53 protein-coding genes and 1 pseudogene (1 of these 54 running past the window's edge) are annotated in these 55,662 nt (G+C 70.2%); 32 read left to right on the forward strand and 22 right to left on the reverse strand.

Features of this window, described 5'->3' with window-relative positions:
* The 3 genes from ACWDX9_RS04205 to ACWDX9_RS04215 form a co-directional block, all read left to right on the forward strand.
* On the forward strand, positions 1–463 hold the 3' end of the coding sequence (locus ACWDX9_RS04205; RefSeq protein WP_449948841.1) for an Ig-like domain-containing protein. Its footprint begins 710 nt before the window's first position; the window shows 463 of its 1,173 coding nt (coding positions 711–1,173); its start codon lies beyond the left edge, outside the window; its stop codon occupies positions 461–463.
* A gap of 72 nt (positions 464–535) precedes the next feature.
* On the forward strand, positions 536–967 hold the full coding sequence (locus ACWDX9_RS04210) for an NfeD family protein (protein ID WP_449948843.1): 432 nt from the start codon (positions 536–538) through the stop codon (positions 965–967).
* A gap of 3 nt (positions 968–970) precedes the next feature.
* Positions 971–2,047, forward strand: a complete 1,077-nt coding sequence (locus tag ACWDX9_RS04215; protein WP_449948846.1) for an SPFH domain-containing protein — start codon at positions 971–973, stop codon at positions 2,045–2,047.
* Positions 2,048–2,229: 182 nt separating this feature from the next.
* Here ACWDX9_RS04215 and ACWDX9_RS04220 read toward each other — a convergent pair whose 3' ends face one another.
* Positions 2,230–2,763: a hypothetical protein gene (locus ACWDX9_RS04220; protein ID WP_449948849.1), complete on the reverse strand. Its 534-nt coding sequence runs from the start codon at positions 2,761–2,763 to the stop codon at positions 2,230–2,232.
* A gap of 320 nt (positions 2,764–3,083) precedes the next feature.
* Positions 3,084–3,680 (reverse strand): TetR/AcrR family transcriptional regulator, encoded by a 597-nt coding sequence (locus ACWDX9_RS04225; protein WP_449948851.1) that lies wholly within the window; start codon positions 3,678–3,680, stop codon positions 3,084–3,086.
* 70 nt (positions 3,681–3,750) lie between these two features.
* On the opposite strand from ACWDX9_RS04225, the gene ACWDX9_RS04230 reads away from it, so the two are divergent.
* From ACWDX9_RS04230 to ACWDX9_RS04240, 3 genes are read left to right on the forward strand one after another with little or no spacing between them, the layout of a single operon-like run.
* Entirely contained in the window at positions 3,751–4,479 is a 729-nt protein-coding gene (locus ACWDX9_RS04230) for an SDR family NAD(P)-dependent oxidoreductase (RefSeq protein ID WP_449948854.1), read from the forward strand.
* Between the two features lie 9 nt (positions 4,480–4,488).
* Positions 4,489–5,256, forward strand: coding sequence for an alpha/beta fold hydrolase (locus tag ACWDX9_RS04235; RefSeq protein ID WP_449948857.1), 768 nt, complete (start codon positions 4,489–4,491; stop codon positions 5,254–5,256).
* Between the two features lie 24 nt (positions 5,257–5,280).
* Positions 5,281–7,029, forward strand: a complete 1,749-nt coding sequence (locus ACWDX9_RS04240; RefSeq protein WP_449948860.1) for a bifunctional metallophosphatase/5'-nucleotidase — start codon at positions 5,281–5,283, stop codon at positions 7,027–7,029.
* A 7-nt stretch (positions 7,030–7,036) separates the two neighbouring features.
* On the opposite strand, the gene ACWDX9_RS04245 is transcribed toward ACWDX9_RS04240, so the two are convergent.
* From ACWDX9_RS04245 to ACWDX9_RS04260, 4 genes are all read right to left on the reverse strand, one after another.
* The gene (locus tag ACWDX9_RS04245) at positions 7,037–7,774 is read right to left on the reverse strand and encodes a cytochrome d ubiquinol oxidase subunit II (RefSeq protein WP_449948863.1); all 738 of its coding nucleotides are present in this window, start codon (positions 7,772–7,774) and stop codon (positions 7,037–7,039) included.
* A gap of 9 nt (positions 7,775–7,783) precedes the next feature.
* Entirely contained in the window at positions 7,784–9,022 is a 1,239-nt protein-coding gene (locus ACWDX9_RS04250; RefSeq protein ID WP_449948866.1) for a cytochrome ubiquinol oxidase subunit I, read from the reverse strand.
* A gap of 97 nt (positions 9,023–9,119) precedes the next feature.
* The gene (locus ACWDX9_RS04255) at positions 9,120–9,788 is read right to left on the reverse strand and encodes a response regulator (RefSeq protein WP_449948869.1); all 669 of its coding nucleotides are present in this window, start codon (positions 9,786–9,788) and stop codon (positions 9,120–9,122) included.
* A complete protein-coding gene (locus tag ACWDX9_RS04260; RefSeq protein WP_449948871.1) occupies positions 9,785–10,912 on the reverse strand; it encodes a sensor histidine kinase in 1,128 nt (375 codons plus the stop codon). Before ACWDX9_RS04260 ends, ACWDX9_RS04255 begins: the two co-directional genes overlap by 4 nt.
* A gap of 51 nt (positions 10,913–10,963) precedes the next feature.
* Between ACWDX9_RS04260 and ACWDX9_RS04265 the strand changes: the two genes are divergently transcribed.
* Positions 10,964–11,185, forward strand: coding sequence for a hypothetical protein (locus ACWDX9_RS04265; protein WP_449948874.1), 222 nt, complete (start codon positions 10,964–10,966; stop codon positions 11,183–11,185).
* On the opposite strand, the gene ACWDX9_RS04270 is transcribed toward ACWDX9_RS04265, so the two are convergent.
* On the reverse strand, positions 11,154–12,080 hold the full coding sequence (locus tag ACWDX9_RS04270) for a fatty acid desaturase family protein (protein ID WP_449948876.1): 927 nt from the start codon (positions 12,078–12,080) through the stop codon (positions 11,154–11,156). The genes ACWDX9_RS04265 and ACWDX9_RS04270 overlap by 32 nt on opposite strands.
* A 234-nt stretch (positions 12,081–12,314) precedes the next feature.
* Between ACWDX9_RS04270 and ACWDX9_RS04275 the strand changes: the two genes are divergently transcribed.
* Both ACWDX9_RS04275 and ACWDX9_RS04280 read left to right on the forward strand, forming a co-directional pair.
* Positions 12,315–13,154, forward strand: a complete 840-nt coding sequence (locus tag ACWDX9_RS04275) for a phosphotransferase enzyme family protein (protein WP_449949046.1) — start codon at positions 12,315–12,317, stop codon at positions 13,152–13,154.
* Positions 13,155–13,223: 69 nt separating this feature from the next.
* Positions 13,224–14,540 (forward strand): FAD-dependent monooxygenase, encoded by a 1,317-nt coding sequence (locus tag ACWDX9_RS04280; protein WP_449948879.1) that lies wholly within the window; start codon positions 13,224–13,226, stop codon positions 14,538–14,540.
* Here ACWDX9_RS04280 and ACWDX9_RS04285 read toward each other — a convergent pair.
* From ACWDX9_RS04285 to ACWDX9_RS04295, 3 genes are all read right to left on the reverse strand, one after another.
* On the reverse strand, positions 14,462–17,398 hold the full coding sequence (locus tag ACWDX9_RS04285) for a BTAD domain-containing putative transcriptional regulator (protein WP_449948882.1): 2,937 nt from the start codon (positions 17,396–17,398) through the stop codon (positions 14,462–14,464). The genes ACWDX9_RS04280 and ACWDX9_RS04285 overlap by 79 nt on opposite strands.
* Positions 17,399–17,563: 165 nt before the next feature.
* Complete coding sequence (locus ACWDX9_RS04290) at positions 17,564–18,301, reverse strand: hypothetical protein (protein WP_449948885.1); 738 nt, start codon at positions 18,299–18,301, stop codon at positions 17,564–17,566.
* 44 nt (positions 18,302–18,345) lie between these two features.
* Positions 18,346–19,599 (reverse strand): FAD-dependent oxidoreductase, encoded by a 1,254-nt coding sequence (locus ACWDX9_RS04295; protein WP_449948888.1) that lies wholly within the window; start codon positions 19,597–19,599, stop codon positions 18,346–18,348.
* Positions 19,600–19,663: 64 nt separating this feature from the next.
* Here ACWDX9_RS04295 and ACWDX9_RS04300 point away from each other — a divergent pair, with 64 nt between their 5' ends.
* The 5 genes from ACWDX9_RS04300 (at position 19,664) to ACWDX9_RS04320 (ending at position 22,522) form a co-directional block, all read left to right on the forward strand.
* A complete protein-coding gene (locus ACWDX9_RS04300) occupies positions 19,664–20,257 on the forward strand; it encodes a TetR family transcriptional regulator (protein ID WP_449948891.1) in 594 nt (197 codons plus the stop codon).
* Between the two features lie 35 nt (positions 20,258–20,292).
* On the forward strand, positions 20,293–20,562 hold the full coding sequence (locus tag ACWDX9_RS04305; RefSeq protein WP_449948894.1) for a sulfurtransferase TusA family protein: 270 nt from the start codon (positions 20,293–20,295) through the stop codon (positions 20,560–20,562).
* Positions 20,563–20,630: 68 nt separating this feature from the next.
* Entirely contained in the window at positions 20,631–21,644 is a 1,014-nt protein-coding gene (locus ACWDX9_RS04310) for a LacI family DNA-binding transcriptional regulator (RefSeq protein ID WP_449948896.1), read from the forward strand.
* Between the two features lie 274 nt (positions 21,645–21,918).
* A complete protein-coding gene (locus ACWDX9_RS04315; RefSeq protein WP_449948899.1) occupies positions 21,919–22,269 on the forward strand; it encodes a nuclear transport factor 2 family protein in 351 nt (116 codons plus the stop codon).
* Between the two features lie 37 nt (positions 22,270–22,306).
* Complete coding sequence (locus ACWDX9_RS04320) at positions 22,307–22,522, forward strand: hypothetical protein (RefSeq protein WP_449948902.1); 216 nt, start codon at positions 22,307–22,309, stop codon at positions 22,520–22,522.
* Between the two features lie 139 nt (positions 22,523–22,661).
* Here ACWDX9_RS04320 and ACWDX9_RS04325 read toward each other — a convergent pair whose 3' ends face one another.
* Positions 22,662–23,330, reverse strand: coding sequence for a TMEM175 family protein (locus ACWDX9_RS04325; protein ID WP_449948905.1), 669 nt, complete (start codon positions 23,328–23,330; stop codon positions 22,662–22,664).
* A 69-nt stretch (positions 23,331–23,399) separates the two neighbouring features.
* A complete protein-coding gene (locus ACWDX9_RS04330) occupies positions 23,400–24,044 on the reverse strand; it encodes a TetR/AcrR family transcriptional regulator (protein WP_449948907.1) in 645 nt (214 codons plus the stop codon).
* Positions 24,045–24,090: 46 nt separating this feature from the next.
* Here ACWDX9_RS04330 and ACWDX9_RS04335 point away from each other — a divergent pair, with 46 nt between their 5' ends.
* Positions 24,091–25,029: a beta-ketoacyl-ACP synthase III gene (locus ACWDX9_RS04335; protein ID WP_449948909.1), complete on the forward strand. Its 939-nt coding sequence runs from the start codon at positions 24,091–24,093 to the stop codon at positions 25,027–25,029.
* Between the two features lie 10 nt (positions 25,030–25,039).
* Here ACWDX9_RS04335 and ACWDX9_RS04340 read toward each other — a convergent pair whose 3' ends face one another.
* Entirely contained in the window at positions 25,040–26,053 is a 1,014-nt protein-coding gene (locus ACWDX9_RS04340; protein WP_350738322.1) for a LacI family DNA-binding transcriptional regulator, read from the reverse strand.
* 110 nt (positions 26,054–26,163) lie between these two features.
* On the opposite strand from ACWDX9_RS04340, the gene ACWDX9_RS04345 reads away from it, so the two are divergent.
* The 12 genes and pseudogenes from ACWDX9_RS04345 to ACWDX9_RS04400 all read left to right on the forward strand — a co-directional run bounded on the left by ACWDX9_RS04345 (position 26,164) and on the right by ACWDX9_RS04400 (position 42,186).
* The gene (locus ACWDX9_RS04345; RefSeq protein WP_449948912.1) at positions 26,164–27,438 is read left to right on the forward strand and encodes an ABC transporter substrate-binding protein; all 1,275 of its coding nucleotides are present in this window, start codon (positions 26,164–26,166) and stop codon (positions 27,436–27,438) included.
* Positions 27,435–28,349 (forward strand): carbohydrate ABC transporter permease, encoded by a 915-nt coding sequence (locus ACWDX9_RS04350; RefSeq protein WP_449948915.1) that lies wholly within the window; start codon positions 27,435–27,437, stop codon positions 28,347–28,349. Before ACWDX9_RS04345 ends, ACWDX9_RS04350 begins: the two co-directional genes overlap by 4 nt.
* Entirely contained in the window at positions 28,346–29,110 is a 765-nt protein-coding gene (locus tag ACWDX9_RS04355) for a carbohydrate ABC transporter permease (RefSeq protein WP_350738313.1), read from the forward strand. The genes ACWDX9_RS04350 and ACWDX9_RS04355 overlap by 4 nt, the downstream gene beginning before the upstream one ends.
* A complete protein-coding gene (locus tag ACWDX9_RS04360; protein WP_449948917.1) occupies positions 29,103–30,938 on the forward strand; it encodes a glycoside hydrolase family 127 protein in 1,836 nt (611 codons plus the stop codon). Before ACWDX9_RS04355 ends, ACWDX9_RS04360 begins: the two co-directional genes overlap by 8 nt.
* Positions 30,939–31,037: 99 nt before the next feature.
* Positions 31,038–34,985: an Ig-like domain-containing protein gene (locus ACWDX9_RS04365; RefSeq protein ID WP_449948920.1), complete on the forward strand. Its 3,948-nt coding sequence runs from the start codon at positions 31,038–31,040 to the stop codon at positions 34,983–34,985.
* A 156-nt stretch (positions 34,986–35,141) separates the two neighbouring features.
* Entirely contained in the window at positions 35,142–37,172 is a 2,031-nt protein-coding gene (locus tag ACWDX9_RS04370; protein ID WP_449948923.1) for a sensor histidine kinase, read from the forward strand.
* Between the two features lie 54 nt (positions 37,173–37,226).
* Positions 37,227–37,922 (forward strand): CTP synthase C-terminal region-related (seleno)protein, encoded by a 696-nt coding sequence (locus ACWDX9_RS04375; protein ID WP_449948926.1) that lies wholly within the window; start codon positions 37,227–37,229, stop codon positions 37,920–37,922.
* Positions 37,919–38,092, forward strand: a pseudogene (locus ACWDX9_RS04380) (LysR family transcriptional regulator); the annotation flags it as partial. The gene ACWDX9_RS04375 and the pseudogene ACWDX9_RS04380, both read left to right, overlap by 4 nt.
* A gap of 274 nt (positions 38,093–38,366) precedes the next feature.
* On the forward strand, positions 38,367–38,804 hold the full coding sequence (locus ACWDX9_RS04385; RefSeq protein ID WP_449948928.1) for a LysR family transcriptional regulator substrate-binding protein: 438 nt from the start codon (positions 38,367–38,369) through the stop codon (positions 38,802–38,804).
* A gap of 71 nt (positions 38,805–38,875) precedes the next feature.
* Complete coding sequence (locus ACWDX9_RS04390) at positions 38,876–40,072, forward strand: site-2 protease family protein (RefSeq protein WP_449948931.1); 1,197 nt, start codon at positions 38,876–38,878, stop codon at positions 40,070–40,072.
* Between the two features lie 92 nt (positions 40,073–40,164).
* A complete protein-coding gene (locus ACWDX9_RS04395) occupies positions 40,165–40,773 on the forward strand; it encodes a dihydrofolate reductase family protein (protein ID WP_350738294.1) in 609 nt (202 codons plus the stop codon).
* A 120-nt stretch (positions 40,774–40,893) separates the two neighbouring features.
* Positions 40,894–42,186 carry an ArsB/NhaD family transporter gene (locus ACWDX9_RS04400; RefSeq protein ID WP_449948934.1) on the forward strand — a complete coding sequence of 431 codons (1,293 nt, stop codon included), beginning with the start codon at positions 40,894–40,896 and terminating at the stop codon, positions 42,184–42,186.
* Here ACWDX9_RS04400 and ACWDX9_RS04405 read toward each other — a convergent pair.
* From ACWDX9_RS04405 to ACWDX9_RS04420, 4 genes are all read right to left on the reverse strand, one after another.
* Complete coding sequence (locus ACWDX9_RS04405; protein WP_363970295.1) at positions 42,179–42,637, reverse strand: nuclear transport factor 2 family protein; 459 nt, start codon at positions 42,635–42,637, stop codon at positions 42,179–42,181. The genes ACWDX9_RS04400 and ACWDX9_RS04405 overlap by 8 nt on opposite strands.
* Positions 42,638–42,717: 80 nt before the next feature.
* Positions 42,718–44,952, reverse strand: coding sequence for a xanthine dehydrogenase family protein molybdopterin-binding subunit (locus tag ACWDX9_RS04410; protein WP_449948937.1), 2,235 nt, complete (start codon positions 44,950–44,952; stop codon positions 42,718–42,720).
* 54 nt (positions 44,953–45,006) lie between these two features.
* Positions 45,007–45,978, reverse strand: a complete 972-nt coding sequence (locus ACWDX9_RS04415; protein WP_449948940.1) for an FAD binding domain-containing protein — start codon at positions 45,976–45,978, stop codon at positions 45,007–45,009.
* Complete coding sequence (locus ACWDX9_RS04420) at positions 45,975–46,472, reverse strand: (2Fe-2S)-binding protein (RefSeq protein WP_355209710.1); 498 nt, start codon at positions 46,470–46,472, stop codon at positions 45,975–45,977. Before ACWDX9_RS04420 ends, ACWDX9_RS04415 begins: the two co-directional genes overlap by 4 nt.
* A gap of 116 nt (positions 46,473–46,588) precedes the next feature.
* On the opposite strand from ACWDX9_RS04420, the gene ACWDX9_RS04425 reads away from it, so the two are divergent.
* A complete protein-coding gene (locus tag ACWDX9_RS04425; protein ID WP_449948943.1) occupies positions 46,589–47,251 on the forward strand; it encodes a TetR family transcriptional regulator in 663 nt (220 codons plus the stop codon).
* Positions 47,252–47,259: 8 nt separating this feature from the next.
* Positions 47,260–48,009 carry a DUF429 domain-containing protein gene (locus ACWDX9_RS04430; RefSeq protein ID WP_449948946.1) on the forward strand — a complete coding sequence of 250 codons (750 nt, stop codon included), beginning with the start codon at positions 47,260–47,262 and terminating at the stop codon, positions 48,007–48,009.
* A gap of 77 nt (positions 48,010–48,086) precedes the next feature.
* On the opposite strand, the gene ACWDX9_RS04435 is transcribed toward ACWDX9_RS04430, so the two are convergent.
* Positions 48,087–48,617: an NUDIX domain-containing protein gene (locus ACWDX9_RS04435; RefSeq protein ID WP_449948949.1), complete on the reverse strand. Its 531-nt coding sequence runs from the start codon at positions 48,615–48,617 to the stop codon at positions 48,087–48,089.
* Positions 48,592–49,815 carry a hypothetical protein gene (locus ACWDX9_RS04440; protein ID WP_449948952.1) on the reverse strand — a complete coding sequence of 408 codons (1,224 nt, stop codon included), beginning with the start codon at positions 49,813–49,815 and terminating at the stop codon, positions 48,592–48,594. Before ACWDX9_RS04440 ends, ACWDX9_RS04435 begins: the two co-directional genes overlap by 26 nt.
* A gap of 119 nt (positions 49,816–49,934) precedes the next feature.
* Between ACWDX9_RS04440 and ACWDX9_RS04445 the strand changes: the two genes are divergently transcribed.
* A complete protein-coding gene (locus tag ACWDX9_RS04445; protein WP_449948955.1) occupies positions 49,935–50,468 on the forward strand; it encodes an ATP-binding protein in 534 nt (177 codons plus the stop codon).
* 409 nt (positions 50,469–50,877) lie between these two features.
* Here ACWDX9_RS04445 and ACWDX9_RS04450 read toward each other — a convergent pair whose 3' ends face one another.
* A complete protein-coding gene (locus ACWDX9_RS04450) occupies positions 50,878–52,440 on the reverse strand; it encodes an ATP-binding protein (protein WP_449948958.1) in 1,563 nt (520 codons plus the stop codon).
* Positions 52,441–52,742: 302 nt separating this feature from the next.
* On the opposite strand from ACWDX9_RS04450, the gene ACWDX9_RS04455 reads away from it, so the two are divergent.
* Together ACWDX9_RS04455 and ACWDX9_RS04460 are read left to right on the forward strand one after the other, a co-directional pair.
* Complete coding sequence (locus ACWDX9_RS04455; RefSeq protein ID WP_449948961.1) at positions 52,743–53,981, forward strand: MFS transporter; 1,239 nt, start codon at positions 52,743–52,745, stop codon at positions 53,979–53,981.
* Positions 53,982–54,017: 36 nt separating this feature from the next.
* A complete protein-coding gene (locus ACWDX9_RS04460; protein ID WP_449948963.1) occupies positions 54,018–54,461 on the forward strand; it encodes a YbaB/EbfC family nucleoid-associated protein in 444 nt (147 codons plus the stop codon).
* Here the strand turns inward: ACWDX9_RS04460 and ACWDX9_RS04465 are convergent.
* Together ACWDX9_RS04465 and ACWDX9_RS04470 are read right to left on the reverse strand one after the other, a co-directional pair.
* On the reverse strand, positions 54,455–55,144 hold the full coding sequence (locus tag ACWDX9_RS04465) for a hypothetical protein (RefSeq protein WP_449948966.1): 690 nt from the start codon (positions 55,142–55,144) through the stop codon (positions 54,455–54,457). The genes ACWDX9_RS04460 and ACWDX9_RS04465 overlap by 7 nt on opposite strands.
* Entirely contained in the window at positions 55,128–55,457 is a 330-nt protein-coding gene (locus tag ACWDX9_RS04470; RefSeq protein WP_449948967.1) for a hypothetical protein, read from the reverse strand. The genes ACWDX9_RS04465 and ACWDX9_RS04470 overlap by 17 nt, the downstream gene beginning before the upstream one ends.
* Positions 55,458–55,662 lie beyond the last annotated feature (205 nt).

Below are 55,662 nucleotides of genomic sequence, written 5' to 3' on the forward strand. Positions count from 1 at the left end.
CCGCCGCGACGGTGCGATCGCGCAGCGGATGGCCATCAGCGCGGGCATGGCCACCACCCCCGAATACACCACGACCAGCGGCATCCACCTGACCATGGACAAGGGCAACCCGGTCCGCATGGTCTCCCCGGGGCGCGTCAAGGGCGACCCCGGCTTCTACGACATGCTGATCGACCACGCCGTGCGCATCTCCAACAGCGGCGAATACGTGCACGCGAAGGACAACGTGTGGGCGCAGGGCCGGGCCAACGTCAGCCACGGCTGCATCAACGCCAGGCCCGACCAGGCCGCCTGGTTCTACGACACCTCCCTGCGCGGCGACCCGGTCACGATCGTCGGCACCGACCGGGAGCTCGGCTGGGACAACGGATGGGGTTTCTGGCAGCTCCCGTGGGAGAAGTGGCGCGAGGGAAGCGCCCTGGTCGAAGCCGGTCCCGCGGGTGCCCGGGTGCCACCGGGATGATTCCGGGATTACGGTAGAGAGGGGGGAACCAGTCGCGAACTCAGGCCCGTTGTCCCATCAGGAGGGCCGGACATGGATGAATGGATCATCTGGGTAATCCTCGCGGTAGTCCTCGGCGTGGCCGAAATATTCACCCTCACGGCCTCGCTCGGGTTGTTGGGTGCGGCGGCCCTGCTCACCGCAGTCACCGCCGTCATCGGGCTGCCCGTCCCCCTGCAGTTGCTCTGCTTCGCCCTGTCGTCCGCGGCCGGTCTGATGGTGCTCAGGCCGATCGCGATGCGCCACCTCAAGCAGCCTCCGCTGCAGCGGTTCGGCGTGGAAGCACTCGTCGGCAAGCCCGCCTACGTGGTCTCGGAGGTGACGGGCCGCGACGGTCGTGTGCGCATCGGGGGCGAGGAGTGGTCGGCGCGCGCCTACGACGAGACGCTGGTGATCCCCACAGGGGCGACCGTCGACATCATCGAGATCGAAGGGGCGACAGCCCTCGTATATCCCCGGGAGTGACTCATGGATCCGCTGTTGCTGGTCGGACTGCTCGTCATACTCTTCGCGGTGTTCACCGTGCTCAAGGCGGTGCGGATCGTCCCGCAGGCGCGGGCCCGCAACGTCGAGCGGCTCGGCCGCTACCACCGCACGCTCAAGCCGGGTCTCAACTTCGTCATCCCTTACGTCGACCGCGTCTACCCCATGATCGACCTGCGCGAACAGGTCGTCTCCTTCCGGCCGCAGCCCGTCATCACCGAGGACAACCTGGTCGTCGAGATCGACACCGTCCTCTACTTCCAGGTCACCGACCCGCGGGCGGCGGCGTACGAGATCGCGAACTACATCCAGGCCGTCGAGCAGCTCACCGTCACCACCTTGCGTAACGTCGTCGGCTCCATGGACCTGGAGAAGACCCTCACCTCGCGCGACACCATCAACAGCCAGCTGCGCGGCGTGCTCGACGAGGCCACCGGCAAGTGGGGCATCCGCGTCAACCGCGTCGAGATCAAGGCCATCGACCCGCCCAAGACCATCAAGGACGCGATGGAGAAGCAGATGCGGGCCGAACGCGACAAGCGCGCCGCGATCCTCAACGCCGAGGGCCAGCGGCAGTCGCAGATCCTCACGGCGGAGGGCGACAAGCAGAGCCGCATCCTGCGTGCCGAGGGCCAGCGCACCGCCGCCATCCTGGAGGCCGAGGGCCAGTCGCGCGCCATCGACCAGGTCTTCCAGGCCGTGCACCGCAACGACCCCGACCCGAAACTGCTGGCCTACCAGTACCTCCAGGTGCTGCCGCAGCTCGCGCAGGGCGACGGCAACACGTTCTGGGTGATCCCGAGCGAGGTCACCTCGGCGCTGCAGGGGGTCTCCCGGGCGTTCACGGAGGCCCTGCCCCGGTCGGCGGCGACGCGGGAGGAGGTGCCGGAGACGTCGGAGTTGGACGAGGAGGTGGCCAAGGCGTCGGAGGCTGCGGCGGAGGCGGTGGCGGACGCCCAGGACGCCGAGAGCCCTGACAGCCCGCGCCAGCTCACCCAGGGCGTCGAGGAGCCGTCCCCGTTCCCGGACCTGGACCGCAAGCACACCGAGGCCGAGCGCTGACACCCCGGACGGGCGCCCGCCGCGAGGCGGGCGCCTGCGTTTGAAGGTCGAGGAGTGAGGCTTCGCGCTCGCCGGTGAGGCGGTGAGGCGGTGAGGCGGTGAGGCGGTGAGGCGGTGAGGCGGTGAGGTCGAGGGGCGAGGTCTGAGGGGCGAGGTTTGAGGCCGACGGGTGCGGCGCGGGGTCAGGCGATGGCTTCGAACAGGTGGCGAAGCCCGTCTTCCCGATGCGCGGCCCGGGCCCGGCAGTTGAGCCTCACGAGCGCATCCGCCAGAGCGACATCCGGGTTTTCCGGCGGGATGTCATCCCCCATCCGCGTGCGCAGCCACTCGGAGATCTCGGCCCACGAGTAGAGGCGGATGTTGTCGGCCTCGATGAGGGGAGCGGGGAAACCGCCGGGTCCCCGTTGCCCCGCGGCAAGCTGGCGCAGGCTGGCCTGCGTGCGCCCGCCGTGCCGACGGGCGGCGTCTCCCAGCGTCACACCGTCGTCCTCCCCGACGGCGATGGGCCAGAGACCGGGGACCGTCTTGATCTGGGCGATCACGGAGGCGATCGCGTCCAGCATGCTGCCGGCCTCGCGGTCGCACATGAGGTAGTGATCGATGCCGCCCGGCCCTCCCCCTATCGAGCAATCATCGAGACCGGCCTCGTAGAGCGCATCCGCCTCTTCATCGGTAGGCGCCCGATTCAGAGAGATGCGGAAATCCCACATGGTCATGACTCCTCCTGGCTCTTGGCGCATTCGGCGTGCTTGTCGACCCATTGGAGTATGGATCTCGCGTGGGTGCCCGGGTTGCGCGGCGTGCACCATACCCTGTACCGGTCGCCGCCGCAGGTGCATTCGATCCACCCCCGGCGATGTCCGTTGTGGCTCTCTACCACGGTCAACGATTCGATCTTGCGCGCCACTTTGAAGGCCGCGTTGATCTCGTTGTGCTGATGTCTTCCTCGACCAACCATGTAGCAACCTTGCAACAGTGTTGCATGATTCGTACGGCGTTTCCAACCCTGGAGTTCCTACTTTCCGTAGTCGAATGACTACAGTATGTGGCTTTTGGGCCAGGCGGACATGGCGAGGGTGGCGATGTGGAGGAGGTCGGCGTGGGTGGCGCCGTCGCGGGACTGGGTGGACATGCCCTGGATGACGGCGGCGTAGAAGGTCGCGAGCCCCGCCGTGTCCGTGCCGGCCGGGAGGCGGCCGGCCGCCAGGTCGTCGTCGATGCGGGCCTTGAGCGCCGCCTTGCTGCCTTCCCTGAAGCCGCGTAGCAGCTCCTCGACCTCGGCGGACTCCGGCCCGCAGTTCACCGCCGCCGTGATGATCAGGCACCCCGTCGGATGCGAGCGGCTCGAATACTCGTCGGCGGCCTCGCGCAGCACGCGCTCGATGGCCTGGCGGCCGGTCGGTTCCTCGGCGAGGGCGCGGGTCGTGAAGGCGCCGTACGTCTCCTGGTAGCGCCGCACCGCCTCCTCGAACAGCCGCCGCTTGTCGCCGAAGGCCGCGTACAGGCTGGGTGGGCGGATCCCCATGGCGGCGGTCAGCTCGGCGATCGAGGTCGCCTCGTAGCCGTGCCGCCAGAACGCGAGCAGCGCGGTCTCCAGCGCTGCCTCCCTGTCGAACGCCCGCTGTCTGGCCATGCCCACATTCTATAGCGATCGCTATGTTATGGTTTCTGTATCGATCGCTAAAGAAAGGTGGGGTGCCGGGATGAAGACCGCGCTCGTGACGGGGGCCAGCAGGGGCATCGGCCGCGCCATCGCGCTGCGCCTGGCCAGGGACGGGTTCCGCGTGGCCGTCAACTACGCCAGGGACGAGGCGGCGGCCGAGGAGGTCGTCGGCCTGATCGAGAAGGACGGCGGCAGCGCGTTCGCCGTGAAAGCCGATCTGGGCGAGGGGAGCCGGGCGCTGGCGGAGCGGCTGAAGGACGAGACGGAGGTCCTCGACGTGCTGGTCAACAACGCCGGTATCGGGATGTCCCGGCCGATCGGCGAGGAGACCCCCGAGGCGTACGACCGGCTGTTCGACGTCAACGTCAAGGGGCTGTTCTTCCTCACCCAGCAGCTGCTGCCGCTGATCCCCGACGGCGGGCGGATCGTCAACATCACCTCGGGCGTGGCCCGCATCGCCTTCCCGGAGGGGATCGCGTACGCGATGACGAAGGGCGCGGTGCAGGTGTTCACGCTGGCCCTGGCCAAGGAGCTGGGCCCGCGCGGCATCACGGTCAACAACGTCGCCCCCGGCATCATCGACACCGACACCAACGCGGGCTGGCTGCGCGGCGACCCGCAGGCGCAGGCGTACGCGGCGAGCCGGCACGCCCTCAACCGGATCGGCCACGTGGACGAGATCGCGAACGCGGTGGCCTTCGTCGCCTCGCCGGAGGCGAGCTTCATCACCGGCAGCACCATCGACGCCACCGGCGGCGGAAACCTCTAGGAGCCTCGCATGCCCACGGTCACCCACAGCTCGGGCCCCGTCCACTACCGGCGGGCGGGCAGCGGGCCCGGCCTCGTCATGGTGCACGGCACCGGCGGCGACGCCGTCAGCAACTACGCCCACCTCGTGCCGGAGCTCACCGACCTGCGCACGGTCATCACCCCTGACTACGCGGGCAGCGGCCAGACCGCCGACCCGGGCGGCGACCTCACGCTCGACCTGCTCGCCGGGCAGGTCGCGGCCACGTTCGAGGGCCCGTCAGACCTCGTCGGCTTCTCTCTGGGGGCGGCCGTGGCCGTGGCGGTCGCCGCCGAGCACCCGGAGCTGGTCAGGCGGCTGGTGCTGATCGCCGGCTGGACGCACGCGGAGGACTCCCGGCTGAGCCTGGGCCTGCGCACGTGGGCCAGGCTGGCGGAGACGGACCCGGAGAGCTTCACCGCGTTCGGGCCGCTGGTGGCGTTCGGCCCGGAGTACGTGAGCGCGGTCGGCGCGCAGGCCCTCACCGCAGGAGAGCCGCCGCACGGCGTCCGCCGCCAGATCGAGCTGGACCTGCGCCTCGACATCAGGGACCTGCTGCCGAAGATCACCGCGCCCACGCTGGTCGTCGGCAACACCCGCGACTACCTGATCCCGGTCGAGCACGCCCGCGCGCTGCACGCCGCCCTGCCCGGCAGCGAGTACGCCGAACTGGACAGCGGCCACGTCGTCCTGCACGAGAAACCGGCCGAAGTGACGACCCTTGTCCGAGAGTTCATCACCCGCGTATCCGCCGCTTGACTGTGCTGGTTACGCTCCAGCCTCATGCAGACCAAGAATCTCGCCCTCACCGGGGCCGCCGCGTTGTGCGCGCTGGTCCTGGTGGCGCCCCCCGCGCAAGCCGGCGCCGCCTCGGTCACCGTCACCGTCATGGGCACGTCCGACCTCCACAGCAACGTCCTCAACTGGGACTACTTCAAGGACACCGCGTACGCCGACAGCGCGGGCAACAGCGTCGGCCTGGCCAAGGTCTCCTCGCTGGTCAACCAGATCAGGGCCGAGCGCGGGGCGGACCGCACGCTGCTGTTCGACTCGGGTGACACCATCCAGGGCACCCCGCTGGCGTACTACTACGCCAAGGTCGAGCCGATCACCCAGACCGGCCAGATCCACCCGATGGCCAAGGCCATGAACGCCATCGGGTACGACGCCGTGACGCTGGGCAACCACGAGTTCAACTACGGTCTGCCCCTGCTGGCCACCTGGATCAAGCAGATGCGGGCACCGGTGCTCGGCGCGAACGCGGTCTACGACCGGACGGGGCTGCCCGCGTACAAGCCGTTCGTGATCAAGACCATGAAGGTCAACGGCGACAAGCCGGTCAAGGTCGGCGTGCTCGGGCTGACCAACCCCGGCGTGGCCATCTGGGACAAGGCGAACGTCGAGGGCAAGCTCCGCTTCACCGACCTGGTCGAGTCGGCGAAGAAGTGGGTGCCGGTCATCCGCGGGCTGGGCGCGGACGTGGTCGTGGTGACCGCGCACGCGGGCGACAGCGGCCTGTCGTCCTACGGCGGCGACCTGCCGGTCGAGAACGCCTCCGCGATGGTGGCCGAGCAGGTGCCGGGCATCGACGCGGTGCTGTTCGGGCACGCGCACAACGACGTGCCGCAGCGGTTCGTGACGAACAAGGTCACCGGGCAGCAGGTGCTGCTGACCGAGCCGGGCCGGTGGGGCCAGCGCCTGTCGAGGCTGGACTTCCAGCTCACCAAGCAGCACGGCAGGTGGGTGGTCACCGGCAAGTCCGCCGCCACGGTCAACACCAACACGGTCCAGGAGGACCCGAAGATCGTCCAGCTGCTCAAGCCGCAGCACGACACGACCGTGGGCTACGTGAACAAGGTCGTGGCCAAGTCGGCGCAGGCGCTGTCGGCCGCGGAGTCGCCGTACAAGGACACGCCGATCCTCGACTACATCCAGCAGGTGCAGGCGGAGACGGTCAAGCAGGCGCTGCCGGACAACACGCTGCCGGTGCTGTCGATCGCGGCCCCGTTCAGCCGTAGCGCCGTCTTCCCCGCCGGTGACATCCGCGTCAGGGACGTGGCCGGCCTGTACGTCTACGACAACACCCTGCTGGCGGTCAAGCTGACCGGCGCGCAGATCAAGGACTACCTGGAGTACTCCGCCAAGTACTTCAACCAGGTCGCTCCCGGCGACCCGGTGGACGTGACCAAGCTGACGAACGCCGGCAACACCCCCGACTACAACTACGACCAGCTCTCCGGGGTGTCGTACGACATCGACATCTCCAAGCCGGTGGGCCAGCGGATCGCCAACCTGTCCTACGACGGCGCGCCGGTCCCGGCCGGCAAGGAGTTCGTGGTCGCGATCAACAACTACCGGCAGTCGGGCGGCGGCGGCTTCCCGCACGTCACCGGCGCGCCGGTGCTCTACAACGCGCAGGTGGAGATCCGGCAGGCGCTGATCGAGTACGCCACCGCGAAGGGGACGATCGACCCGAGCGGGTTCGCCGTCCAGAACTGGAAGCTGACCAGGGACGGGGTTCCCGTCTTCTGACCCGCCGTCACAGATAGGACGGCCCCGTGACCCGCTGCCTGAACGTCCACCACACCCAGCCCTGGGCGGCCACCAGCAGCGGGATGAGTGCCAGGATCACCGGCACCAGCACGGGGCCGGAGGTGCCGGGCTCCAGCGGCAGCCGGAGCCCGGCCAGCAGCCCCACCGCCGTCAGCGCGGCGGCCGTCAGCAGGTAGGTGCGGGCCTCGCCCGCACCGCCCGACAGCACGGCCGCCCGCTCCCGCAGCGTCCCGCGCAGCCGCAGGGCCGCGAACGCCAGCCCGTGCGTGGCGAACAGCACGGCCACCACCAGCACGGCCACCACCAGGGCGGGCGGCATGCCGACCAGCACGTGGCTCAGCAGCGCCCCCCAGCTCAGCGCCAGCCCCCAGCTCCCGGCCACGATCGCGCCGTCCCAGAACGTCTGCCACCGCGGCCCCGGCATCCGCCCCCGCAGCCACAGCCCCATGTCACGCACGACCCACGACAGGACCAGCGCCACGACGACCGTGTGGTTGCCGCTCAGCAGCTCTCCCTCCAGCTCGGGGAACAGCCCGGCCAGCACCCCCGCCGTGGCGACCAGCCACACCTCGTTCCCCAGGAAGAACGGCGCGATGGCGGCGATCACCTCGCGGCGCTCGGCCGCCGTCCGGCCCAGGTACGGCAGCACCATGCCGACCCCGATGTCGGCCCCGGCCAGCACGAGGTAGCCGAGCGCGAAGAAGGCCAAGACGAAGATCTCCATGACGGCTCCTCAGAAGCTCAGTGCGGGGGTGGCGGGGGCGCCCAGCGACTCCGCGCCGGGCCCGCGGCGGGCGTGCCTGGCCAGGAGCCAGTAGTTGATCGCGATCAGCACCGCGAACACCGCGGCGAAGCCGATGATCGAGAAGCGCATCTGGGCCGCGGTCACCGGTGACATCGCGTCGGCCGTCCTCAGCAGCCCGAACACGGCCCACGGCTGGCGTCCCAGCTCCCGGAAGATCCAGCCGGCCAGCATGGTCACGAACGGGACCGGGATCATCAGGGTCAGCAGCCAGTGCCACGGCCTGAACCCGCGTACGACGGGCCGGATGAGCATGAGCACGAAGCTCAGCGCCGCGACCACGGTCATCACCAGCCAGAGCAGCATCATCGTGATGCCCGCCGCCTGCACGGGACCGACGGGCGGCAGGTAGTCGCCGGGGCCGTGCGCCGCCACCATCTGGGCCTGCGCCTCGGCCAGCCGCTCCGGGCTGCCCACCCACGCCGCCGCCTTGGTCGGCTGCAGGGTCTGGAACCCGAGCCCGCCGAAGGTCACGGTGAAGAACAGCGCGGGCAGCGCCACGCCGATCCCGATGCGCAGCGACTTGCGGAAGAAGTCCTGCTCGGCGGTGCGCTTACCCAGGTGGTACGCGCTCACCCCGGCCATGAAGAACCCGCCGGTGATCATCGCCCCGCCCATCACGTGCCCGAACGCGATCAGCGCGGCCGGATTGCCCACCATGGCCCCGAGGTCCGCCAGCCGCAGCACGCCGCCGTCCAGCACGTGGCCGGCCGGGTGCTGCAGGAAGCCGTTCGCGACCATGATCCAGAACGCCGACGCGTACGCGGTCAGCGTCACGACCCAGATCACCGCCAGGTGGGCCCACCGGTTCAGCTTGTCCCAGCCGAAGATCCACAGGCCCAGGAACGTGGACTCGACGAAGAACGCCACCAGCGTCTCGATGGCCAGCGCCGACCCGAAGACGTTGCCCGCGTACTCGGTGAGCCCGCTCCACGACAGGCCGAGCTGGAACTCCATGACCAGCCCCGTGACGATGCCCATCGCGTAGTTGATGATGTAGAGCTGGCCCCAGAACCGCGTCATCCGCAGGTGCACGGGGTCGCCGCTGAAGGTGGCCCGGGTCTGGATGACGGCGACCAGCGTCGCCAGGCCGAGCGTCAGCGCCACGAACAGGAAGTGCGCGCCCGCAGTGAGCGCGAACTGCAGGCGGGCCAGGTCCACGGTGTCCATGCCCCAGAGCGTCCCGGTACGGCTCCGCCCGCCGCGTCATGCCCGGGCGGCAACCCGGCATACATCCCGGGTCGCACGAGGGCTCCCGGGCTACGACTCAGGGAGTAGCCCAGCCCGGGATGATCATGCCGGCCTCGTACGCGATGATCACGAGCTGGGCCCGGTCGCGGACCGACAGCTTGGTCATGATGCGGCTGACGTGCGTCTTCGCCGTGGCGGGGCTGAGCACGAGCCGGGCCGCGATCTCGTCGTTCGACAGGCCGCCGGCGACCAGCGTCATGACCTCGCGCTCGCGTTCGGTGAGCGCGTTCAGCTCGGGGCCGGGCTCGGGGCGCTTGACCCGGCCGGCGAACTCGGCGATCAGCCGCCGCGTGATCGACGGTGCGATCAACGCGTCGCCCCTGGCCACGACCCTGACGGCGTGGATCAGCTCGGCCGGCTCGGTGTCCTTGACCAGGAAGCCGCTCGCGCCGGCGCGCAGCGCGCCGTACACGTAGTCGTCCAGGTCGAACGTGGTCAGGATGATCACCTTGACGTTCTCGAGCCGGGGGTCGCCGGAGATCTGCCGGGTGGCCTCCAGGCCGTCGAGCTCCGGCATGCGGATGTCCATGAGCACCACGTCGGGGCGGTGCTCGCGGGCTCCGGCCACGGCCGCCGCGCCGTTGGCGGCCTCGGCGACGACCTCGAAGTCGTCCTCGTCACTGAGTATGGACCGGAACCCGGCCCGTACCAGGGTCTGGTCGTCGGCGAGCAGTACGCGGATCATCGAGCCCCATTCCCGAGCGGCAGCCGGGCGACGACGCTGAAGCCGCCCTCGGGACGCGGGCCCGCCTCCAGGGTGCCGCCGAGCGCGGTGGCGCGTTCGCGCATGCCCTGCAGGCCGAAGCCGCTGCCCCCGTCGTACGTGGCGCCCGGCCCGTCATCCTCCACCCGGATCATGATATTTCCGGACGTGTTGTTGATGGTGAGGGTGGCCTGCTTCGCACCGGAATGGCGGGAGACGTTGGTCAGCGCCTCCCTCACGATGCGGGCGGCGGCCAGGTCCACCTCGGTCGGCACGGCGTCGAGCGGCCCCGACAGATCCGTGCGTACCTCCAGCCCCGACGCCGCGACCAGCGCGTCCACCCGGGCCAGGCTGTCGGCGGGGGCGGTCGGCGCGTCCTCGTCCACCTGGCGCAGCACGCCCAGGGTGGTCCGCAGTTCGCGCAGCGTCTCCTTGCTGGTGTCCTTGATCGTCCGCAGCGCTGTCTCGGCGTCCTCCGGCCGCTTCCTGAGCCCGTGCAGCGCCGCCGCGGCCTGCACGTTGATCATGGAGACGTTGTGCCCGAGCACGTCGTGCAGCTCGCGCGCGATCCGCAACCGCTCCTCGCTCGCCCGCCGCCTGGCCTCCTCCTCCTTGCTGTGCTCGGCTTCGAGCGCGCGCTGCTCGACCGCCTGGAGGTAGAGGCGGCGGCTGCGGGTGACGCTGCCGAACGCGACCGCCGCCACCTCCCAGCCGGCGATCATGAGGAACAGGCTGTTCTCGACGTGCCGGACGCCGCCGGTCTCGCCGAGCCCCATGCCCAGCAGCGACGCCGCCCCGATCGCGATGGCCGCGGTGAGGTGGCCCTTCTCGGCCGCGGTGTAGAGGTTGACGAACGGCAGGATGACGATGGGCCCGTCGAGCCCCGCGTACCGGTAGTAGGCGGCGACGCAGACCATCACCAGGAGCAGCGCCCCGACGGGATAGCGCTCCCGCAGCAGCAGGCCGCAGCAGGCGATGACCGGCAGCACCACGTCGAGGACGTTGGTCTGCGTCTGGCCCCTGGTCGCGTAGGTGATGGCCATGCCGACCAGCAGACCCGCGATCACCACGAGTGACACGATCATGCTGGTCGACGGCTTGCGCATGCTCCCATTCTGGGGGGTAATCGCCGGGGCGCATCTGGGTAGAGCACGTAAATGAGCACAAAGGACGACCTGCGGCAGGTCGAAGAGGACCTGGCCCGGCTGAGGGCCGAGAACCAGGACCTCCGCAACCAGAGTCGCGACATGGGCGCCACCGACCAGGTGGAGATCTCGGCGTTGATCAGCCAGGCGGACGAGCAGGAGGAGCTGATCGCTCAGCTCGAGGGCCGCCGCGACTCGCTGCTCAGGCGCCTTGAGTCGGAAGAGGGCTCCTGAGCGCGGCGCCGACCTCGTGCAGATGGCGTAGTGCCTGCCCGTACGACTCGATCAGGCCGGTCTGGAGGTAGTCGACGCCGATCTCCGCGCAGTACCGCTCGACGATCGGCTGTGCCCGGCGCAGGTTGGGGGCCGGCATGTTGGGGAAGAGATGATGCTCGATCTGGTAGTTGAGCTGGCCGAGCGCCACGTCCGCGAACAGGCCGCCCCGTACGTTCCGCGAGGTCAGCACCTGCTTGCGGAGGAAGTCCAGCTTGTCCTCCGCGGTCAGGATCGGCATGCCCTTGTGGTTGGGCGCGAACGTGCACCCCAGGTAGATCCCGAACAATCCCTGATGCACGATCAGGAACAGCAGTGCCTTGCCGACCGGCAGGATGGTGAAGACCAGGCCGAAGTAGAGCACGAAGTGCGTGAGGAGCATCGTCAGCTCCGACCCGCGCCGCTTGGCCTCGGGCTTGAACAGGGCCTTCACGCTGGCGATGTGAAGGTGCCAGGCCTCGAGCGTCAGCAGCGGGAAGAACCAGTAAGCCTGATATTTCGCGACAAATCGCGGTAGACCGATGCTCCTGGCGACCTGCTCCTCCGACCAGACGATCACGGCGGGGGAGACGTCGGGGTCGTGGTCCTCGTGGTTGGGGTTGGCGTGGTGGCGGTTGTGCTTGGTGGTCCACCAGCCCCAGCCGAGCCCGATGGCGAGGTTGCCGATGATCAGGCCCGCGACGTCACTGGGCCGCCGCGTCCTGAAGACCTGCCGGTGCCCGAGATCGTGGGCCAGGAACCCGAGCTGCGCGAAGACGACCGCCAGCGCGACGGCCACGAGAAGCTGCAGCCACGAGTCGCCGAGCCAGACGAACAGCGCCCAGCCGCCGAGGTAGACGGCGGCCATGATGGTCATCCGGATCGCGTAATAAAAGGGACGCCGGTCAAGAAGACCGGCGTCCGTGATCTGACGGGCTAGTCGGGCGAAATCGCTGCCTCTGGTGTCGAGCCTGCCGGGACTGGCCACGGGTCTCCTTACAAGTGCGAGGTAGGTGACCCTAACCTTTGCGCATCAGGGACGGATCCGGAAGATAGGCTTTCCGGAGTGATCTATGCCGATAACCCGCTTACCCCTGAAATCCGTGCGGCCATGGCGCTGACCTGGGATGTCACGGGGAACGGCGAACGATTGCACGGTGGCGAGGAATCCGCCGCTTACCTGCTTGACGGCCATGTTATCCGCGTCGGACCGGTGGGGCGCACAGCCGCCGAGAGCGAGTGGTGTCACGCGATCGCCCGCCACGCCGCCGGCACGCTCCCCGAGGCCGTCGCACCCGTGCCGGCCCCCGACGGGGCGACGGTCGTCATGGTGGCGGGCCGCCCGATCTCCTGCTGGCCGTACGTCGAGGGCGAGTGGCCGGACTCCGACGTGCCCGCCCAGCGCACGGCGGGCGCCCGCCTGCTGGCCAGGCTGCACGAGTCGCTGGCCACGTTCCGCGCGCCGCCGCGTCCGGTGCCCGCCTTCCAGGAGTCCGGCCTGTACGGCGACCCGCCCCGGGACGCCCTCGAACTCGACGACCCCGCCCTCGACCGCTGGCTGGCGGAGTTCCACGCCCGCCACCCGCTGCGCCACCCCCTCCACGGCGACTACTACACCGGCAACACCCTCGCCAGGGACGGCGGGATCGTGGCGGTGCTCGACTGGGACGAGACCTTCGTCGGCGCCCCGGAGGTGGAGCTGGCCGCCGCCGCGCTCGAATGGGGGGACGACGAGCTGGGGCCGAGCCGGGCGTTCGTGGAGGCGTACCACGAGGCCGGGGGCACCGCCGGAGAGCTGGACGAGGAGGCGCTGGCCCAGCTCATCAGGCACAAGCTCCGCAGGGAGTACGCCTATTTCCGGAAAGCCGTGCGCGCGGGGGTGCGGCACGACGAGGACGACCTCGAATACCACCGCGACCGCGTGACGCTGTTCCACAAGCTCCGTCCGTGAAAGGGCCCAGAAAAGGGCCTGGCAGCGGCTGACAGAGATCTGGCAGTGCCCCCAGGCATCGTCCTCGGCATGACACACGTGCTGATCGTCGGCTCCGGGCCGACCGGACTGACCCTGGCCGTCGAGCTGGCCCGCAGAGGCGTCGACCTCCGCATCGTCGAGAAGTCGCCCTTGCCGCCCACGGGCGTGCGCGGCAAGGGCCTGCAGCCGCGCACGCTGGAGGTCTTCGACGACCTCGGCGTGGTCGACGAGATCCTCGCCACCGGCCGCGAGTACCCGAGCCTGCGCAGCTACCAGGGCGACCAGGTGGTCTGGGAGGGCCGGATGGACGAGATCCGCGAGCCGTCCGCCGGCGTGCCGTACCCCAACCTGATCATGCAGCCGCAGTGGCGGACCGAGCAGATCCTGCGCGACCGGCTGGCCGAGCTGGGGCACGAGGTCGAGTTCGGGGCCGAGGTGACCGGCTTCGAGCAGGACGAGGACGGCGTGACCGTCACCCTGGGCGGCGGCGAGCAGGTCCGCTGCGCGTACCTGGTGGGCGCGGACGGAGGTCGCAGCGTCGTACGCAAGCAGCTCGGCGTCGGCTTCGTCGGCGACACGTTCGAGAGCGAGCGCATGCTGCTGGCCGACGTCAGGACCGGCGACCTGGACCGCGAGCACTGGCACGTGTGGGGCTCTCCGGCCGAGCAGAAGGTCCACTTCACGCTCTGCCCGCTGCCGAACACCGACGTCTTCCAGCTCGTCGCCCCGTACACCGGTGACGACGACCTGATCGCGCTCGTCGCCGAGCACGCGCCGCACGTGCGGATCGAGGAGATCCTGTGGCGGTCCGAGTACCGCGTCAACATCCGCATGGCCGACCGGTTCCGGGTCGGGCGGGTGTTCCTGGCCGGCGACGCGGCCCACGTGCACACGCCGGCGGGCGGCCAGGGGCTCAACACCGGCGTGCAGGACGCCTACAACCTGGGCTGGAAGCTGGCCGTCGGCGCCGAGGCGCTGCTGGACACGTACGAGGACGAGCGGATGGCGGTGGCCGCGCACGTGCTGGGCCTCAGCACCCGCCTGTACCGGGAGCGGGACAACAAGCGCGGCGACGACACCAACCAGCTCGGCCTGGCCTACCTCGGCAGCCCGCTGTCCGTGGGCGAGCGCGGCGGCGAACGGCTCGGCGCGCTCTTCGCCGAGCAGCGCGGCACCGGCTTCCTGCTGCTGGCCGACACGGAGACGACGTACCCGTTCGCGGTGCTCCCGCCGCTCGACGGCCAGGAGGGCGTCATCCTCGTCCGCCCCGACGGCTACATCGGCTATCACGGGGACGAGAGCGGCCTCAGCGCGTACCTCTCCGGGTTCGGGATCGACGCGCCCCTCGCCGACGCCTCGCGGTAGCCGTGCTCGCCCAGCGCGGCCCGGCACCTGGCGGCCAGCTCGTTGACGTGGGGATCGGCGGACTCGCCGATCCCCCTCAGCGCCCGCGCCGCGCCGAGCAGCTCGGCGGCCGCCTCCGGCTCCAGGTGCTCGGCCACCCCTTCCAGCACGGTCGCCCGCGCGGTCCTGTCGGAGCACGTGGCCATCAGCTCCAGGGCCCGGCGCAGCGGCTCGCGGGGCTCGCGAACGCGGGCGAGCTCGACGTTCATGTACGCCCTGAGCTGGGCTGACACCTCGACGTCGAGCGCCAGTGCCGCCTCCAGGAGCCGGGCGGCCTCGTCCGGGTGGCCGGTGCGCCTGGCCAGCTCGGCCCTGGCGTGCATGACCCTGGCCACGATCGCCTGGTCGTCGGACCGAACGGCCGACTCCCACGCCTGTTCGAGCGCGCGGGCCGCGCCGGCATGATCGCCCGCCCGCCCTTTGAGCCGGCCGACCCGGATCAGGAACGTCATCGGCCCGAGCGGCGTGTCGAGCCCGGACAGCTCGGCGGCCAGCCGCTCCGGCTCCTCGGCCAGGGCGACCGCCGTGGCGAAGTCCCCGTGGTTCTCGGCGACCAGCGACAACCAGAAGAGCCCGGCCCACTGCCCCCACCGGTCCCCGACGGCCCTGAACCCGTCGATCGCCGGCGCCAGCAGGTCCTCGGCCCCGGCCACCGCCCCGTACTCGAACCGCACGATGCCGGTGGCCAGCAGCGCCGCCGACCTCGTCCACAGGTCGGGATGGTCGCGCAGCCGCCCCGACTGCCGCTCGGTGAGGCTCACCACGTCGGCGGGCGTCCCGACCCCGGCCAGCGCCCACGAGTTCAGGGCGGCGGGATGGTCGGACTCCAGCACCGCCTCGGTCGGCGCGAACCCCGCCAGCACCCGGCAGATCCCGTGCGCCAGCTCCCGCCCCCGCGGCGGCGTGTCGCCCACCCTTCGCAGCACCGACGCGGCCTGCTCGTTGATCTCGCGATGCCGGCCGCGGATGATCCACGGCCAGAGCCGCGGCAGGATCACCCGGAGCGGGTCGTCGGAGTGGCGCAGCGCCGCGTCCAGGTTGCCCCGCTCGGCGTCCAGCAGGGCCAGCCACTTGAGCTGTTCGCCGGTCCGCAGGTGGGGGTCGGCCGTCTCGGCCAGCTCGGTGTAGTAGCGGGCGTGGGCCTGGCGCAGCTCGGGGAGGTCGGCGGCGGCGTACTGCCTGATGGTCTCCAGCATCGTGTAGCGGTCGCCGGAGACCGCGATGAGCGACTTGTCCACCAGCGAGGAGAGCAGGTCGAGGTCGCCGCCGCAGACCTGGGAGATCGCCTCGTACGTGGCGCCGCCCGAGAACACCGTCAGGCCCCGGAGCAGCTCGCGTTCGCGGTCGGAGAGCAGGTTCCAGCTCCAGTCGATGACCGCGCGCATGGTGCGGTGGCGCGGCTCCGCCGTACGGCCGCCGCGGAAGGCCAGCCGGTCGCCGAGCTGCCGCACCAGGACGGACAGCGGCATCGTACGCAGGCGCGCGGCGGCCAGCTCGATGGCCAGCGGGATGCCGTCCAGCTCGCGGCAGATCCGCGCTGCCTCTTCCGGCTCTATCCGCAGGTCGGGCCGGGCGGCGGCGGCCCGTTCCGCGAACAGCTCGGCCGCCTTCCCCTCGGGCAGCGGCAGCACGTGGTGCAGGGTCTCGCCGGGGATGTCGAGCGGCTCCCTGCTGGTGGCGAGGATCCGCAGGCCCGCCACCTCGGACAGCAGCGTACGGGCCGTCGTGGCGGCCTCCTCGATCACGTGCTCGCAGTTGTCCAGCACGATCAGCGGCGCGGTGCCGCGCAGGGCCCTGACCGGGTCGGTCGTCCTCAGCGTGCCCTCCAGGGCGGCCCGTACGCCGGTGGCGGTGGCGAGCTCGACCAGCCACACGCCGTCCGGCACGTGCAGGCCCGCGGCCACCTCCACGGCCAGCCGCGTCTTCCCCGCGCCGCCCGGCCCGACGAGCGTGACCAGCCTGGCCCTGCCGAGCCGGCCCTTCAGTCGGGACATGTCCTCGGAGCGGCCCACGAAGCTCGTGAGGCGGGCGGGCAGGTTGCTCTTCGGCTCGGCGTCCCGCAGCGCCTCCAGGTGGGCTTCCCGCAGCTCGGGCCCCGGGTCCACGCCCAGCTTCTCGGCCAGGGCCGCCTTGATCCGCTCGAAGAGCACGAGCGCTTCGGCGCGCCGGCCCTGGGTGGTGAGGGCGCGCATGAGCAGGGCGTGGAACGGCTCCCGTAAGGGATGCGCGGCAACCAACCCCTCCAACTCCGCCACCAGCCCAGCCCCCCGTTCGGGGTCGTCGGGGTGGTCGGCGGTCGTCGCCGTCGAGGCGGGGGCCGGGCCGTCGGCGGTTGCGGCGCTTGGGGCAGCGGCCGGATCGGTGGTGATCGTCGCGCTCAGGTCGGTGGCGATCCTCGTGGCCAGGGCGGTCAGGCGCAGCTCCTCCAGTCGGGCCGCCGGGGCCGTGGCGAAGGGCAGATCGGCCGCGTCCGCCAGCGCCGGACCCCGCCACAACACCAGTGCCCGGTGCACGTCACCGGCCCGTACGAGCCGCTCGAACGCCCACGCGTCCACCTCACCCGGCGGCACATCCAGCACATATCCGGCGGGATGGGACGAGATCACGCCTGGCGCCTCCCTGCGGGCCCTGGACACCAGCGACTGCAGCGCCGCCATCGGGTGGGCCGGCGCCTCACCCGGCCACAGGTCGTCGATCAGCCTGTCCGTGGTCACGACGCGTCCGGGGTCGAGCGCGAGCCGCACCAACAGCGCCCGCACCCGGGCACCGCCGACCGCGCACCCCGCCACATGAAGCGGCCCCAGAATCCCGACCCGCATCCACCCTCCCCGCCCGGACTCCAGCGTACGCACCCCACACCCTCCCACCGCAGCCCCATCCGCACTTCGGCCGGAGCCCTTGGGGAAGGGCCGAGACGACCCGGCCATCGCCACCGCACCCCGCGCCTCGGGCTTGGCGGTCTGGGCTTCGGGCGGGGTGAGGCGTCAGGGGGTGAGGTGGGAGTCGAGGAGGTCGGCGGGGAGGTGGGGGACGGTGGCTTCGGCGAACTCGGGGAGTCCCACCACCAGCCCGTCCTCCCCGACCCTCAACCCCGCCTTGGCCGGGTGATTGCGGATGTGCCGGGGCTCGAAGTTGTAGAAGGTGCCCGTCCCGTAGTCGATCCGTACGCTCTCCAGCGACGGCCGAGCGCCGGCCAGGCACGCCCCCATCGGCAGGCCCAGGTCGGTCGGGGAGGTCAGGGTGTGGAGGTTGCCGGCCACGACCAGCGCGGGTTCGGCGTGGGCCGCCAGCACCCGTTGCGCCATCAAGGCGTCGCGCTGCGACCAGTCGCCCGCGTGCGTCCACCCGTCGAACAACGTGACCCGCAGCCCCGGCACGGCTCGCAGCACCGCGAGGTGCCCGGCGGTGATGGCGCCGCTGCCGAGCCACCAGAGCGGGTGGTCCAGCCCGGTCCCGTCGGTGAGGTAGCGGTCGAGCTGCGGCTTCAGCTCCTCGGGCCATTCCAGGGCCAGGCTGGTCAGGCCGAGCAGCCGCATGAGCCCGAGGATGACGAGCGGGTTCTCCCTGACCCCGTGCACCTCGCCGAGGAGCAGCAGCCCGCACGCGTCGAGCGACCGCCTGGCCCGGTCGAGCGCCGCCGCCTCGACGGGCAGCTCGTACGCGTCCGGATCGAACTCCGCGACCGCCAGCAGGAGGCCGTCCATCGTGTCGACGCCTGGCATGCCTCCACACTCTTCGCCCGGCCCCTCCCGCGCAACAGGCCGGGTCAGGAGAACACCTTGGCCTTCAGCGCGGGGAAGCGCTGGACCACCCGGAGGAAGACCTTGAACCCCGTCCGGCTCACCCTGCTGCCGCCGACGAACTGCTCGGCCGCGCGCATCGAGTCGCGGACGGCGGCGAAGCCGTACTCGCGCATCCGGGCCTCGTAGCCCGCGATGGCGTCAACAGGATCGTCCCCGCTGGTGAGGGCGGCGCAGAGCAGGCGCGCGTCGCGCAGCGCGGTGTTCGCGCCGATGCCGCGCATCGGCGTCATGCTGTGGATGGCGTCGCCGAGGAGGGTGATGTTCGTGGCGGGCCAGGGGTCGATGGGGATCGAGGTACGGATCGGCAGCAGCGTGATCGTGTCGGGGTCGGACCGGCCGACCACTGTGCGCAGGTCGGGGTGCCAGGATTCGATCTTCCGGGCCACGGTGGCCTGGAGCTGCTTGCCCGACATTTCGGAAATGTTGGTGGGGAAGGCAGAGCCGGGCGCGCCGAACGCCCACAGGATGTAGCTGGCGGAGTTGTCCATCAGCGCGCCCTCCTGCTCCGTCACCCCGAACTCGCCGTACGCCACCCCGTCGCCCAGGTCATGTGGCGCGGTGAAGAACCCCATGCCGCTGGGCGGGATGACGCTGTTCGGCCCGTCGAGCAGCCGCGGCGCCACGAGCTTCCTGGTCTCGGCGGTGATCGGGAACTTGCCCGCCACCGTCGTGATCCCCGTGTCCACCCGCTCGGCGTGCGGCAGGTACTGCTTACGCACCCGCGAGTTCCCGCCGTCGGCGGCGACCACGATGTCCGCGGTCGCGCTCGTGCCGTCCGCGAAGAACAGCTCGACCCGCCCGTCGGGCAGCCGCTCGTACCTCTCGTACGTCTTCCCGAACCGTACGACGTCGTCGAGCCCCGACAGCAGCACCTGCCTGAGCGTGATGCGGCTGGCCGAGTGGTGGTCGTCGGCCGGGTCGGCCGCCGTGGGCGCCTCGATCAGCGCGAGCCGCCCCAGCCGCTCGGTGACGAAGCCGAAGTCCTGCCCGCCGTGCCGCCCGGTCGTGTCGAGGAACGCCTGCCACAGATGCGCGGGCAGGCAGTCGTGCAGGGCGCGGGCTCCGTTCGGGTCGATGTGCACGCGGTAGCCCTGCAGCCGGTCGGCCGGGGTCCTGTCCCGCTCGTAGACGGTCACGTCGAGCCCTGCCTTGCGCAGCCCCTGGGCCAGGCAGAGCCCGCCGATGCCGCCACCGATGATCGCGATGTTCCGTGTCATGGCTCGACTATCATCCATACGGATGATTCTGTCAACCATCCGGATGGATGATAGAGTGCGGGCCATGAGACGAGCGCCCGAAGAGAAGCAGCGCGACCCCGAGCGCACGAAGGCCCGCATCCTGCAGGCGGCGCTGGAGGAGTTCGCGGCGAAGGGGTTCGCGGGGGCGCGTGTCAGCGAGATCGCCACCAGGGCCGGGGTGAACAAGCAGCTGATCTCGTACTATTTCGGCGGAAAAGAGGGCCTCTACCAGGCCCTGACCGCGCGCTGGCAGGCCGAGGAGAGCGGGTTCGCCGACCGGTCGGCCTCGCTCGGCACGCTCGCCGCCGAATACGTGCGGGCCAACGCCGCCCGCCGCGACTACGGCCGGCTGATGCTCTGGCGGAGTCTCACCGACGACGGGCCGCCCGACCCTTCCTTCGTCGAGGACGTACGCCGGGATCTGGAGCTCCTGCGCGAGCGCCAGCGGGACGGGGAGTTCCCCGCGGACCTCGACCCGGCGGCGGTGCTGGTGGCGCTGTTCTCGATGGCGGCGGCCGGCATCGCGTTCCCGCAGCTCGTCCAGGCGGTCTGGGGGTGGGATCCGGCGTCGCCGGAGTTCGCCGAGCACTATGCGCGGGAGGTCGAGAAGCTCATGGGTCACCTGCGGGGTTCGTGACGGTCCGGGGTCCCGGCGGTGGTTTCCTTGTACTCATGCCTGATCTCGTGGTGGACGGCAGCGGCAAGCTCTGCGTGCAACTGCTCATCGAACTGCGCGGTCACGTGCGCCAGGCCGGTCCCGGAGCGGTGATCCATCTCATCGCCACCGATCCCGCCGCGCCCGTCGACCTGCCCGCCTGGTGTCATCTGACCGGGCACACGTACCTGGGGCCGGTGCCGGGGGCGGAGCCGCCGACGTACGCGCTGCGCGTGGCCGGGACCGCCAAGGAGACCGAGGACGCCAAACCCTGGCACGTGGCTTAAGCGGTTAATTCCCTTACCGAATGGGGTGGCCTAGAGTATGAGGGTTATCCGGTTCAGAGAGGGAGTCCGTGAAGCGACCCACGATCGCCGACATCGCCGGCCGGGCGGGAGTGTCCAAAGTGGCGGTCTCCTACGCGCTCAACGGGCAACCGGGCGTATCGGACGCGACGCGGGCCAGGATCGTCGCCATCGCCGAGGAGATCGGCTGGCGGCCCAACAGCGCGGCGCGGGCGCTCAACGGCGCCAGGGCCAACTGCGTGGGCCTCGCACTCTGCCGTCCCGCCCGCATCCTGGGCGTCGAGCCGTTCTTCATGGAGCTGATCAGCGGCATCGAGGGCGTGCTCGCCGACCGCTCGTACGCGCTGCTGCTCCAGGTCGTCACGAGCCATGAGCAGGAGAGCGAGGTCTACCGGCGCTGGTGGGGCGAGAGCCGCATCGACGGCGTGTTCCTGGTCGACCTGCACTATTCGGACTCCAGAGTGGTCGAGCTGGAGCGGCTGGGGATGCCGGTCGTCGTCATCGGACATCCCACCGAGTCGGGCTCGCTGTCGGCGGTCTGGTCGGACGACGGCGAGGCCGTGCACGAGACCGTCGGCTACCTGGTGGCGCTGGGCCACCGCCGCGTCGCGCGGGTGGCGGGGCTGCCGGAGCTGGTCCACACGACCGTCCGCGACCAGGCGTTCGAGCAGGCGTGCGAGGGCGTGGCCGAGCACGTGACCGTGCACACCGACTACACCGGCGAGGAGGGCGCCAGGGCCACCCGGCGGCTGCTCAGCTCGCCCAACCGGCCCACGGCGATCATCTACGACAACGACATCATGGCCGTGGCGGGCATGTCCGTGGCCCAGGAGATGCGGGTCGAGGTGCCGCGCGACCTGTCCATCGTGGCCTGGGACGACTCGCCGCTGTCCCAGGTCGTCCGGCCGCCGCTGACCGCGCTCACCCGCGACATCCCCGCGTACGGGGCACACGCCGCCCAGCGGCTGCTCGCGCTGATCGCGGGCGAGACCGTGCCCCCGTACGAGGACCGGGCGGCCGTGCTCACGCCGCGCGGCAGCACCGGTCCCGCTCACTCCGTGTAGCGGCGGCCTCGGCGCGTGCCGCGGGCGGGGCGGGCGGCTGGCAGACCGCCGTGTCCCGACCCGCGGCACGTGCCGTCCCCTCCTCCGCGGCACATCCCGGAGCCGCCATGAACTCCCCCCGGCTCCAACCCTGACGGAGTACGCGGAAGAGCGCCTGAGTACCCCTATACCTAAACGAGATGAGACCGTGACCAGGCGTAGTGTCCATGATCGACGCTTAACGGCTGGTCAGGCGGGTAGGCGGGCGATATGACCCGCTGAGGGGGGTAACACAATGGTCGAGCCGGGCCCATGGATCGAGGGGTATGTACGTGCTTGGAACTCCAACGATCCCGACGACATCGCCGCGATGTTCACCGAGGACGCCGTCTACTACACCGAGCCGTACAGCTCTCCGTGGCAGGGGCGGGACGAGATCATCTCGCAGTGGCTCGGGCGGCAGGACAAGCCTGGTGAGGCCGAGTTCGAGTGGCATCCGGTGAACGTTGACGAAGACGTCAGTGTTATCCAGGGGGTCACGACATATCCCGACAAAACGTACAGTAATCTATGGGTGATCAGGTTTGTGCCCGATGGCCGGTGTCGTGAATTCACCGAATGGTGGATGCGGCATGATGCCAAATGATGCAATGGGCCGAGCCGTCTTCATCCGAGGAGATCCGTTGAGAGACAACCTCGACCTCGCCGCGAGCGCCCAGGAACTGGCAGACGCCGCCCCGACGGGATCGATCGACCACGCCGCAGCGTCGTCCGTGGCCATCACGCTCGCCACCACTCGTGACATCACCGATGCCAGGAAGACGCTGGACGGGGTCTCCCCGGATGAGGTCCGGGAGGCGGCGGTGGCGCTCTTCGAACGGCTGTCGACGGGCGCTTAGCACAGCCCGGCCCGGCTCCCCGGTCGCCCTCGCCGCGTTCGCGACCGGGCGTATGACGCTGCCCTCGATCCCGTACCGGGGATGCGCCCCTTCGGCCGTCGAAGCGCGCGCTCGCGGGCCGAGAGGCCGAAGAGGCGGGCTAGGAGGCGGGCGCGGTGCGGTGCTCGAACACGCGGTTCGTGACGCGCGATGCGACGACCGTGAGCAGCCAGAAGTACTTGCCCCAGGAGGGGCTGGCGAAGCTCACCGGGATCGACAGGAGGAACACCGCCGCCGCCGTTCCCGTGCCGACCACCAACCCGCGCATCCGTTGCGTGGGCGCCTCGGCACGCATGAGGTGAGCGTGGGTCGCGTGCCGCACCATCTGCACCATGAGCAGCGCGATCGCGCTGATGACGACGGCGTAGAGGACCGGGCCCAGGATGAGATCCCCGACCTCGCTGCTCACCCGGGTGGCGAACGGCACCACCACGATGAGGAACAGCCAGCCGAGGTTGTACCGCCGCAGCGTGGCGTCCACCACGTGGATCTCGCGGAAGTACTGGTGGTGGGCAACCCAGAACGCGGCGATGACCCCGAAGCTGATCACGAAGTTCAGGTACTCGTCGGGGAGCAACTGCACGAACGAGTGCCAGAGCTCGGCGTTCGTCTCCCCGTGCGGTACGGGCAGCTCCAGTGCGAGTAACGTCATCGCGATGGCGATCACCGCGTCGGAGAAGAAGACCAGCCGTTCGCGGACATGCCGCCGGTCCTCTTCGTCGGTGAAGTGAGGGGAGACCTGGCTGTCTGTCCTGCCCTTATTTGACACGGTTTGCCAGTGTGCCACGGATGAGGTTCGCTCGGTATCAGCCCGGAGAGGTTCGAGGGCGGGCCGCTGTCAGCGCTCCGGAGGATCGCGGTGGACCTGACCGGTCACAGCGGCAGGGCGGCCGAGGCGGGCTTGTACGGTGCGGCGGGCGAGCTCCGGCGCCCGCGCGTCGCGGTGCAACTGGAGGGCGTGGTTCAGGGCCATGGCCGTGCCCAGCAGTTCGAACACGAGCTGGTCGGGATCCGTCCCCTCCGGCAGCTCCCCGGCGTCCACCGCGCGTCCGGCCTCCTTGTGCAGCCGTCCGCGCCAGGCGTCGAACCTGGCCTCCACCGCGTCCCGCACCGGCCCCGGCCGGCCGTCGAACTCGTGGGCCGCGGCCACGAAGAAGCACCCGCCGGGGAAGACCCCGCGCTCCAGGTACGAGATCCACGCCTCGCACAGCACCCGCAGGCGGGTCAGCCCGGGTGCGGCGGGCCGGGCGGGCTCCCAGACCTCGGCACGGAAGATCTCCCCGGCCCGGTCGAGGACGGCGAGCTGCAGCGCCTCCTTGGAGCCGAAGTGCCCGAGCACTCCTGACTTGCTCATGCCCAGCTCACCGGCGAGGCGGCCGATGGTCAGCCCTTCGAGCCCCTCCGCGGAGGCGATGGCGACCGAGCGCTCCAGGATGGCCGCACGCGTGCCGAGGGCCTCGGCGACGGATCTGCGGGGACTCATGCGGGCAGTTTAGCGTCCGAACGTTCGCTTGCTATAGTCCGGCCTCATGACGGGATCACGACTTGTCGCCACAGGCCACTATCAACCAGCAAAAATCCTGACAAATGATGAGCTGGCGGCCATGGTGGACACCAACGACGAGTGGATAACCAAGCGCGTCGGCATCCGTACCCGGCACGTGGCCGAACCCGACGAGACCGTGGCCGACCTGGCCCACCACGCCGCCGCGAAGGCCCTGACGGCGAGCGGCCTGGACGCCGCCGACATCGACCTCCTCCTGATCGCCACCTGCACCCAGACCGAGCGCGCCCCGAACATCGCCTCCCGCGTCGCCGCCCGGCTCGGCGTGCCCGGCGCGGGGCTGATGGACGTCGGCGTGTCGTGCTCCGGCTTCACCCACGCCCTGGCCGTGGCCGACCACGCCATCCGCGCCGGCGCGGCCACGAACGCCCTGGTCGTGGGGGCGGACAAGATGACGGCCGTCACCGACTGGACCGACCGGACCACGTGCGTCCTGACCGGCGACGGCGCGGGGGCGGCCGTGATCAGCGCCGCTCCGGAGGCCGAGATCGGCCCAGTGGTGTGGGGCTCCGCGCCGGAGCTGGGCGCCGCCGTACGCATCGAGGGCACCCCGACCCGCTTCTCCCAGGACGGCCAGACCGTCTACCGCTGGGCCACCACCCAGCTCCCCGACATCGCCAGGAAGGCGTGCGAGCGCGGCGGCGTACGGCCGGAGGACCTGGCGGCGGTGGTCTTCCACCAGGCGAACCTGCGCATCATCGAGCCCGTCGCGGCCAAGCTCGGCGCGGTCAACGCGATCGTGGCGCGCGACGTGGTCGAGTCGGGCAACACCTCGGCCGCGAGCGTGCCGCTGGCGCTGTCCAAGCTGCTGGAGCGGGGTGAGGTCCGGCGCGGGGCGCCGATGCTGCTGTTCGGGTTCGGCGGGAACCTGTCGTACGCGGGCATGATCGTCCGCTGCCCCTGACGGGCCCGCCTCAGGAGACGCCCGGCGGGGAGGTGGAGTCGCGGATCACGAGCTGGCAGGGCATCTTGTGCACCCCGGGCGTCGCCTTCCCGTCGATGGCGGCGAACAGGTGCTGGGCCGCGGTGCGCCCCAGCTGCTCCAGGTTCATGTCCACGGTGGTCAGGGCGGGGCGGGTCTCCGTGGACAGCACCTCCCAGTTGTCGTAGCCGACCACCGCGATGTCCTCCGGCACCCGCCGCCCGCGTTCCCTGGCCGTCTCCACGAAGCCGGCCGCGATCTGGTCGCTGCCGCAGAACACCGCGTCGACCTCCGGCTCGGCCATCAGCAGCATCTCGGCCGCGTGCCGCCCCCACCGCTGCGACCACGGGCCCGACAGCGTCTGCCCCGCCTGCGGCAGCCCCGCCTGCGCGAGCGCCTGGCGCAGGCCCTCCTCGCGGTCGCGTGAGGCCTTGTAGTGCGTGGGCCCCGTGATGTGCGCGATCCTGCGCCGGCCCATCGCCAGCAGGTGGTTGACGGCCATGGCGGCCGCGCCGACGTCGTCCGGCACGAAGGACACGTCCGACGGGTCGTCCGAGGGGCCGTAGGCGTACACGACCGGCACCGGCAGGTCCTTGCTCACCGACGGCCGCGGGCTCGTGCTCTCGCCCACCACGATCAGGCCGTCCACCCGGCGCGACAGCAGCGCCCGCACGTGGTGCTGCTCCCTGATCGCGTCGCCGCGCGCGTCGCAGAGCAGCACGGCCATCTCGCCGGCCCCGAACGCGTCCTCCGCCCCGAGGAGCACCGGAATGCCGAACCGGCCGACGCTGTCGGAGGTCAGCAGGCCGACCGTGCGCGTCTGTCCTGAGATCAGCCCCCTGGCCAGGGCGTTCGGCTGGAAGGAGAGCTCCGCCGCGGCGGCGAGCACCCGCTCGCGCGTCGCGGCCCGCACGTCCTGGCGCCCGTTGAGTGCTTTGGACGCCGTGGCGATCGAGACCCCCGCCAGCGAGGCCACATCGGAGATGGTCGCCCGCTTACTCGCCATGTTTCGAAACCCTTTTCGTCACCTGTGAACTGCATAGAACCCTAGCACCCATTGACATGGACTCTTGTTTCTTCTACGTTTCCGAAAACCTTTAAGTCCAGGAGCACAACATGAGACGAAGGCTGGCCGGGATCTCCCTCCTCGGTGTGTTAGCGCTCACAGCGGCGGCCTGCGGCAGCGGTGGTGGTGGTGGGGGCAGCACGCCGTCGGCGGAGAGTCCCGTGACGATCACCATGTGGACCCGTGCAGCCACCCAGACGCAGAGCGAGCGGCTGGTCAAGGCCTACAACAGCAGTCACAAGAACATTCAGGTCAAGCTCACCGTCATCCCGACCGACAACTACCAGCCGCGCATCGCCGCGGCGGCCGGTGCCAAGCAGCTCCCCGACGTGTTCGCGGCCGACGTCATCTTCGTCCCGAACTACACCTCTCAGGGCCTGTTCATGGACATCACGGACAGGGTCGCGAAGCTGCCGTTCAAGGACGGCCTGGCCCCCTCTCACATGAAGCTCGGAACGCTCGACGGGAAGATGTACACGCTCCCGCACACGCTCGACCTGTCGGTCTGGTTCTGGAACAAGGACCTCTACCAGAAGGCCGGGCTCGACCCGGAGCAGGGGCCGAAGTCGCTGAAGGAGTTCGCCCAGCAGGCGACCACGATCCAGGAGAAGCTCGGCAAGGACGGCAAGGTCCACGGCACCTTCTTCGGCGGCAACTGCGGCGGCTGCTACGTCTTCACATTCTGGCCCTCCGTCTGGGCCGGCGGCGGCCAGGTCATGAACGCCGAGGGCACCCAGTCGCTCAACGACCAGGCCGCGATGACCGACGTGTTCAAGATCTGGCGCGACCTGTACGACAAGAAGGTGACCGGGCCGACCGCCAAGGAGGAGCAGGGCCCGACCTGGACCGGTTTCTTCCCCAAGGGCGAGATCGGCGTCATGCCGATGCCCTCCACCACGCTCGGTCTCATGCCCAAGGACATGAAGATCGGCGTCACCCCGATCGCCGGCCCCGACGGCGGCGAGTCCACGTTCGTGGGCGGCGACTCCGTCGGCATCTCCGCCACGTCCAAGAACCCCGACGCGGCCTGGGACTTCCTGTCCTGGACGGTCTCCGACGACGCCCAGGTCGAGGTCATGGCCAAGAACAAGGACGTGCTCGCGCGTACCGACCTGGCCAGGAACAAGTACTCCGCGGAGGACCCGCGCGTGGTGCTGATCAACTCGCTGGTGGCCAAGGGCCAGACGCCGTACGCGCTGCGCTTCGGCCAGACCTTCAACGACCCGCAGGGTCCGTGGCTGCGCTACGCGCGCGAGGCCGTGTTCGGTGACGCCTCGAAACTCCCCCAGCTCAACGCCGAGATCACGAAGTCACTTCAACAATGACTCTGACGGTGAACCGAACCGGGCGGCGGGCGGCGCACTCCGCGCCTTCCGCCCGGTGGCGGAGCAGGAAGGCACAGGGCTGGCTGTACACGGCTCCGACGGCCGTCATCGTGGGCGTGCTCTTCATCGCGCCCCTCGTGCTGGTCGTCTGGATGTCACTGAACCGCTGGCCCCTGCTCGGTCAGGCCACGTTCAACGCCCCCGACAACTACCTCAAGATCGGCGACAACCCGCTCTTCATCGACGCGATCCTCTTCACGCTCAAGTACACGGCCATCACGACCGTCCTGCTGTCGGCCGTGGCGCTCGGTCTCGCCATGCTGGTGCAGGACCGCAAGCCGGGCATCGGCTTCTTCAGGACCGCGTTCTTCCTGCCCGGCGCCGTGGGCTTCGCCGCCGCCGGTCTGCTCTTCTACGGGATGCTGAACAACGACTTCGGCCCCATCGACCCCCTGCTCCAGACGCTGCACATCACCAGCGAGCCGGTCAAGTGGATCGGCACGCCGAACATGGCGCTGTTCTCCACGATCACCCTGGTGCTGTGGCGCTTCGCCGGGTTCAACATGCTCATCCTGCTGACCGGCCTGCAGGCCATCCCGACCGAGGTGTACGAGGCCGCGAGGAGCGACGGCGCCAACCGCTGGCAGATCTTCACCAAGATCACCCTCCCGCTGCTGCGCCCGACGCTGGCGCTGATGCTGATCCTCAGCGTGACCGGCTCGCTGCTGGCCTTCGACCAGTTCTTCGTCTTCACCAACGGCGGCCCCGACAACAGCACGGTCTCGATGGTCATGGTCGTCTACCGCGACGCGTTCTTCCGCTTCGACCTCGGCGGCGCGGCGGCGCTCTCGGTCGTCCTGCTGGTCGCCCTCGTCGGGCTCAACACGCTGATGATGCGGAGGCTGCGATGAGCCGTTACCTCACGCTGTCCGCCCTGGCGGTGCTGTTCCTGTTCCCCCTGGTGTGGAGCGGCTACGCCTCGTTCGAGGAGCCGGGCAACTACCTGGAGATGGCCCGCTTCGGCGAGGGGCTCGGCACGTACGCGACCAACAGCGTGCTCGTCTCGGTGATGACGGTGGCGGGCACGCTGGTCGTCTCCGCGCTCGGCGGCTACGGCTTCGCCCGCTTCGACTTCCCCGGCAAGAACCTGCTGTTCCTGGCCACGCTGGCGATCCTCATGGTGCCGTACGCGACGATCCTGATCCCGCTCTACGTGCTGCTCGGCTACCTCGGCCTGCAGAACTCCCTGGTCGGGCTCTCGCTGGTGTTCGTCATGTTCCAGCTGCCGTTCGCGCTGTTCATGATGCGCAACGCGTTCGAGGCGCTGCCGCGCGAGCTGGAGGAGGCCGCGCTGGTGGACGGCTGCGGCACGTTCAGGGCGTTCGCCAGGATCCTGCTGCACGCCGTGCGGCCCGCGCTGATCACGGTGGGCCTGTTCGCCTTCCTGGCGTCGTGGAACGACTTCTTCGCGCCGCTCATCCTGCTCAATGACGGCGCGTCGTTCACCCTGCCGGTGGCCGTGGTCAGCATGACGCAGCAGACGTTCGGCGCCATCGACTACGGCATGCTCCAGGCCGGCGTCATGGTCATGGCCTTCCCCTGTCTCATCCTCTTCATCGTGCTGCAGCGCCACTACGTGCGCGGATTCATGTCAGGAGCTCTGCGTGGCTAACCCTGTCCTGCCCTCATCGGGCGCCCTGTCCCCCCTCGGCCTCGACGCGGTACGGCTGCTCCCCGGCTTCTGGGGCGACCGGGCCGCGCTCAACCGCGAGGTCACGATCGCCCACTGCCAGGAATGGGAAGAGCGAGAAGGCTGGATCGGCAACTTCCGGGGCGAGCGGCCCCGCCGGGGGCGGGAGTTCAGCGACTCCGAGATCTACAAGCTGCTGGAGGCCATGGCCTGGGCCGACCACCCGGCGCTGCCCGAGCTGGCCGAGACCGTGGCCCAGGCCCAGGAGGGCGACGGCTACATCAACACCCGCTGGTCCGGCAGCCGCTACACCGACTTCGAGTGGGGCCACGAGCTCTACTGCTACGGGCACCTGATCCAGGCCGGGGTCGCCCGCCTGCGCATGCACGGCGAGGACCAGCTCACCCAGGTCGTGATCAAGGCCGCCGACCACGTGTGCCGCCGCTTCATGGAGGGCACCCAGACCTGCGGCCACCCGGTGATCGAGATGGCCCTCGTCGAGCTCTACCGCGTGACCGGCACCGAGCGCTACCTGGAGATGGCCCGCCGCTTCGTCGAGCGCCGCGGCCTGCCCGCGCTCGCCGACATCCCCTTCGGGCGCATCTACTACCAGGACGACATCCCGGTCAGGCAGGCCCAGGTGTTCCGCGGGCACGCGGTGCGCGCGCTCTATCTCGCCTCCGGCGTGGTGGACGTGGCGGTCGAGACCGGCGACCAGGAGCTGCTGAAGGCGATCGAGTCCCAGTGGGAGCGCACGGTGGCCCGGCGTACCCACCTGACCGGCGGCATGGGCTCGAGGCATGCCGACGAGTCGTACGGCGAGGACTACGAGCTGCCGCCGGACCGGGCCTACAACGAGACCTGCGCGAGCATCGCCTCCGTCATGCTGGCGCACCGGCTGCTGCTGGCCACGGGCGACGTCCGCTACGCCGACCTCGCCGAGCGCACCCTGTACAACATGCTCGCCACGGGGGTGGCGCTGGACGGCAAGTCGTTCTTCTACGCCAACCCGCTGCAGGTGCGGGTGCCGGCGGTGCCGCTGGAGGGGGTCAACCACGCCGCGGAGGGCGGGCTGCGCTCGCCCTGGTTCGACGTGTCCTGCTGCCCGAACAACATCGCCCGCACGATGGCCTCGCTGGCCGCGTACGTGGCCACGACCACCTCGGACGGGATCCAGATCCACCACCACACGCCGTCGGAGATCCGGCACGACGGCCTGGCGGTACGCGTGGAGACCGGCTACCCGTGGACCGGCTCGGTGAGCGTGCGGGTGCTGGAGGGCGGCGAGGGCCGGATCGGGCTGCGCGTCCCCGCCTGGGCCACAGACGCCACGCTCGCCCACGTCCCGGCCTCCTCGCCGGAGGCGCCGCTGGCGGAGAGCCCGGCGGTACGCCCGGTCGATCCCGGTTACGCCTACGTCGAGGGGCCGTGGCGGGCCGGTGACGAGATCCGGCTGGAGCTGCCGATGGCGCCCAGGTGGACGATGCCCGACCGGCGGATCGACGCGCTGCGGGGGAGCGCGGCGGTGGAGCGGGGGCCGCTGGTCTACTGCGCCGAGTCGGTGGCCGACGAGCCGGCGCTGGGCGACCTGACCGCGCGGGTCCAGCCGCCCGTGGAGCACCACGAGGCGGACGGCGTGGTGGAGCTGGAGGTGGAGGCGTCGCTGGGCGCCGGCGCCGGCAACGGCTGGCCGTACGCGCCCGCCTCCGACGGGCAGGCGGGTGGCGCCGACGTCAGGCTCCGGCTCGTGCCCTACCACCGGTGGGGCAACCGCGGCCCCGCGACCATGCGTGTCTGGCTACCGATCTAGGAGAGGCAAGTGCGTAAACCGTTGGTGTGCTTGGCTGTGTTAACGCTCACAGCTTCGCTTGCCGCGTCACCTTCGTACGCCGCCCAGGACGACCTGGGGATGCCGGTGTTCACGGGCGCAGACCCGGTGCCCGCCGAACCCGTGGCGTACCACCCCCGCAAGATGATGGAGGAGATCTACAAGAAGGAGAAGGGCGGCGACTCGTACTGGATCGACCGCATGCTGGCCCGCCCCGGCGACGATCCGGCGGGCCCGTGGTTGATGACGCGCGGGCGGGCGCTGTTCATGAAGGAGCACGATCCCTCGGTCGTCGGCTTCGGCGGGTTCGTGGCGTATTGGGAGAGCATCGACAACCGCGGCGCGTACGAGGTCTCGCTGGGCACCCAGCTCGCCGAGGACGTCTCCAAGCGCCTGCAGATGCCCAGCCACTGGACCGGGCGGTACACGGGTGACGGCCTGTCGGTCGGGGTGAAGAAGTTCATCACCCACGAGAACGTGGCCGTGACGACGCTGGAGATCACCAACACCGGGTCCGCGGCGCGCTCCGTGCCGATCACCGTGACCTCGCCGTACACCAGCACGCCCGACGGCGACCGCGAGCTGACCGGGACCGTCTGGGCCAAGAACAAGCTGACCACGATCTTCCCCCGGCTCAGCGGTGACGGGCTGAAGGTCTCCGACGGCACGCTCAAGGGCTCGCTGACGGTCGAGCCGGGCAAGACCGTGCGCACCAAGGTGCAGATGGGCTTCGTCACCGACGAGCTGCCCGGGTCACGGGCCGAGTACGACGGCTACAAGGGCCGCTCGCCCGAGAAGGCGCTGAGGCGCCAGCTCCAGGACTACAACGCCTGGTGGGCCGAGAACCTGCCCTACATCGACGTGCCCGACGAGAACATCAAGAAGTTCGTGTACTACCGCTGGTGGCTCATGCGCTTCAACTTCCTCGACGCCGACATCCCCGGGAACGACTTTCAGTTCCCCACGTCGGTCGAGGGCGCGCTGGGCTACAACAACGCGATCGTGCTGACCGTGCCGATGTTCGTGCAGGACCTGAAGTACCTGCGGGACCCGATCTACTCGTACGGGCCGTGGGTGTCGGCGGGCGAGGTCTCGCGCAACTCCAAGTACACCGACAACCCGGGCGACCCCGAGAACTGGTCGAACAGCTACACGCAGTACATCTCGGCCGCGGCCCTGGAGAGCTACCAGATCCACGGCGGCCAGCCGTCGATCCTGCGCAACCTGGCCCGCTACGCCGAGAAGGACGTGTACGGGCAGCTCAACGCCTATGACTCCAACAAGAACGGGGTCATCGAGTACGACCGGGAGTACATGACCGGCAACGACGCCGACGCGGTGTCGTTCCACTACTACGGGCGGGCGAACGAGCGGCTCGAAGGCGCGTACGTGTACGCCAACGCGATGGCGGCGGCGCAGGCGTACGAGCTGGCGGGCGACGCGACCCTGGGAGGTCGGTCGGGGCCGGTTGGTTGGGGAAAAAACGCGGCCGAGATGCGCGGCGTGGCCGACAAGGTCAGGAACGGCATCCTCACGCTGCTCTGGGACGACCAGGCCAAGCTGTTCAAGCACCGCGACCTCCAGACGGGCAACCTGATCCCGTGGAAGGAGTCCAACAACTACATCCCGTACGCCACCGGGCTCGTGCCGACGGACGACCCGAAGTACCGGGAGGCGCTGCGCCTGTGGACGGACCCGGCGGAATATCCGATCTTCCCGGCGTACACCGCCAACCAGAAGGACAAGGCGGAGGCCGCGGCCGCCGGTAACCCCGGCTCCAACAACTTCTCGCAGATCAACTCCACCCGGAACTTCGCGCTGTTCTCCAAGGCGCTGCGGCAGTACGCCTCGCCGTACATCACCGCCGACCAGTACAAGCAGCTCCTGTACTGGAACGCCTGGTCGCAGTACGTCGGCGGCGACACCCGCTACCCCGACGCCAACGAGTTCTGGGCCGACTGGAACCAGAGCACCAAGTCCATCGGCTACCGCTCCTGGATCCACCACACGATCCTGGGCAGCAGCAACTGGACCGTCATCGAGGACGTCATGGGCCTGCGCCCGCGTTCGGACGGCAAGGTCGAGCTCTGGCCGGTGGACATCGGCTGGGACCACTTCAGCGTCAACGGCATCAACTACCGGGGCCGTGACCTGACCATCGTCTGGGACAAGCCGGGCGACGGCACCAAGCACTACGCCGGGATGCCCGAGGGATACTCGATCCTGATCGACGGCAAGCGCAAGGTCACCCTGTCGGGGCTGGCACACGCCGTCTGGGACCCGGCCACGGGCAAGGTCGAGGGCGGTCAGGTCGTGTACGCCGAGAAGGCCGCCTCGATGAAGGCCCCCGCCCAGGTCGAGCTGACGGGCGACCGCGTCGAGGACCTGTTCCAGAAGGCCGGCGTGGACCTGCGCTCCACCCGCCCGAACCTGGTCAAGTCCGCCACCGCCTCCCACGGCGACCCGGCCGGCGCGGTGGACGGCTTCACGATCAACGAGCCGTACTGGGGCAGCAAGGGCTCCGGAAACGCTCAGGACTGGCTGGCGGCGGACCTCGGCTCGGCCCAGAAGGTCGACCAGGTCAAGCTGTACTTCTCCAACGACCGCAAGGCGGGCGGCTACCGCGAGCCCGCCTTCTACACGGTGCAGTACCAGGACGGCGACACCTGGAAGGACGTGCCGGGCCAGGCCAGGAAGCCGGCCCACCCGCGGGCCAACCTCAACGTGGTCCGCTTCCCGGCGGTCACGACGCAGAAGCTGCGGGTGCTGGTCACCCACCAGCCCGGTTACGCGACGGGGCTGAAGGAGGTGCAGGCAGACCTGACGGGCGCCGGCGCCGGGCCGGTCGCCAACAAGGCGCCGTCCGTGGTGGTCGTGCCCGACCCCACGTTCAGCCGCCCGGGCCAGGCCAGGTTCGACGCGGTGGTCAAGGACGACGCGTTGCCGTCGGGCAGGCTCACGACCCAGTGGGCCAAGGTGGACGGGCCAGGAGAGGCGTTCTTCACCAACCCGACGGGCACCGACACGGTGGTCTCCTTCTCCGAGGCGGGCGCGTACCGGCTGAAGCTCACGGCCACGGACGGCGAGAAGAGCAGCTCCACGACCGTGACCGTGACCGCGACGCCGCAGGCCGCGCAGGTGAACGTGGCTCCCAAGGCCACGCCCACGGCCTCCTACACCTCGCCGTGGGAGAAGGTCACCGCGATCAACGACGGCATCGACCCGCCGCGCTCCAACGACGGCGCCAACCCGCGCTGGGGCACCTGGCCGCAGCAGGGCACGCAGTGGGTGCAGCTCGAATGGCCGTCGGCGGTGCGGGTCGACAAGAGCGACGTGTACTTCTTCGACGACGGCGGCGGCGTGCGCGTCCCCGCCTCGTGGAAGATCCAGTACTGGGACGGCGACTCGTTCGAGGACGTCACCGGCGCCGCCTCCTACCCGAAGGCGGCGGACGCCTACAACACGGTCGCGTTCGACACCGTGACGACCTCGAAGCTGCGCGTCCAGCTCGAGGCCGGCGGGGCGTCGGTCGGCCTGCTGGAGGCCAAGGTGTACGAGGTCCCGCCGGACTCCGTGCGCCCCGTGCACGTCCCCACCCTGGCCGGCACGCTGCCGAAGCTGCCCGCCACCGTGGAGACCCTCTACGCGGACGGCACCCGCAGCTCGGCCGCCGTCACCTGGCAGCAGGTGACGGCCGACCAGGTCAAGACCGGCGGCACCAGCTTCACGGTCGTCGGCCTGGCCGAGGGCGTGCGCCGGCCCGCCCAGGCCACCGTGTACGTCCGCACGACCTCGGCGGTGACGATCACCTCGATCGCCGAGGAGGCCGTCGCCACCCGGGCCGGGGTCGCTCCCTCGCTGCCCGGGACCGTCGTGGCGACGTACAACGACGGGTCGAAGGACGGCTCCGTCGAGGTCACCTGGGAGGCGATCAGCCCTGACAAGTACGCCCAGCCGGGCACGTTCACGGTGAACGGTCAGGTGGCGGGCACGACGGTCGCCGCCAAGGCCACGGTTACCGTCGGGTAGCACCGATGCTCCCTGCCCTGGCTCAGCGGCGATCGCGGGTCAGGGCAGGGCTCCGCGGATAACGTCCCGGAAACGCCGTACGGATTCATCCCGATTAAGGGGTCATAATCCTCTTCTACGGGAGGCGTGCCGGGGATCGGAGAGGCGGAGCGCGGGATGGCTGGGGGATTCGCCGAGGTCGCCGATGACGAGAAGCCGGCACGGGGGGTGAGGGTCGCCTCCGTGACCATGGCGGTGGTGTCGCCGGCGCTCACCGTGGTCGCGCTGCTGATCTGGGCCGGACTGCCCGAGGCGTGGACGCCCGAACGGACGGTGTCCCCGCAGACGGCCGCCGCGCTGACGTTCCCCGCGGTCGGCGCGTTCCTCATCTTCCACCGGCCCCGCCTCAACCTGGCGTGGCTGATGTGCGCGGGCGGCCTGGCCGCCGCCGTCAGCGACTTCGCGCAGGCGATGATGTTCCACGCCGCCGCGGGCGGCGACCTCGTCCTCGCGGGCTACCTGCGGCTGCCGGGCCACCTCGGCTGGGCGGTGTGCGGCGTGACGCTCACGATGGTGCTGCCGCTGTACTCGCCCGACGGCCGGCTGCCCTCGCCGCGCTGGCGCCTGGCCCTGGCGCTGGGCGCGGCCTCCATCACGGCCGACTTCCTGCGCAGCGTGTTCCGCGTGCCGGGGCCCGTCGAGGCGTACCCGTACCCCCAGGTCATCCCGAACCCGCTGCAGATCCCCGCGCTGGCCCCGTACGCGCAGACGGTCTCGGCGATCGCCTGGACGGGCATCTACGTCGCCATGGCGCTGTCGGCGCTGTCGCTGGCGGTGCGGTTGCGGCACGCGGACTCCGTCACCAGGCGGCAGATCGGCTGGCCGCTGCTGGCGTTCGCCGGCTACATCGTGTTCCTGGTCGTGGCCGCGTTCGTGCCCGCGCTCACGTGGATCGCGTTCGGCTGGGCGGCGATCATCCCGGTCGCGATGGCGTTCTCGGTGATGCGGTACCGGCTCTACGGCATCGACACGGTGATCAGCCGGGCGTTCGTGGCCGCCGGCGTGGTGGCCGTGGTCAGCGCCGTCTACTTCGGCGCGGGCGCGCTGTCCGGCCTGCTCGTCTCCGGGTACGGCCAGGTGGCCGGGATCGCCGCCGCGCTGTTCGCGGGCGCCTTCTTCCAGCCGCTGCGGCGGGCGCTGCAGCAGGCCGTGGACCGGCTCCTGTACGGCGCCGTCGGCGACCCCGGAGTGCTGGCCGAGCGCCTGACCCAGGCGGTCCGGCGCGGCGACCCGGCCAAGGCGCTGACCTCGGTGGTGAGCGTGCTGCGCGACGGCCTAGCGGTCGAGGGCGTGGCCGTGGAGGTGGCCGACGGCGAGCCCCGCTACGTGGAGAACGGTCGGGTGGGCCCGGTTCCCCGCGAGGTGCCGCTGGTCTGGCACGGGGAGCGGGTCGGCCGCCTGCTCGTCGGCCCGCCTGGCCCGCGCCGCTTCCCCGCCGCGCACAACGAGCGGGTGCTGGCCACGCTCACCCCGTACGCCGCGGACGTGGCGCACGCGGTGCGGATGGCGGCGGACCTGCAACGTTCCAGGGAGCGCATCCTGACGACGAGGGAGGAGGAGCGCCGCCGCCTGCGCCGCGACCTGCACGACGGGCTCGGCCAGACCCTCTCGGCCATGGCGATGACCATCAACATGGCCAGGCTCAGCCTCAAGAAGTCCCCTGAGGCCGCCGACGAGCTGCTGCGCGAGCTGCACACGGGCATGGGCGCGGTCACGGGGGACATCCGCGAGCTCGTGTACGGCCTGCGCCCGCCCGCCCTCGACGACCTGGGCCTGGTCCGCGCGATCGGCGACCTGGCCGGGCAGTCGGAGCCGCCGGCGGAGGTCGAGGTGCAGGGCGAGCTGTCGGAGCTGCCCGCGGCCGTCGAGGTGGCGGTCTACCGGATCATCCAGGAGGCGCTCACCAACGTCCGGCGGCACGCCCAGGCGTCCAGCTGCCGGATCGTCCTGCAGCGGGAGCGGTCGGTGCTGCGCGTGCTGATCGCCGACGACGGCAAGGGGATGCCCGAGGAGCATCGCGCGGGCGTGGGGCTCGGCTCGATGCGCGAGCGGGCGGCGGAGCTGGGCGGGATCTGCGTGGTCGGCGGCGAGCCCGGGGCCGGGACGCGCGTGGAGGTCATGCTGCCGTTCATGAGTGTTCACTCATGACGTTTGCGCAGATCAGTATTGGTGTTCATGCCTTGGCCCCCGCATAGTGGGCGCATGAAGTCCTCGCTGAAGGTCGCGGTCGTCGGGGACCGCGACAGGACGTTCGTCCCGCACGTGGCCACCGACGACGCGCTGGGCCACGCCGCCGATCACCTGGGAATCACGGTCGAGGTCCGCTGGCTGGCCACCGAGCCGCTCGAATCGGATCTGTCCGGCGTGCGGGCCGCCGACGTGCTGTGGTGCGCCCCTGGGAGCCCGTACCGCAGCCTGCGCGGCGCGCTGGTCGCGCTCCGGCACGCTCGCGAGCACGGCGTGCCCACCCTGGGGACGTGCGGCGGCAGCCAGCACATGGTGATCGAGTACGCCCGCCACGTGCTCGGGTTCGAGGACGCGCAGCACGCCGAGTACGACCCGTACGCGTCCGACCTGTTCATTTCGGAGCTGACCTGCTCCCTCGCGGGCCGGACCATGCCGGTCACGCTCACGCCAGGCTCCATGGTGGCGGCCCTGTACGGGGAGAGCGAGGTCAAGGAGCAGTACTACTGCAATTTCGGCCTCAACCCGGCCCACCAGAGCGCCCTGCACGAGGGCGGCCTGCGCGTGACGGGCGTGGACGACAGCGGCGAGGCCCGGGTGCTGGAGCTGCCCGGCCACCCGTTCTACCTGGCCACGCTCTTCGTGCCGCAGACGAGATCGCTGCCCGGACGGCCGCACCCGCTGGTCGTGGGGTTGCTGCGCGCGGCGCTATGACGTTCACGCAGCTCAGGATCCTGCTGGCGGTCGCGCGTACCGGCAACATGACCCGCGCGGCCGAGGAGCTGAACACCACGCAGTCCGCGGTCAGCCACGCCCTGCGCGGCCTGGAGAGCGAGCTCGGCCTCTCCCTGCTCGTCAGGGGGAGCCACGGGGTGAGCCTGACCGGCGCCGGGCGGGCCGTCCACCGCCGCGCCACGCTCATCCTCACCCAGCTCGAAGCGCTGGAGCAGGAGGTGGCCGCGGCGCGCGGGGCGGACACTGGCAGCCTGCGCGTGGGCGTCATCCCCAGCGCCAACGCGCGCCTGTTGCCGCGAATTCTGCGGCTTTACGGTGAGTCGCACCCGCGCGTGCGGCTCACCGTGATCGAGGGGTCGGACGGGGAGGTGCTCGACTGGCCGGACCGGGGCCGCCGACGTCGGCACCCTCTCGGACGGCGCCGTGCCCGCCGACATGGCCGCCGACGTGGCGGGGCTGGTCACGCGCCCGCTGGCCACCGACCGGATGCTGGCCGTCCTGCCCAGCGGTCACGCGCTGGCCGAACGTGCTTCCGTGCCGGTCGCCGAGCTGGCCAGGCACCCGTTCATCATGTCGACGGGCGGCTGCGAGCCGCTGATCACGGCCCTGGCGCGGGCGGCGGGGACGAGCCTGCGCTGCCACTACCGCGTCCGCGACACCGGCAGCATCCTCGCCATGGTCGCCGAAGGGCTCGGCGTGACCGTCGTCCCCGAGCTGTCGCTGCCCGCCCACCACCCGGGCGTCCACGCCGTCCCTCTCGAACCGGCCTCCGAGCGCACCATCCTGCTGGCCCTCCCGGCCGACCCGCTCCCCGCGGCCACCGCGTTCGCCGAGCTGGCGGGGCTGCTCGGCACTTCCTGAACAGGGCTTGAGCTGCGCTTTTGCGGGCAGGTTGCACTTGAGCGAACAAATCAAGCCGCAGGGGAGGCGAGATGCGTTCATCCATCCCTCTGGGCCGCATCGGGGGCGTGCGGGTGGGGCTCAACATCAGCGTGCTGGTGATCGTCGCGATCCTGGTGTTCGGGCTGGGCTTCGGACGGTTCCCCGCGGTCTTCCCCGGCTACCCGCGGGTCGCGTACGTGCTGGCCGGGCTGGCGGCGGCGGTGCTGTTCATGGCCTCGCTGCTCGCGCACGAGCTGGCGCACGCGCTCATGGCCCGGCACGAGGGCGTCGAGGTGTCGCGGATCACGCTCTGGCTGCTGGGCGGGGTCGCGGAGCTACGCGGTGAACCGCGTTCGCCGGGCGCGGATCTGAAGATCGCCGTGGTGGGGCCCGCGACGAGCCTGCTGGCGGGCGTGGTGTTCGGGGCGATCGCCCTGCTCATCTCTGGCCTGGTCTCCGGGGCGGCGCTGCTGGGCGGCATGTTCGCCTACCTGGCCGGGGTGAACGTGCTCCTCGCCATCTTCAACCTGGTCCCGGCCGCCCCGCTGGACGGCGGGCGGGTGCTGCGGGCGATCCTGTGGGCGCGGTGGCACGACCGGGCGCGGGCGGCGATCGCCGCGGCCCGGGCCGGGCGCTGGTTCGGATATGTGCTCATCGCGATCGGCTTCCTGCAGGTGGCCACCGGGCGCAGCTTCGACGGGCTGTGGCTGGCGCTGATCGGCCTCTTCCTGGTGAACGCCGCCAGCGCCGAGGAGCAGCAGACCCGGCTCGGCACCGCGCTGCACGGGGTCCGCGTCGCGGACGCGATGTCGGGGCACCCCGTGGTCGCCTCGCCGGACGAGACCGTGTCCGGGCTCATCGACCGGGTCGTGATGCGGCACCGGCTGTCCACGTATCCGCTGGTCACCCCGGACGGGACCTTCGCCGGCCTGGTGACGCTCAACCGGATCCGCCGGGTCGAGCCGGAGCACCGGGACACGACCCGGCTCGCCGACATCGCCTGCCCGCCGGAGGAGGTGCCGCGGGCCCGGCCCGACGAGCCGCTGACCGACCTGCTGGCCAGGATGGAGGGGAGCGCCGACGGGCGCGCGGTCGTGCTCGACCCGGCCGGGCGGCTGATCGGTCTGCTGACCCCTACCGACATCAGCCGGACCATCCAGATGGCGGACCTGCGCGCCACGCTGTCGGGGCCGCGCGGCGCCGATCTCGCCCCGCCGTACCACGGCCACCACCGCGACGCCGCGTAGGCCTTAGGGAAGCCGTAAGGAATCCTTAAACGCTGTCCGCCAGGCTGAAGCCACAGAAACAAGGACCTTCACGGCGAGATGGAGTGGCGAAAATGGCGAGCAAGCTGGTGGTTTCCACTTTCCTGTCCCTTGACGGCATCATGCAGGGCCCCGGCGGACCCGGCGAGGACGACTCCAACGACTTCCCGCACGGCGGCTGGCTGCCGCCGTACGTGGACGAGGGGTTCGGCCGCATCATGGGGGAGCAGCTCGAACGGGCGGACGGCATGCTCCTGGGCCGCCGGTCGTACGACATCCTTTCGTCGTACTGGCCCGACGTGCCCGACGAGGAGGGCGGCGCCAAGATCAACGGCATGCCGAAGTACGTCACCACGAGGACGCCGATGACGGCCGAGTGGCGCAACACGCGGGTCCTGGTGGGTGAGGCGGCCGAGACGGTGGCCGAGCTCAAGAAGAGCACCGACGGCGAGATCCTCGTCCAGGGCAGCAGCGACCTCCTCCGCACGCTGCAGCGGGCCGAGCTGATCGACGAGTACCGCCTGCTGGTCTTCCCCGTCATCCTCGGCGAGGGCAAGCGGCTCTTCGCCGAGGGGACCGCTCCGGCCGGGCTGAAGCTCACCGGATCGACCGCCACCGACGCCGGCGTCGTGTACGTCACGTACGAGTGGGCCGGCAAGCCCTCCTACGGCGCGGTCGCATAGCGCGGCAACATAGTGCGGCTTTGATGCATTTTGATATGTTCCTGATGGGTGTGCCGGGAAGTCTGGTCGGCAATCGTGCCGTCGTTCCCGGAGGTCGCCCCTCATGCTCATCGAGTCGCCATGACCGCCACCGCCTGGGTGGCGGTGGCCGCCTTCCTCTTCGCGTACACGCTGATCGCCACCGAGAAGCTGCACCGGGTCGCGGCGGCGCTCGGCGGGGCGGGGGTCATGCTGCTGATCCACGCCACCGACGGGAGCGCGGCGTTCTTCGACGAGCACACGGGGATCGACTGGAACGTGATCTTCCTGCTGCTCGGCATGATGGTCATCGTCGGTGTCCTGAAACAGACCGGGATATTCGAATATTTGGCGATCTGGTCGGCCAAGCGGGCTCGCGGGCAGCCGTTCCGGCTCATGGCGCTGCTGATCGTGATCACCGCCTCCGCCTCCGCGCTGCTGGACAACGTCACCACCGTGCTGCTGATCGCCCCCGTGACGTTCCTGGTGTGCGAGCGGCTGGCGCTGCCGGTGGCGCCGTACCTGATCGCCGAGGCCATGGCGTCCAACATCGGCGGCGCGTCCACGCTGGTCGGCGACCCGCCGAACATCATCATCGGCAGCCGCGGCGGCCTGACGTTCAACGACTTCCTCGCGCACCTGGCGCCGCTGATCGTCGTGCTGGTGGTGGTGTTCGTCGGGCTGTGCCGGTGGTTGTTCAGGGCGTCGTTCAGCTACGACCCCGAGCGGGTCGCGGAGATCATGTCGCTGAACGAGCGGGAGGCCATCGCCGACCGCAAGCTCCTGTGGCAGTCGCTCGCCGTGCTGGCCCTGGTGCTGGCCGCGTTCGTGCTGCATCCCGTGCTGCACTACGCGCCGTCGGTCGTGGCGCTGCTGGGCGCGGGGGTGCTGGTGGCGGCCACCAGGGTGACGACCGAGGAGGCCATCCGCGAGGTCGAGTGGCCGACGCTGGTGTTCTTCGCGGGGCTGTTCGTCATGGTGGGGGCGCTGGTGGAGACCGGGGTGATCGGCCAGATCTCGAAGGCCGCCTCCGAGGCCACCGGCGGCCGGCTCGGCCTGACCACGATGCTGCTGCTGTGGGTCTCGGCCGGGCTGTCCGCCGTCGTGGACAACATCCCGTACGTCGCCACCATGAGCCCCATCGTGGCCGACCTCGTCCAGGCCAACGGGGGCAACGGCCCCGCCCAGGTGCTGTGGTGGGCGCTGGCCATCGGGGCCGACCTGGGCGGGAACGCCACGGCAGTCGGGGCGGCGGCCAACGTCGTCGTCATCGGCATCGCCGCCCGCAACGGCACCCCGATCAGCTTCTGGCAGTTCACCAAGTACGGGCTGGTCGTCACGCTCGTGACCGTCACGCTGTCGGTGCCGTACCTGTGGCTGCGTTACCTCATCTGAGCGGCAGCACGTCCACGCCTTGCTCGTCGTCGCCGCGCGGCCCGAAGATGCGGCGCTCGCTCTCCTCGATGCGCACGTCGTTGATGCTCGCCTCCCTGCGCCGCATCAGCCCCGACTCGTCGAACTCCCACTGCTCGTTGCCGTAGCTGCGCCACCACTGCCCCGAGGCGTCGCGGCACTCGTACTGGAACCGGACCGCGATGCGGTCGCCCAGCACGCCCCACAGCTCCTTGCGCAGGGAGTAGTCCAGCTCCCGTTCCCATTTGCGGCGCAGGAAGTCCCTGATCGCGTCACGGCCGGTCACGAACTCGTCGCGGTTGCGCCACACCGAGTCCTCCGTGTACGCGAGCGCGACGCGGTCGGGGTCGCAGGTGTTCCAGGCGTCCTCGGCGGCCTGCACTTTGACGCGCGCGGTCTCCTCGGTGAACGGCGGGACAGGCGGACGGGACATGGTCGTCTCCTCAGCGTCGATTCCTCGGCGTCGATCACATGGGTCCACCGGTGCCTTCCCACCGAGGAGACGACGCAAGCTCACAGCGGGAGCAGCTTGTCGAGCGTGATCGGCAGGTCCGTGACGCGTTTGCCGGTGGCGTGGCGCACGGCGTTCGCCACGGCCGCGCCCACACCCGTGATGCCGACCTCGCCCACCCCGACCAGCCCCAGCGGCATCGTCGGGTCCGGCTCGTCCAGGCAGTGCACGTCGATGCGCGGGACGTCGGCGTGCACGGGCACGTGGTAGTCGGCCAGGCTCGCGTTGACGATCCGCCCGCTGCGCGGATCGACCAGCGTCTCCTCCGACAGCGCCAGGCCGATGCCCATCACGATGCCCCCGCGCAGCTGGCTGGCCACCGTCTTCTCGTTGATCACGGTGCCGACGTCGAACACGCCCGTCCAGCGCGAGACCCGTACCTCGCCCGTGTCGCGGTCCACCCGCACCTCGCAGAAGTGCGCCCCGCTCGCGGCCTTCACCCACCGGCGGCGGTCGCGCACGGTCTTCGCCATGAACCTCAGCATGCCGCCCCCGGCCGCGGCCTCCAGGTGGTCACGGCCCGCCCGGGTCAGGATCGCCGCGTACGTCTCGCCTCTGGACCCCTGGTAGAGGCCGCCGTCGCGGGCCTGCGGATCGCGCACGCCGCGCAGCGGGGAGTCCGGCGACTTGCGCGCCAGGTCGAGTGCGGAACGCCGCAGCTTGCGGCAGGCCTCCAGCACGCTGGCCGCCGCGCTCGCCGTCTGCCCGGAACCGCCCGCCATCGGGCCCTGGGGGAGCTCGGAGTCGCCGATCTCGACGCGTACCGACTCCAACGGCACCCCCAGCTCGTCCGCGGCGATCTGCGCCTGCACGGTCGCCGCGCCCACGCCGATCTCGTGCAGGCCGCACCGCACCACGACCCCGCCGTCCGCGCCCAGCCGCACGGTGACGCTCGCCGGGAGCTGGAACGCCGGGTGGTACGCCGACGCCACCCCCATGCCGACCAGCCACCGCCCGTCGCGCATCGAGCCGGGCCGCGGATCGCGCTCACGCCAACCGAACCGCTCCGCCCCCACCTCGTACGCCTCGCGCAACATCCGGTGCGCGAACCGTTTGCCGTCCATCGGGTTTCGCGCCGGCTCGTTGAGCATCCGCAGCTCGATCGGATCCATGCCCAGCTCGCAGGCCAGCTCGTCCATGGCCGATTCCAGGGCATAGGTGCCGATGGACTCGCCCGGGGCCCGCATGAACGTGTTGGAGATCAGGTCGAGCTGGACGAGGCTCTGGCGCAGGCGGATGTTCGGGGAGTCGTACAGGTGCCGGGAGGCCGAGGTGATCTGCTCGCCGCCACCGCCGACCCGGCCCGTCCTGGCGACGCTGGTGTGGATCAGCGCGGTCAGCTTCCCGCCGGAGTCCGCGCCCAGCGCGACCCGCTGGGTGCTCGGGGTCCGGCCGCCCACCGTGTGGTAGACGCCCGCCCGGGTGAGCGCCAGCCGTACCGGGCGCTTGGTGGCCCGGGCGGCCAGCACGGCGAGCAGCGTGCCCGCCCACACCGAGCCCTTGCCGCCGAACCCGCCGCCCACGTAAGGGGACAGCACGTGGATGTTCCGCTCGGGAACGCCGAACCGCTGCGCGAGATGGCTGCGCAGCCACGTGATGCTCTGGGTGCTCTCGTGCAGGGTCAGGCGGTCGCCGTCCCACACGGCGGTCGTCGCGTGCGGCTCGATCGCGTTGTGGTTGTGCGGCGGCGTGGTGAAGCGCAGATCCACCGAGACCGCCGCGGCCGCCAGCGCCGCCTCCGCGTCCCCCTTGTTCGCCGCCGCCGGCATCAGCGCGTTGCCCTTCTGCGGGGTGGCGTTCGGCTCCTCGGCCGCGAAGTCCACCACGGCGGGCAGCTCCTCGTACGTGATCCGCACCAGGCCCGCCGCGTGCCGCGCGGCCTCGGGCGACTCGGCCACCACGACCGCCACGGGCTGGCCGTTCCAGTGCACCTCGTCCGTGGCCAGGTAGTTGACCGACGTCCCGATGACCATCGTGCTGAGGTTCAGCAGGCTCCGGGAGGGCGGGGGTTTCATGGCGGGAGCGTTCTCGTGGGTGAGGACCTCGATCACGCCCTTCGCCGCGCGGGCCGCGTCCGCGTCGACGGCGGTGATGCGGCCCCGGGCGATCGTGGAGTGTACGAGGGCGGCGTGGGCGAGGTCCGGATAGTCGTGCTCCGCCGCGAAGCGGGCCCGTCCGGTGGTCTTGTCCCGGCCGTCGAGCCGGTCGACGGGGCGGCCGACGTACTTGATGCTCATGCCGGGTCCCTCAACGTCTCGATGCTCATGCCGGGTCCCTCAACGTCTTGATGCTCATGCCAGCTCCCTCAGCGTCGCCACGATCGTGGCCCTGGCCAGGTCCACCTTGAACGCGTTGCCCGGCTGGACCGTCGCGGGCGCCAGCTCGGCCTCGGCCGCGCGGCCGAACGCCTCCTCGGTCGCCGGGCCGCCGACCAGGACCCGTTCCGCCTCGAAGGCCCGCCACGGCTTGGTCGCGACGCCGCCCAGCGCCAGACGGACCGCCGTCACGGTCCCGTCCCGCACCTCCAGCGCCGCCGCCACCGAGACCAGGGCGAACGCGTACGACGCCCGGTCCCGCACCTTGCGGTAACGGGAGTTGGCCGCGACCGGCGCGGGCGGCAGCTCGACCGCCGTGATCAGCTCGTCTTCGGCCAGCGCGTTCTCGACCTGCGGCGTGTCGCCCGGCAGCAGGTGGAAGTCGGCCAGGGGGATCCGCCGCGTGCCGCGCACGCTCCGCACCTCGACCGTGGCGTCCAGGGCGGCCATCGCCACGCACATGTCGGACGGATGCGTGGCGATGCAGCTCTCGCTCACGCCCAGGACCGCGTGCCCGCGGGTGAACCCGCCGAGCGCGTCGCAGCCGCTGCCCGGCTCGCGCTTGTTGCAGGCGTGCGCCTGGTCGTAGAAGTAGTTGCAGCGGGTACGTTGCAGCAGGTTGCCGCCGACGGTGGCCATGTTGCGCAGCTGGGGGGAGGCGCCGGCGAGCACGGCCTGCGACAGGACCGGGTAGCGGGCGCGGACGCGGCGGTCGGCGGCGAGCGCGCTGTTGCGTACCAGCGCGCCGATCCGCAGGCCGCCGCCGGGCAGCTCGTCCACCTCGTCGAGCGGCAGGCCGGTGAGGTCGACCAGCGTTTCGGGAAGTTCGATGCCCTCGCGCATGAGGTCGACCAGATTCGTCCCTCCGCCCAGGAACTTGACGGCGGGGCCGGCCGCTTGCAGGGCCTCGTCGATGTCGAGCGGCTTCACGTACGCGAACGGCTTCATGGCGCCTCCTGCGCGGCGACGTCCTTGATGGCGTCGAGGATGCCGTTGTAGGCGCCGCACCGGCACAGGTTCCCGCTCATGCGCTCCCTGATCTCGTCATCGGTCAGCTCGATGCGCTCTGTTGTGGGGGTGACGGCACTGGGCATGCCGGCGGCGTGCTCGGTCAGCATGGCGACGGCCGAGCAGATCTGGCCCGAGGTGCAGTAACCGCACTGGAACCCGTCATGGCGCACGAACGCCTCCTGCATCGGGTGCGTGCCGTCCTCGCCCTTCGCGATCCCCTCGATCGTGGTGATCTCCTTGTCCGCGTACTGCACGGCCAGGGCCAGGCAGGCGTTGATCCGCACCCCGTCCGCGAGAACCGTGCACGCGCCGCACGCACCCTGGTCGCAGCCCTTCTTCGGGCCGGTCAGCCCGAGGTGGTCGCGCAGCGCGTCGAGCAGGCTGACCCACGGCTCGATGTCGAGGGTCCGGGTGACGCCGTTCACCCGCATTCGTAGCTCTGTCACACGTTTCTCCCCTCCGTAGGATGCCGACGCTAACAGAACGGTGTTTCCTTAACAAGAGAACGTCGTCCTCTAAAGTCTGGTCACCTATGCTGGAGCGCGACATGAAGCGGGCATTCGTCCGGGCCAGGCGGCCGGAGCACAAGCAGCAGCGGCGCGAGGAGATCCTTGCGGCCGCCCGCGATCTCGCCATGGCCTCCGGGGTTCGGAACGTCAGCCTGGGGGCGGTCGCGGAGGCCGTCGGGCTGGCGAAGTCCAACATCATGCGCTATTTCGGGACTCGCGAGGAGATCTACCTCATCCTGGCCGCCGACGAGTGGGACCAGTGGGCAGCGGCCGTAACCGCCCGCCTCGACGGGTCATCGGGTGGGGTTGCGTCGGGTGGGGTCGCGTCGGCGCTCGCGGAGACGATCGCGGATCGGCCGCTCCTGTGCGACCTCCTCAGCCAGACCGCGACGACCCTGGAGCACAACGTCTCCGTCGAGGCGGCCCGCACGTTCAAACGCGCCATCCATGCCGTCATCGCCGACCTGGGCGAGCAGGTCGCCCGAGTGACCGGCTTGACGGCCGACGAGGGAATGGAGCTGGTCGCCGCCGCCACCGCCCTGGCCAGCGTCCTCTACCCCGTCGCGAACCCCTCGCCGGTGCTCGCCGAACTCTACGCCCAGGACCCCGACATCGCCGCGACCTGCCCCGACTTCGTCCCCACCCTCGTCCGCGCCCTCAAGGCACTCCTCGCCGGCCTCCCCATGCTCAGAGAGGACTGAGCCCGCGGATGGTGACGGTCGGCGTCGATCTCGCCGCGGAGGCGGTGCGAACCGCGGTGGCCTGGCTCGACTGGTCGACCGGACGCGCGCGGCTCGTCAGGGTGGTCGCCGGGGCGGACGATGCCCTGATCGTCGAGGCGGTCATGGCCGCGGACAAGGCGGGGATCGACTGCCCGCTCGGCTGGCCCGACCGGTTCGTCGACTTCGTCACCGCCCACCGCACCGGTCACGTCCAGGTGCCGCCGGACTTGGCAGGCCGGGCCTGGCGCCGCGACCTGGCGCTACGGGTCACCGACCAGGTCGTACACCAGCAGACCGGCCTGACCCCGCTGAGCGTGTCGGCCGACCGCATCGCGCACGCCACCATGCGCTGCGCCGCCCTCCTGGCCGAGCTCGCCCGCCGAGACCACCCGGTCGACCGCCGCGGCACCGGCGCCGTCGTGGAGGTCTACCCAGCGGCCTGCCTGAAGCAGTGGAGCCTGCCGCATCGCGGCTACAAGCGCACCGCTAACCTCACCGAGCTGGGCCACCTAGTGGACCGGCTCCAGGAGGCGGCACCATGGCTGGACCTGGGCGAACACGAGCCCCTCTGCCGAGCCTCGGACCACGTCACGGACGCCGTCGTGTCGTCCCTCGCCGCCCGCGCCGCCGCCCTCGGCCTGGTCACCGTACCGACGGGGGACCAGGCGGTCGCGGCGACCACGGAGGGCTGGATCGCCCTGCCCACCACACCCCTGGCCCGCCTCGTAGACGGCTGAGGAACGAGCCGAAAGTCATGGAAGACGTAAAGAGGAACGGAACGGCCACCCTCAGAACCGTGGACCGGCTGGCGTGATCACGCTGAGGACGGCCGTTTCCCGTACTCCCGATACGCAGCATGCTCGCCCCCGAGCAGATCGAGAGCAGCGCGAACCCTCTCCCACATGTACGGCCGTAAGAGGCGGCAGGCCTCGGCGGGCTTGACAAAGCGAAGCCCTGCAAGCTCCTCGTCCAAGACCTGGAGCCCACGGGCCTGGTCACTGGTCATCGTGCCGCCATCGAAGATGAACATCAGCGAGTCGTCCCAGGGACCATGAGCCGGCACCCAATCCACCACGAGAAGAGGGCCAATCTTCAGATCCAGCCCCAGTTCTTCCTTGATCTCCCGCCGAGCCGCCGCAGCCGGCGACTCGTTGGTCTCGGCCATGCCTCCGGGCAGGTCCCAGTCAGGCTTGTACGAAGGATTCACGAGCAGTACGCATCCGTGCTCGTCCCTAATCAGGACGTCCGCGCCCACGCGCTTGCGCGCTTGCTTGGCGTTCCCTTCAGCCAGGTAGGAATGCCAGGCGGCTGGGTCACGCTCATACAGCGGCGCCTCCGGTTCCACGACCTGCACCTCTCCACTCGTACAGCCAGAGCCGCTCCTTGAGCGCCGCGTCCAAAACGATCAGCGACGCGGCGGCACTTTCCTCGCCACGGTACGCCTCAAGAGAGGCGCGCAGGTTGGCGAGATGCCGAGTGACGACAAGCGAACTCAGCGACCGAGTGTCGTCCGCCACGGTCATGGCCACCCGGCATGCGCCCGCATGATCGCCCTCTGCTATCAGCACGCTGGCCTGAACCAACTGCGCGAGAGCCCGGCTCCGTGTCCGATCACCCGGCCGGAGCGCGACGGCAATGTCGGCTTGCTTGCGAGCCTCCCTGAACTGTCCCAAGGCCAGCATGCATCTCGCAGCGCCCAGCGCCAGAGCGCCTTCGTCGAACGGCCCCGCCCACGGAGACCGGTTGTCTCCGGGGCTGCGATCGAGGGCCTTCTCGGCTTGGAGCAGCAGCGTCCCGCACTCGGCCGAATTGCCCATAGAGGCGAATCCGTGTGCTGCCATGACCAGCAGGCGGGCCTTCAGCGCGGGCGCCTGCGTTTGCGCATCGGCCAGCACGGTGGTGCCACGGTATGCGTGGCGCACAGCATCGCTGGCATGCCCGAAGTGGTGAGCGAGGTGGCTCAAGCTGCCGAGTATGTGCGCTTCGAGATGCGAATCCTCGCCCACTTGCACGAGGTCGTGTGCCCTGCGGAAGTGCCGTTCGGCTGCCTCGTCCTGGCCAGCGTCATGCGCCATCCACCCTGCCATCTCGGTGAACGCGGCCGCTGCCACGAATGCCGTCGCGCCGTCCGCTGTACTGAACAAGCGGGGCGCGACATCGCGTTCCAGATATTTCAGGACAGTCGCGTACAGGTGGCCCCCACCCACTCGCCGGTCGGCTCCCCGGAACGAGGACATCGCGCTGAGATCGTGATGCGCATCAGCAGGTGGCCGAGGCATCGGGACCTCGATCTTCTCGGAGAAGAGCGCCTCTTCGCTCATCCCCAGCGCTTGGCTGAACAAGAGCCGATATCGCTCACTCAACAGCGCGATCTTCCCGGACTCCCAGCGACGGATCGATCGTACGAGCCCTTCATGATCTGGCAGATCGCAGCGATCCTCTCCTGCGGCATCACGCAGCCGGCGCGCCATGGTGTGGACGTCCCAGCGGCGTGCCTTCCGCTCGGTGCGAATGCGTGCGGTCCAGCGGAGCGGATCGGCCATATTCGCCTCCGTAATCATGCAAGCGCTCTTCGTGTCCGTTGCTGCTCCTCATTGTCACCCTCCGAAAGCCCGTCGTCAGGCCTTCTACTTGGACTGATCCGATTTCTGGAGGGCTCGACGTGGACGTGACGACATCGAACTGGAAATGCCCGACCACCATGGCCGGGATCGGCATTGTGACGGACAAGCGGTTCCTCGGAAAGATCGTGCTGCCGGGGACTTCGGCGTCGGTGCCGGTGGCGCGTCATTGCGTGGCGCAAATCCTCAAGGCAGCAGGGCATGAGGATGTGTACGGCGTGCAGGTAGCGGTGAGCGAGCTGGTCAGCAACGCCTACCTCCACAGCGCCTCCCAACTGCCCGGCGGCCGAATCATCGTAAAGATCGCGGACATGGGCTCGAGCACGGCCTATGTCGAGGTCGTCGATGCCGGCTCAGCCACCGTGCCGTGTCCCCGCGTGACGGATACGGAGGAGTGCACCGGCCGGGGGCTGTGGCTCGTGTCGCGGCTGTCCGCCAGGTGGGGCGTACGGGAGTCGGGCCCGGGACGCGGTGTGGTCTGGATGGAGGTGCCCACATCGCCAGAGGACTCGGCCGCAACCATGGAGGACCTGCCGGTTGAGCGCGACATCGCACCGCTCAAGGCTGAGTTCTAAGGAAGCGACGGCTCATGACGAGGCCAGCGGCTCGGCGACCAGGCGACTGGGTGACGCTAACCAGTGACGGCCCCTTTGGTGTCGGAGTGAGTGGACGAGGGGCGGTCCGGCATGCGTTGCTGCTGACCTTCGCTCCCCGGAAACCACTGGCAGTGTGCGGGGCGACTGTCTACCCGATTCTGGTCGGCGGGAATTGGTCGCCGCCGTTCGCCCCTGGCCTGCCGCGCGCATGCTCGCGATGTGTGAGGGCGGTTGCTTCCCGCCCGTAGCGGGCAGTGCGACAGCGGATTGCGTCCGACGGGCACAGCAATGGCTTCAGCGCCGTCCATTGCGCATCCGTCAGATCCGCCCGAACAGGGGATGACATCGCAGAAATCGTTTCTGCAGGGGGCTCGGGACGGGCCGCTCCTCACGCCCGTAGAACGGTGACCTGTCGCCCCGCCGGGGTGCGGTCCTGGTCGAACCGGACGCGGTCCTCCATCGGGGACGCCTCAGGCCGGCGATCGAAGATCACCAGGTAGCCGGTGTCGAGGTCAAGCCGGTCCAGGTAGCGGTCGAGCTGCGCGAGTCCCTCGTCCAGCGGATCCCGCTGACGGGCCCGCCATACCTTGAGCTCCATGGCCTCCCGCTGCACCTGTCCCTCGCCGTACGGCCAGCGCAGGTAGACGTCCAGCCGACCGGTGCCGGCCGCGTACTCCCTGTCGAGGAAGCCGCCGCCGTTGACGATCCGGTGCAGGTAGGCCATGAGGATGATCTGGCATGCGGCCTCGTGGTAGGCGGCGCCCCGGACCAGGGTCTCGCCGTGTTGCTTCCAGAAGGCGGTGAACTCACGCAGCAGCTTGAGCACGTCCAGACGGCCGTCGGGGAAGACGAAAGACCGCGAATCGGCCTGGATGACGGCTTCCACAGCGCTACCCAGCACGCGCAGGATGGCCTCGCGGTAGATGGGGTTGGCGATGTTGAGCGAGGAGCCTTGGGCTACCAAGCCGAGGCCACGTACATAAGAGAAGTCGTCCTCGAAGATTTCGTCGACGCGGACCAGCATGCCTGCGAGCACCGGTTCGAGCACTCGCTTGACCCGGGGTTCGTGCAGCTTGGCGACGAGAGAATCCAGGTGGGTGGCGCGGGCGCGAATGAGTTGCTCTTTGGCCTGCTCCATGTGTTCGGCGGTGATCGGCTCCTCTGGAGGAACCCGCATTTTACGGGTGACCTGATAAGCCAGCGCGTTGATCAGCCAGGGTTGTCCGCGGGTGAATTCGAAGGCCGCGGTGAGGGCTTCCTTGGTGAACTCCTGCCCGGTCTCCGTGGTGTGCTGGCCGTACAACTCCCTGACGTCCTCAGGAGAGAAGTCGGACAGGCGAAACGACTCGACCGCTATGTTGAAGGGGCTGGCCGCGCCGAGCCGGGTGGGGTCGCCGCCTGAGGCGATCTTGTAGTCCCGCACGTCCCTCAGCCCGCACAACACCACGGAGTTGGGGAACGGAATGCCTTCGGGGCGACTGTTGTGGCCGTTGCGTAGTTGCCGAAGGACCGACATCAGGGTCCTCCCGCTCAGCGAGTCGATCTCGTCGATGAGCAACACGAGCGGGAGCTCGCACTGGGCTGCCCATGCCCGGAGGGCGGCGCCCAGCCGTGCACCCGGGGCTGCTTCGGGCCAGGGGTCAGGTGCCGAGTCGGTCTTCGACCGGAACTCATCCAGCAGGATCAACTCCGCGGCCTCGTAGTCGTCTCCCGCCACGGAGGCCGCCTCGCAGGAGATCGTCACCGCCACGGCAGCGCCTTCTTCGGTGAGCTCACGCTGCAGGGAATGCAGCACGGTCGTCTTGCCCGACTGGCGCGGAGCGTGGATCACGAAGTAGCGATCCAGGTCGATCAACTCGCGCGCCTCCGGCAGTCGGGGCTGCGACGGCAGCACGTAGTGGAGCCGGGGGTCGCAGGGTCCGGTGGTGTTGAAGTACCTGGGCCTGGTCACCGTCACAGTGTGCCATCGAACGGTGACAGATTCGATCGGCTTGACTCGCGAGCCGAATCTCACGCGGCCCGCCCCATTTCCCGCCCTCATGCGCCGTGCTGGACGATGACGCCGCTTTGACGGCGGCGGGCGATGCTGCTCCGAGCGCATCAGTGTCTGGGGCGGACACAGGGGGCAGCGTGCGCGGGGCTGCTGATCGGGGTATGGCAATGACCTCGCCGTACTGTTGCCGACGTTCAGTCCACAGGAGAAACACGTCTTCACTGACATTTGGTGTCAGTGGTGATGCGGAGACTGTGCGCATGCCCGTTCAGATCTCCCATCGCACGACCATGCGGCTGCTCATCGCCGCGGCCTTCACCACCGCGCTCGGCAACAACGTCCAGCTCATCACCGGGGCGCTGCTGCTGGCCAGGGAGCAGCAGACCATGATGGCCGTGGGCTGGTTGTTCATCGCCGTCGCGCTGCCACAGGCCGTCCTGTCTCCGTATCTGGGACGGCTCGCGGACCGACTGGATCGCCGCGTCCTGTGGATCGCCTGTGACACGGTGAGCGCGATCGTGGCCCTCGGCCTGCCGTTGTGGCTGGCGGCGGGTGGTGCGGCCGAGGCCGGCATCTACGTCGCGAACTTCGCGCTCGCCCTGGTCAGCGCGATCTTCGTGCCGGCGAGCGCGGCGCTGATCAAGGAGCGGGTCCCCGGTGGCACTGTCCTGCGCCGGTTCAACGGCCGCTACGAGATGGCCACCCAGGCCGGGATGCTGCTGTCCGCCACCGTCGGCGGGCTCGCCGTCCAGGTCTTCGGCGCCGTCCCCCTGCTCGTCTTCAACGCGGCCACGTTCGCCGTTTCCGCCCTGTGCGTGACCTCCGTCGGCCGTACCCGGGTCGTCGGCGGGCCCGCCGACGACCCGGTGGAGGCCGCGGGCCCGGATCGGCCGCCGCTTCCGATGGGCAGCCTGATCCTGCTGTACGCGCAGGGCAGCGTCGTGGTCACCGTCTTCAACGCCCTCCTGCCCATGTACGTCCTGGTCGAGCTCAATCGCGGCGCGGGGACCTTCGGGGCCATCGACGCCCTGGGCAGCCTCGGGTTCCTCGCCGCCGCCGCCGGATACCGGCTGTTCGCCCAGCGGTACTCCGATCTGCGCATCGCCGTGGCGGGGTTCTTCGCGTGCAGCCTGCTCATCGTCACTCAGGGGCAACTGGGCGTCGCCGGACTGGCCGTGCTGGTCCCCATGGGCGCGTTCGTCTTCGGCCAGGCGAGGATCTCCTCGCGGAATCTGCTGATGGCCCGGGCCGGTCGTACGGACATAGGCCGGGTCTTCGGCCTCGCCAACGGCGGCGGGCTCGCCGCGACCATCGTCGTCATGCTGCTCGTGGCCACCGTCACCGATCACACCAGCGCAGGGGCCGGTTTCGCCACCCTTGGGGCTTTCGCGCTCCTGTCCACGATCTGGGCACTGGTGCTCCAGCGACGTGCCGTCAGGGGTACGCGATCCGGACTCCCGAGCGCCAGGAAATCACTACGAAACGGAGCTGTGCTATGACCATCCGGACGAACGTACGTGGATGGAGGACCGCACGTGGACGACCCGCTCGGTAATTTCGCGAACATCGACGCCGAGGCGTTCCTGCGGGATTCCGAGAAACGGGTGGCCGACTTCGCCGCGGCGCAGGAAGGGGTCGCGGCGGCGGTCGGGCGGGCGACGGCCGCCGACGGTCTCATCGCGGTCGAGTGCACCGCGCAGGGCGGGGTGAGCCGGCTGGACATCGATCCGAGGGCGAAGCGGATGAGCGTGCACGAGATGTCCGCGGCGATCCTCGTAGCCATCCGTGACGCCGACGCCGACCTTCAGCGCCAGTTGTCCGCGATCATGGCGGGCGCGTTCGGAGGAGGCCTGGACCGCGCCCTGGGCGATCCCGACACCGCCCGGGCGAAGTTCGCGGAGGCGCAGCAGGCCTTCGACCGGATGATGGGTGATGCGACGGGTGAGTTGGATCGTATGCGGAGGAAGCTCGGCTACTGAGCGTCCTGGGCGCGCCCGGCCGCGTACTGCGGCTTGAGGCCGTCCGTGAGGGTGCGCTCGGTCATCCAGGCGGCACCGTACTTCAGGGCCAGGCCGAGCACCGTCCTGAGCGTGAAGTTACGCAGTTCGATGACCCGCTTCTCGGCGGTCATCGCCTGCGACAGCGCCTCCCACGCGTAGTACACCCTTCCCGGACCGGCGAGCAGGGCCTTGGCCAGGGTGGCCATGGCCAGGCTCGCGATGCCCACGTGGAGGTAGATGTACAGCGTCCAGAGGTCGGCCAGCACTCTGAGCATCCACGAGAGGCTGTGGGCGGAGCCGGCCGCGGTGTCCGACTCCATGGCGTAGCCGGCGACCCGCTGCCCGTAGAGCTCCCGTTCCGGCGCCTGCCAGCTGGCCTGGGACACGCTGTCGTGCTGCTCCCGCGCCGTCGCGCCCGCCGCGTACACACCGTCTCCAAAGGCGCTCCAGCCGTCCGCGGCCCTGTGCATCACCTGCGGGTCGGACGGGACCGACAGCCCGTACGCGACCACCACCCGCTCGAACACGGGAAAGATCAGGGCGGCGAACGCGTACATGCCGAGCGTGGAGTACTGCATCCGCTTGAGGTCGCCGCCCTCGTCACCCGGCTGGAACGGGTCGGGGGTCCCGCCGGGGACGGGGATCTTAAAGCCGCCGGACATTGGCCTCGTTCCTGTTCTCCACGGTCTGGATGTTGCCGGCGACCGTGTGCAGCCGGTCCCGATGGTCATGCAGGGCTTCGATCGTGTTGAGGACCGTGCTCTCCGCGTAACCGACGATCTTGTCGTGTTCTTTGGTCAGGGGCCATCCGAGCACTCCCATGGCCCAGGGGCCCATGCGCATGTTCGAGGGGAAGTCGCCGACCTCGGCCAGGTGCGACACGGGGGAGGTGCCCGCGACGTCATCGACGAGAGCGTCGCCCAGCGCTCTGATCGCGGACAGCCGGTGGATACGTGATGCTTCGTCTTGGCTCAAAATTACTCCAAGTACGTGATCCATTACTTGGCTGGACATACTAGCCGGAGCCTGGCCGGCGCTGTCCGGGCCTGGCCGACGCGTGGCCCGATTTCGGACGAGTGCGTCCGAGCCTCTGTTGGACACCTGACCGGGGTGGCTTTCCTGAGCCTGACGCCCCGCCGCGCAGCGATCCAGGGCGGTCGACCAACCAGAACAGGAGTCC

The organism is Nonomuraea sp. NPDC003201, assembly GCF_053590415.1.

What these genes read in the sequence shown, in the direction of transcription:
- ACWDX9_RS04210 (WP_449948843.1), top strand. Translation starts at nt 536, where the DNA reads ATGGATGAATGGATCATCTGGGTAATCCTCGCGGTAGTCCTCGGCGTG.
- ACWDX9_RS04215 (WP_449948846.1), top strand. Translation starts at nt 971, where the DNA reads ATGGATCCGCTGTTGCTGGTCGGACTGCTCGTCATACTCTTCGCGGTG.
- ACWDX9_RS04220 (WP_449948849.1), bottom strand. Translation starts at nt 2,763, where the DNA reads ATGACCATGTGGGATTTCCGCATCTCTCTGAATCGGGCGCCTACCGAT.
- ACWDX9_RS04225 (WP_449948851.1), bottom strand. Translation starts at nt 3,680, where the DNA reads ATGGCCAGACAGCGGGCGTTCGACAGGGAGGCAGCGCTGGAGACCGCG.
- ACWDX9_RS04230 (WP_449948854.1), top strand. Translation starts at nt 3,751, where the DNA reads ATGAAGACCGCGCTCGTGACGGGGGCCAGCAGGGGCATCGGCCGCGCC.
- ACWDX9_RS04235 (WP_449948857.1), top strand. Translation starts at nt 4,489, where the DNA reads ATGCCCACGGTCACCCACAGCTCGGGCCCCGTCCACTACCGGCGGGCG.
- ACWDX9_RS04240 (WP_449948860.1), top strand. Translation starts at nt 5,281, where the DNA reads ATGCAGACCAAGAATCTCGCCCTCACCGGGGCCGCCGCGTTGTGCGCG.
- ACWDX9_RS04245 (WP_449948863.1), bottom strand. Translation starts at nt 7,774, where the DNA reads ATGGAGATCTTCGTCTTGGCCTTCTTCGCGCTCGGCTACCTCGTGCTG.
- ACWDX9_RS04250 (WP_449948866.1), bottom strand. Translation starts at nt 9,022, where the DNA reads ATGGACACCGTGGACCTGGCCCGCCTGCAGTTCGCGCTCACTGCGGGC.
- ACWDX9_RS04255 (WP_449948869.1), bottom strand. Translation starts at nt 9,788, where the DNA reads ATGATCCGCGTACTGCTCGCCGACGACCAGACCCTGGTACGGGCCGGG.
- ACWDX9_RS04260 (WP_449948871.1), bottom strand. Translation starts at nt 10,912, where the DNA reads ATGCGCAAGCCGTCGACCAGCATGATCGTGTCACTCGTGGTGATCGCG.
- ACWDX9_RS04265 (WP_449948874.1), top strand. Translation starts at nt 10,964, where the DNA reads ATGAGCACAAAGGACGACCTGCGGCAGGTCGAAGAGGACCTGGCCCGG.
- ACWDX9_RS04270 (WP_449948876.1), bottom strand. Translation starts at nt 12,080, where the DNA reads ATGACCATCATGGCCGCCGTCTACCTCGGCGGCTGGGCGCTGTTCGTC.
- ACWDX9_RS04275 (WP_449949046.1), top strand. Translation starts at nt 12,315, where the DNA reads ATGGCGCTGACCTGGGATGTCACGGGGAACGGCGAACGATTGCACGGT.
- ACWDX9_RS04280 (WP_449948879.1), top strand. Translation starts at nt 13,224, where the DNA reads ATGACACACGTGCTGATCGTCGGCTCCGGGCCGACCGGACTGACCCTG.
- ACWDX9_RS04285 (WP_449948882.1), bottom strand. Translation starts at nt 17,398, where the DNA reads ATGCGGGTCGGGATTCTGGGGCCGCTTCATGTGGCGGGGTGCGCGGTC.
- ACWDX9_RS04290 (WP_449948885.1), bottom strand. Translation starts at nt 18,301, where the DNA reads ATGCCAGGCGTCGACACGATGGACGGCCTCCTGCTGGCGGTCGCGGAG.
- ACWDX9_RS04295 (WP_449948888.1), bottom strand. Translation starts at nt 19,599, where the DNA reads ATGACACGGAACATCGCGATCATCGGTGGCGGCATCGGCGGGCTCTGC.
- ACWDX9_RS04300 (WP_449948891.1), top strand. Translation starts at nt 19,664, where the DNA reads ATGAGACGAGCGCCCGAAGAGAAGCAGCGCGACCCCGAGCGCACGAAG.
- ACWDX9_RS04305 (WP_449948894.1), top strand. Translation starts at nt 20,293, where the DNA reads ATGCCTGATCTCGTGGTGGACGGCAGCGGCAAGCTCTGCGTGCAACTG.
- ACWDX9_RS04315 (WP_449948899.1), top strand. Translation starts at nt 21,919, where the DNA reads ATGGTCGAGCCGGGCCCATGGATCGAGGGGTATGTACGTGCTTGGAAC.
- ACWDX9_RS04330 (WP_449948907.1), bottom strand. Translation starts at nt 24,044, where the DNA reads ATGAGTCCCCGCAGATCCGTCGCCGAGGCCCTCGGCACGCGTGCGGCC.
- ACWDX9_RS04335 (WP_449948909.1), top strand. Translation starts at nt 24,091, where the DNA reads ATGACGGGATCACGACTTGTCGCCACAGGCCACTATCAACCAGCAAAA.
- ACWDX9_RS04340 (WP_350738322.1), bottom strand. Translation starts at nt 26,053, where the DNA reads ATGGCGAGTAAGCGGGCGACCATCTCCGATGTGGCCTCGCTGGCGGGG.
- ACWDX9_RS04345 (WP_449948912.1), top strand. Translation starts at nt 26,164, where the DNA reads ATGAGACGAAGGCTGGCCGGGATCTCCCTCCTCGGTGTGTTAGCGCTC.
- ACWDX9_RS04350 (WP_449948915.1), top strand. Translation starts at nt 27,435, where the DNA reads ATGACTCTGACGGTGAACCGAACCGGGCGGCGGGCGGCGCACTCCGCG.
- ACWDX9_RS04355 (WP_350738313.1), top strand. Translation starts at nt 28,346, where the DNA reads ATGAGCCGTTACCTCACGCTGTCCGCCCTGGCGGTGCTGTTCCTGTTC.
- ACWDX9_RS04365 (WP_449948920.1), top strand. Translation starts at nt 31,038, where the DNA reads ATGCCGGTGTTCACGGGCGCAGACCCGGTGCCCGCCGAACCCGTGGCG.
- ACWDX9_RS04370 (WP_449948923.1), top strand. Translation starts at nt 35,142, where the DNA reads ATGGCTGGGGGATTCGCCGAGGTCGCCGATGACGAGAAGCCGGCACGG.
- ACWDX9_RS04375 (WP_449948926.1), top strand. Translation starts at nt 37,227, where the DNA reads ATGAAGTCCTCGCTGAAGGTCGCGGTCGTCGGGGACCGCGACAGGACG.
- ACWDX9_RS04390 (WP_449948931.1), top strand. Translation starts at nt 38,876, where the DNA reads ATGCGTTCATCCATCCCTCTGGGCCGCATCGGGGGCGTGCGGGTGGGG.
- ACWDX9_RS04395 (WP_350738294.1), top strand. Translation starts at nt 40,165, where the DNA reads ATGGCGAGCAAGCTGGTGGTTTCCACTTTCCTGTCCCTTGACGGCATC.
- ACWDX9_RS04400 (WP_449948934.1), top strand. Translation starts at nt 40,894, where the DNA reads ATGACCGCCACCGCCTGGGTGGCGGTGGCCGCCTTCCTCTTCGCGTAC.
- ACWDX9_RS04405 (WP_363970295.1), bottom strand. Translation starts at nt 42,637, where the DNA reads ATGTCCCGTCCGCCTGTCCCGCCGTTCACCGAGGAGACCGCGCGCGTC.
- ACWDX9_RS04410 (WP_449948937.1), bottom strand. Translation starts at nt 44,952, where the DNA reads ATGAGCATCAAGTACGTCGGCCGCCCCGTCGACCGGCTCGACGGCCGG.
- ACWDX9_RS04415 (WP_449948940.1), bottom strand. Translation starts at nt 45,978, where the DNA reads ATGAAGCCGTTCGCGTACGTGAAGCCGCTCGACATCGACGAGGCCCTG.
- ACWDX9_RS04420 (WP_355209710.1), bottom strand. Translation starts at nt 46,472, where the DNA reads ATGCGGGTGAACGGCGTCACCCGGACCCTCGACATCGAGCCGTGGGTC.
- ACWDX9_RS04425 (WP_449948943.1), top strand. Translation starts at nt 46,589, where the DNA reads ATGAAGCGGGCATTCGTCCGGGCCAGGCGGCCGGAGCACAAGCAGCAG.
- ACWDX9_RS04430 (WP_449948946.1), top strand. Translation starts at nt 47,260, where the DNA reads ATGGTGACGGTCGGCGTCGATCTCGCCGCGGAGGCGGTGCGAACCGCG.
- ACWDX9_RS04440 (WP_449948952.1), bottom strand. Translation starts at nt 49,815, where the DNA reads ATGGCCGATCCGCTCCGCTGGACCGCACGCATTCGCACCGAGCGGAAG.
- ACWDX9_RS04455 (WP_449948961.1), top strand. Translation starts at nt 52,743, where the DNA reads ATGCCCGTTCAGATCTCCCATCGCACGACCATGCGGCTGCTCATCGCC.
- ACWDX9_RS04465 (WP_449948966.1), bottom strand. Translation starts at nt 55,144, where the DNA reads ATGTCCGGCGGCTTTAAGATCCCCGTCCCCGGCGGGACCCCCGACCCG.